63 protein-coding genes, 1 tRNA gene and 1 pseudogene (2 of these 65 running past the window's edge) are annotated in these 53,609 nt (G+C 62.3%); 39 read left to right on the forward strand and 26 right to left on the reverse strand.

From position 1 onward, the window contains the following. Positions 1 to 1,400 carry the 3' portion of a sensor histidine kinase gene (locus HAP47_RS20480; RefSeq protein WP_231168988.1) on the forward strand. It extends 97 nt beyond the left edge of the window, so 1,400 of the gene's 1,497 nt are visible here — the last part of the coding sequence; the start codon falls outside the window, past its left edge; it ends in the stop codon at positions 1,398 to 1,400. Between the two features lie 240 nt (positions 1,401 to 1,640). Continuing rightward, positions 1,641 to 2,984 carry a PQQ-dependent sugar dehydrogenase gene (locus HAP47_RS20485; RefSeq protein ID WP_173643571.1) on the forward strand — a complete coding sequence of 448 codons (1,344 nt, stop codon included), beginning with the start codon at positions 1,641 to 1,643 and terminating at the stop codon, positions 2,982 to 2,984. Positions 2,985 to 3,002: 18 nt separating this feature from the next. On the opposite strand, the gene HAP47_RS20490 is transcribed toward HAP47_RS20485, so the two are convergent. Then, on the reverse strand, positions 3,003 to 3,260 hold the full coding sequence (locus HAP47_RS20490) for a hypothetical protein (protein ID WP_092114459.1): 258 nt from the start codon (positions 3,258 to 3,260) through the stop codon (positions 3,003 to 3,005). Positions 3,261 to 3,411: 151 nt separating this feature from the next. Here HAP47_RS20490 and HAP47_RS20495 point away from each other — a divergent pair, with 151 nt between their 5' ends. Further along, entirely contained in the window at positions 3,412 to 3,699 is a 288-nt protein-coding gene (locus tag HAP47_RS20495) for an aminoglycoside phosphotransferase family protein (protein WP_231168316.1), read from the forward strand. A 12-nt stretch (positions 3,700 to 3,711) separates the two neighbouring features. On the opposite strand, the gene HAP47_RS20500 is transcribed toward HAP47_RS20495, so the two are convergent. Together HAP47_RS20500 and HAP47_RS20505 are read right to left on the reverse strand one after the other, a co-directional pair. Next, entirely contained in the window at positions 3,712 to 3,879 is a 168-nt protein-coding gene (locus HAP47_RS20500) for a hypothetical protein (RefSeq protein WP_173643572.1), read from the reverse strand. Between the two features lie 87 nt (positions 3,880 to 3,966). Continuing rightward, a complete protein-coding gene (locus tag HAP47_RS20505; RefSeq protein ID WP_173643671.1) occupies positions 3,967 to 4,437 on the reverse strand; it encodes a winged helix-turn-helix transcriptional regulator in 471 nt (156 codons plus the stop codon). A gap of 145 nt (positions 4,438 to 4,582) precedes the next feature. Between HAP47_RS20505 and HAP47_RS20510 the strand changes: the two genes are divergently transcribed. Next, on the forward strand, positions 4,583 to 5,503 hold the full coding sequence (locus HAP47_RS20510) for an alpha/beta fold hydrolase (RefSeq protein WP_173643573.1): 921 nt from the start codon (positions 4,583 to 4,585) through the stop codon (positions 5,501 to 5,503). 145 nt (positions 5,504 to 5,648) lie between these two features. Here HAP47_RS20510 and HAP47_RS20515 read toward each other — a convergent pair whose 3' ends face one another. Both HAP47_RS20515 and HAP47_RS20520 read right to left on the reverse strand, forming a co-directional pair. Beyond that, the gene (locus tag HAP47_RS20515; protein ID WP_231168318.1) at positions 5,649 to 5,936 is read right to left on the reverse strand and encodes a DUF5658 family protein; all 288 of its coding nucleotides are present in this window, start codon (positions 5,934 to 5,936) and stop codon (positions 5,649 to 5,651) included. A 150-nt stretch (positions 5,937 to 6,086) separates the two neighbouring features. After that, the gene (locus tag HAP47_RS20520) at positions 6,087 to 7,076 is read right to left on the reverse strand and encodes an acyltransferase family protein (protein ID WP_173643574.1); all 990 of its coding nucleotides are present in this window, start codon (positions 7,074 to 7,076) and stop codon (positions 6,087 to 6,089) included. A 531-nt stretch (positions 7,077 to 7,607) separates the two neighbouring features. Here HAP47_RS20520 and HAP47_RS20525 point away from each other — a divergent pair. Next, the gene (locus HAP47_RS20525) at positions 7,608 to 7,922 is read left to right on the forward strand and encodes a hypothetical protein (RefSeq protein ID WP_173643575.1); all 315 of its coding nucleotides are present in this window, start codon (positions 7,608 to 7,610) and stop codon (positions 7,920 to 7,922) included. Between the two features lie 634 nt (positions 7,923 to 8,556). Further along, a complete protein-coding gene (locus HAP47_RS20530; RefSeq protein WP_173643576.1) occupies positions 8,557 to 9,573 on the forward strand; it encodes a SphA family protein in 1,017 nt (338 codons plus the stop codon). Between the two features lie 523 nt (positions 9,574 to 10,096). Here the strand turns inward: HAP47_RS20530 and HAP47_RS20535 are convergent. The 3 genes from HAP47_RS20535 to HAP47_RS20545 all read right to left on the reverse strand — a co-directional run bounded on the left by HAP47_RS20535 (position 10,097) and on the right by HAP47_RS20545 (position 11,815). Next, positions 10,097 to 10,186 (reverse strand) — tRNA-Ser (locus HAP47_RS20535). Between the two features lie 72 nt (positions 10,187 to 10,258). After that, entirely contained in the window at positions 10,259 to 11,389 is a 1,131-nt protein-coding gene (locus HAP47_RS20540; RefSeq protein ID WP_173643577.1) for a site-specific integrase, read from the reverse strand. 3 nt (positions 11,390 to 11,392) lie between these two features. After that, complete coding sequence (locus HAP47_RS20545) at positions 11,393 to 11,815, reverse strand: ribbon-helix-helix protein, CopG family (protein ID WP_173643578.1); 423 nt, start codon at positions 11,813 to 11,815, stop codon at positions 11,393 to 11,395. Positions 11,816 to 11,938: 123 nt separating this feature from the next. On the opposite strand from HAP47_RS20545, the gene HAP47_RS20550 reads away from it, so the two are divergent. From HAP47_RS20550 to HAP47_RS20610, 13 genes are all read left to right on the forward strand, one after another. After that, positions 11,939 to 12,154: a helix-turn-helix domain-containing protein gene (locus HAP47_RS20550; protein WP_173643579.1), complete on the forward strand. Its 216-nt coding sequence runs from the start codon at positions 11,939 to 11,941 to the stop codon at positions 12,152 to 12,154. Then, positions 12,154 to 12,351 (forward strand): hypothetical protein, encoded by a 198-nt coding sequence (locus HAP47_RS20555; RefSeq protein ID WP_176396305.1) that lies wholly within the window; start codon positions 12,154 to 12,156, stop codon positions 12,349 to 12,351. Before HAP47_RS20550 ends, HAP47_RS20555 begins: the two co-directional genes overlap by 1 nt. A 180-nt stretch (positions 12,352 to 12,531) precedes the next feature. After that, the gene (locus tag HAP47_RS20560) at positions 12,532 to 13,326 is read left to right on the forward strand and encodes a ParB/RepB/Spo0J family partition protein (RefSeq protein WP_173643581.1); all 795 of its coding nucleotides are present in this window, start codon (positions 12,532 to 12,534) and stop codon (positions 13,324 to 13,326) included. Between the two features lie 229 nt (positions 13,327 to 13,555). Continuing rightward, a complete protein-coding gene (locus tag HAP47_RS20565) occupies positions 13,556 to 13,741 on the forward strand; it encodes a hypothetical protein (RefSeq protein ID WP_173643582.1) in 186 nt (61 codons plus the stop codon). Continuing rightward, the gene (locus HAP47_RS20570; RefSeq protein WP_173643583.1) at positions 13,741 to 14,448 is read left to right on the forward strand and encodes a helix-turn-helix domain-containing protein; all 708 of its coding nucleotides are present in this window, start codon (positions 13,741 to 13,743) and stop codon (positions 14,446 to 14,448) included. Before HAP47_RS20565 ends, HAP47_RS20570 begins: the two co-directional genes overlap by 1 nt. A 198-nt stretch (positions 14,449 to 14,646) precedes the next feature. Then, positions 14,647 to 14,916 (forward strand): hypothetical protein, encoded by a 270-nt coding sequence (locus HAP47_RS20575; RefSeq protein WP_173643584.1) that lies wholly within the window; start codon positions 14,647 to 14,649, stop codon positions 14,914 to 14,916. Continuing rightward, the gene (locus HAP47_RS20580) at positions 14,909 to 15,301 is read left to right on the forward strand and encodes a hypothetical protein (RefSeq protein ID WP_173643585.1); all 393 of its coding nucleotides are present in this window, start codon (positions 14,909 to 14,911) and stop codon (positions 15,299 to 15,301) included. Before HAP47_RS20575 ends, HAP47_RS20580 begins: the two co-directional genes overlap by 8 nt. Then, positions 15,295 to 15,657, forward strand: coding sequence for a hypothetical protein (locus HAP47_RS20585; protein WP_173643586.1), 363 nt, complete (start codon positions 15,295 to 15,297; stop codon positions 15,655 to 15,657). The genes HAP47_RS20580 and HAP47_RS20585 overlap by 7 nt, the downstream gene beginning before the upstream one ends. Before the next feature lie 15 nt (positions 15,658 to 15,672). Next, positions 15,673 to 16,260, forward strand: a complete 588-nt coding sequence (locus HAP47_RS20590; protein ID WP_173643587.1) for a hypothetical protein — start codon at positions 15,673 to 15,675, stop codon at positions 16,258 to 16,260. After that, positions 16,260 to 17,078, forward strand: a complete 819-nt coding sequence (locus HAP47_RS20595; RefSeq protein WP_173643588.1) for a hypothetical protein — start codon at positions 16,260 to 16,262, stop codon at positions 17,076 to 17,078. Before HAP47_RS20590 ends, HAP47_RS20595 begins: the two co-directional genes overlap by 1 nt. Beyond that, positions 17,035 to 17,388, forward strand: coding sequence for a hypothetical protein (locus tag HAP47_RS20600; RefSeq protein ID WP_173643589.1), 354 nt, complete (start codon positions 17,035 to 17,037; stop codon positions 17,386 to 17,388). The genes HAP47_RS20595 and HAP47_RS20600 overlap by 44 nt, the downstream gene beginning before the upstream one ends. Before the next feature lie 2 nt (positions 17,389 to 17,390). Then, positions 17,391 to 18,089 carry an ATP-dependent Clp protease proteolytic subunit gene (locus HAP47_RS20605; protein WP_231168320.1) on the forward strand — a complete coding sequence of 233 codons (699 nt, stop codon included), beginning with the start codon at positions 17,391 to 17,393 and terminating at the stop codon, positions 18,087 to 18,089. Further along, positions 18,086 to 18,754, forward strand: coding sequence for an SPRY domain-containing protein (locus HAP47_RS20610; protein WP_173643590.1), 669 nt, complete (start codon positions 18,086 to 18,088; stop codon positions 18,752 to 18,754). The genes HAP47_RS20605 and HAP47_RS20610 overlap by 4 nt, the downstream gene beginning before the upstream one ends. Here HAP47_RS20610 and HAP47_RS20615 read toward each other — a convergent pair. The 5 genes from HAP47_RS20615 to HAP47_RS20635 all read right to left on the reverse strand — a co-directional run bounded on the left by HAP47_RS20615 (position 18,732) and on the right by HAP47_RS20635 (position 22,436). Next, a complete protein-coding gene (locus HAP47_RS20615) occupies positions 18,732 to 19,700 on the reverse strand; it encodes a phosphatase PAP2 family protein (RefSeq protein ID WP_173643591.1) in 969 nt (322 codons plus the stop codon). The two genes, HAP47_RS20610 and HAP47_RS20615, sit on opposite strands and share 23 nt — an antisense overlap. Before the next feature lie 104 nt (positions 19,701 to 19,804). Further along, on the reverse strand, positions 19,805 to 20,062 hold the full coding sequence (locus HAP47_RS20620) for a hypothetical protein (protein WP_173643592.1): 258 nt from the start codon (positions 20,060 to 20,062) through the stop codon (positions 19,805 to 19,807). Between the two features lie 351 nt (positions 20,063 to 20,413). Further along, positions 20,414 to 20,677 (reverse strand): hypothetical protein, encoded by a 264-nt coding sequence (locus HAP47_RS20625; RefSeq protein WP_173643593.1) that lies wholly within the window; start codon positions 20,675 to 20,677, stop codon positions 20,414 to 20,416. Positions 20,678 to 20,783: 106 nt separating this feature from the next. Next, positions 20,784 to 21,623: a DUF6941 family protein gene (locus tag HAP47_RS20630; RefSeq protein WP_173643594.1), complete on the reverse strand. Its 840-nt coding sequence runs from the start codon at positions 21,621 to 21,623 to the stop codon at positions 20,784 to 20,786. A gap of 309 nt (positions 21,624 to 21,932) precedes the next feature. Next, complete coding sequence (locus HAP47_RS20635; protein WP_173643595.1) at positions 21,933 to 22,436, reverse strand: hypothetical protein; 504 nt, start codon at positions 22,434 to 22,436, stop codon at positions 21,933 to 21,935. Positions 22,437 to 22,700: 264 nt separating this feature from the next. On the opposite strand from HAP47_RS20635, the gene HAP47_RS20640 reads away from it, so the two are divergent. Next, positions 22,701 to 23,306, forward strand: a complete 606-nt coding sequence (locus HAP47_RS20640; RefSeq protein ID WP_173643596.1) for a hypothetical protein — start codon at positions 22,701 to 22,703, stop codon at positions 23,304 to 23,306. A 60-nt stretch (positions 23,307 to 23,366) separates the two neighbouring features. Here HAP47_RS20640 and HAP47_RS41600 read toward each other — a convergent pair whose 3' ends face one another. Further along, positions 23,367 to 23,690 (reverse strand): ribbon-helix-helix protein, CopG family, encoded by a 324-nt coding sequence (locus tag HAP47_RS41600; protein ID WP_173643597.1) that lies wholly within the window; start codon positions 23,688 to 23,690, stop codon positions 23,367 to 23,369. 90 nt (positions 23,691 to 23,780) lie between these two features. Between HAP47_RS41600 and HAP47_RS20645 the strand changes: the two genes are divergently transcribed. Continuing rightward, on the forward strand, positions 23,781 to 24,674 hold the full coding sequence (locus tag HAP47_RS20645; protein WP_173643598.1) for a hypothetical protein: 894 nt from the start codon (positions 23,781 to 23,783) through the stop codon (positions 24,672 to 24,674). A 244-nt stretch (positions 24,675 to 24,918) separates the two neighbouring features. After that, positions 24,919 to 24,993 (forward strand): annotated as a pseudogene (locus HAP47_RS20650) (cold-shock protein); the annotation flags it as partial. A gap of 70 nt (positions 24,994 to 25,063) precedes the next feature. Here the strand turns inward: HAP47_RS20650 and tnpC are convergent. The 3 genes from tnpC to tnpA are packed head-to-tail and all read right to left on the reverse strand — an operon-like array spanning position 25,064 to position 27,492. Then, a complete protein-coding gene (gene tnpC, locus HAP47_RS20655; protein ID WP_166213725.1) occupies positions 25,064 to 26,635 on the reverse strand; it encodes an IS66 family transposase in 1,572 nt (523 codons plus the stop codon). A gap of 52 nt (positions 26,636 to 26,687) precedes the next feature. After that, entirely contained in the window at positions 26,688 to 27,041 is a 354-nt protein-coding gene (gene tnpB / locus HAP47_RS20660) for an IS66 family insertion sequence element accessory protein TnpB (protein WP_166073804.1), read from the reverse strand. Further along, on the reverse strand, positions 27,034 to 27,492 hold the full coding sequence (gene tnpA, locus HAP47_RS20665) for an IS66-like element accessory protein TnpA (RefSeq protein ID WP_166073826.1): 459 nt from the start codon (positions 27,490 to 27,492) through the stop codon (positions 27,034 to 27,036). The genes tnpB and tnpA overlap by 8 nt, the downstream gene beginning before the upstream one ends. A 33-nt stretch (positions 27,493 to 27,525) precedes the next feature. On the opposite strand from tnpA, the gene HAP47_RS20670 reads away from it, so the two are divergent. Both HAP47_RS20670 and HAP47_RS20675 read left to right on the forward strand, forming a co-directional pair. Next, a complete protein-coding gene (locus tag HAP47_RS20670; RefSeq protein WP_173643599.1) occupies positions 27,526 to 27,711 on the forward strand; it encodes a cold-shock protein in 186 nt (61 codons plus the stop codon). Between the two features lie 844 nt (positions 27,712 to 28,555). After that, a complete protein-coding gene (locus HAP47_RS20675) occupies positions 28,556 to 28,996 on the forward strand; it encodes an arsenate reductase/protein-tyrosine-phosphatase family protein (protein WP_210285708.1) in 441 nt (146 codons plus the stop codon). Here the strand turns inward: HAP47_RS20675 and HAP47_RS20680 are convergent. Continuing rightward, a complete protein-coding gene (locus tag HAP47_RS20680) occupies positions 28,989 to 29,423 on the reverse strand; it encodes an NUDIX domain-containing protein (RefSeq protein ID WP_173643600.1) in 435 nt (144 codons plus the stop codon). The genes HAP47_RS20675 and HAP47_RS20680 overlap by 8 nt on opposite strands. A gap of 875 nt (positions 29,424 to 30,298) precedes the next feature. On the opposite strand from HAP47_RS20680, the gene HAP47_RS20685 reads away from it, so the two are divergent. Then, positions 30,299 to 31,231, forward strand: a complete 933-nt coding sequence (locus HAP47_RS20685) for a septal ring lytic transglycosylase RlpA family protein (RefSeq protein WP_173643601.1) — start codon at positions 30,299 to 30,301, stop codon at positions 31,229 to 31,231. Positions 31,232 to 31,264: 33 nt separating this feature from the next. Here the strand turns inward: HAP47_RS20685 and HAP47_RS20690 are convergent, their stop codons facing one another. Beyond that, a complete protein-coding gene (locus HAP47_RS20690; protein ID WP_173643602.1) occupies positions 31,265 to 32,200 on the reverse strand; it encodes an alpha/beta fold hydrolase in 936 nt (311 codons plus the stop codon). Positions 32,201 to 32,362: 162 nt separating this feature from the next. On the opposite strand from HAP47_RS20690, the gene HAP47_RS20695 reads away from it, so the two are divergent. From HAP47_RS20695 to HAP47_RS20730, 8 genes are all read left to right on the forward strand, one after another. Further along, positions 32,363 to 33,622, forward strand: coding sequence for a D-alanyl-D-alanine carboxypeptidase family protein (locus HAP47_RS20695; protein ID WP_173643603.1), 1,260 nt, complete (start codon positions 32,363 to 32,365; stop codon positions 33,620 to 33,622). Between the two features lies 1 nt (position 33,623). Beyond that, positions 33,624 to 34,310, forward strand: a complete 687-nt coding sequence (gene tmk / locus HAP47_RS20700) for a dTMP kinase (RefSeq protein ID WP_173643604.1) — start codon at positions 33,624 to 33,626, stop codon at positions 34,308 to 34,310. Further along, the gene (locus HAP47_RS20705; protein WP_173643605.1) at positions 34,307 to 35,347 is read left to right on the forward strand and encodes a DNA polymerase III subunit delta'; all 1,041 of its coding nucleotides are present in this window, start codon (positions 34,307 to 34,309) and stop codon (positions 35,345 to 35,347) included. The genes tmk and HAP47_RS20705 overlap by 4 nt, the downstream gene beginning before the upstream one ends. Before the next feature lie 72 nt (positions 35,348 to 35,419). Further along, a complete protein-coding gene (gene metG / locus HAP47_RS20710) occupies positions 35,420 to 37,393 on the forward strand; it encodes a methionine--tRNA ligase (RefSeq protein WP_173643606.1) in 1,974 nt (657 codons plus the stop codon). A gap of 14 nt (positions 37,394 to 37,407) precedes the next feature. Further along, the gene (locus HAP47_RS20715) at positions 37,408 to 38,199 is read left to right on the forward strand and encodes a TatD family hydrolase (RefSeq protein ID WP_173643675.1); all 792 of its coding nucleotides are present in this window, start codon (positions 37,408 to 37,410) and stop codon (positions 38,197 to 38,199) included. Continuing rightward, on the forward strand, positions 38,196 to 39,002 hold the full coding sequence (locus HAP47_RS20720) for an MBL fold metallo-hydrolase (RefSeq protein ID WP_173643607.1): 807 nt from the start codon (positions 38,196 to 38,198) through the stop codon (positions 39,000 to 39,002). Before HAP47_RS20715 ends, HAP47_RS20720 begins: the two co-directional genes overlap by 4 nt. A 155-nt stretch (positions 39,003 to 39,157) precedes the next feature. Next, positions 39,158 to 39,916, forward strand: coding sequence for a nitroreductase family protein (locus HAP47_RS20725; protein ID WP_173643608.1), 759 nt, complete (start codon positions 39,158 to 39,160; stop codon positions 39,914 to 39,916). Beyond that, on the forward strand, positions 39,897 to 40,364 hold the full coding sequence (locus tag HAP47_RS20730; protein WP_173643609.1) for a MarR family winged helix-turn-helix transcriptional regulator: 468 nt from the start codon (positions 39,897 to 39,899) through the stop codon (positions 40,362 to 40,364). Before HAP47_RS20725 ends, HAP47_RS20730 begins: the two co-directional genes overlap by 20 nt. A gap of 192 nt (positions 40,365 to 40,556) precedes the next feature. Here the strand turns inward: HAP47_RS20730 and HAP47_RS20735 are convergent, their stop codons facing one another. From HAP47_RS20735 to HAP47_RS20745, 3 genes are read right to left on the reverse strand one after another with little or no spacing between them, the layout of a single operon-like run. Continuing rightward, positions 40,557 to 42,206 (reverse strand): acyl-CoA synthetase, encoded by a 1,650-nt coding sequence (locus HAP47_RS20735; protein WP_173643610.1) that lies wholly within the window; start codon positions 42,204 to 42,206, stop codon positions 40,557 to 40,559. A gap of 24 nt (positions 42,207 to 42,230) precedes the next feature. Continuing rightward, positions 42,231 to 44,117 carry a TRAP transporter large permease gene (locus HAP47_RS20740; protein WP_173643611.1) on the reverse strand — a complete coding sequence of 629 codons (1,887 nt, stop codon included), beginning with the start codon at positions 44,115 to 44,117 and terminating at the stop codon, positions 42,231 to 42,233. 22 nt (positions 44,118 to 44,139) lie between these two features. Next, positions 44,140 to 45,159 carry a TRAP transporter substrate-binding protein gene (locus HAP47_RS20745; RefSeq protein WP_173643612.1) on the reverse strand — a complete coding sequence of 340 codons (1,020 nt, stop codon included), beginning with the start codon at positions 45,157 to 45,159 and terminating at the stop codon, positions 44,140 to 44,142. A gap of 529 nt (positions 45,160 to 45,688) precedes the next feature. Between HAP47_RS20745 and HAP47_RS20750 the strand changes: the two genes are divergently transcribed. Beyond that, positions 45,689 to 45,805 (forward strand): hypothetical protein, encoded by a 117-nt coding sequence (locus HAP47_RS20750; protein ID WP_231168989.1) that lies wholly within the window; start codon positions 45,689 to 45,691, stop codon positions 45,803 to 45,805. Positions 45,806 to 45,865: 60 nt separating this feature from the next. On the opposite strand, the gene HAP47_RS20755 is transcribed toward HAP47_RS20750, so the two are convergent. Further along, on the reverse strand, positions 45,866 to 46,567 hold the full coding sequence (locus HAP47_RS20755) for a L,D-transpeptidase (protein ID WP_173643676.1): 702 nt from the start codon (positions 46,565 to 46,567) through the stop codon (positions 45,866 to 45,868). Between the two features lie 236 nt (positions 46,568 to 46,803). On the opposite strand from HAP47_RS20755, the gene HAP47_RS20760 reads away from it, so the two are divergent. After that, positions 46,804 to 48,051 (forward strand): DUF763 domain-containing protein, encoded by a 1,248-nt coding sequence (locus tag HAP47_RS20760; protein ID WP_173643613.1) that lies wholly within the window; start codon positions 46,804 to 46,806, stop codon positions 48,049 to 48,051. Positions 48,052 to 48,065: 14 nt separating this feature from the next. On the opposite strand, the gene HAP47_RS20765 is transcribed toward HAP47_RS20760, so the two are convergent. Continuing rightward, the gene (locus HAP47_RS20765) at positions 48,066 to 48,872 is read right to left on the reverse strand and encodes an enoyl-CoA hydratase/isomerase family protein (protein ID WP_173643614.1); all 807 of its coding nucleotides are present in this window, start codon (positions 48,870 to 48,872) and stop codon (positions 48,066 to 48,068) included. Positions 48,873 to 48,945: 73 nt separating this feature from the next. Here HAP47_RS20765 and nthA point away from each other — a divergent pair, with 73 nt between their 5' ends. Genes nthA through HAP47_RS20780 form a run of 3 tightly spaced genes read left to right on the forward strand, consistent with a single transcriptional unit; the run spans position 48,946 to position 50,608 of the window. Continuing rightward, positions 48,946 to 49,575 (forward strand): nitrile hydratase subunit alpha, encoded by a 630-nt coding sequence (gene nthA, locus HAP47_RS20770; RefSeq protein ID WP_173643615.1) that lies wholly within the window; start codon positions 48,946 to 48,948, stop codon positions 49,573 to 49,575. Then, positions 49,572 to 50,231 (forward strand): nitrile hydratase subunit beta, encoded by a 660-nt coding sequence (gene nthB / locus HAP47_RS20775; protein WP_173643616.1) that lies wholly within the window; start codon positions 49,572 to 49,574, stop codon positions 50,229 to 50,231. Before nthA ends, nthB begins: the two co-directional genes overlap by 4 nt. Next, the gene (locus HAP47_RS20780) at positions 50,231 to 50,608 is read left to right on the forward strand and encodes a nitrile hydratase accessory protein (protein ID WP_173643617.1); all 378 of its coding nucleotides are present in this window, start codon (positions 50,231 to 50,233) and stop codon (positions 50,606 to 50,608) included. The genes nthB and HAP47_RS20780 overlap by 1 nt, the downstream gene beginning before the upstream one ends. A gap of 255 nt (positions 50,609 to 50,863) precedes the next feature. Here HAP47_RS20780 and queC read toward each other — a convergent pair whose 3' ends face one another. After that, entirely contained in the window at positions 50,864 to 51,583 is a 720-nt protein-coding gene (gene queC / locus HAP47_RS20785; RefSeq protein WP_092114481.1) for a 7-cyano-7-deazaguanine synthase QueC, read from the reverse strand. 128 nt (positions 51,584 to 51,711) lie between these two features. On the opposite strand from queC, the gene mazG reads away from it, so the two are divergent. Next, positions 51,712 to 52,557, forward strand: a complete 846-nt coding sequence (mazG, locus tag HAP47_RS20790) for a nucleoside triphosphate pyrophosphohydrolase (RefSeq protein ID WP_173643618.1) — start codon at positions 51,712 to 51,714, stop codon at positions 52,555 to 52,557. Positions 52,558 to 52,736: 179 nt separating this feature from the next. On the opposite strand, the gene mgtE is transcribed toward mazG, so the two are convergent. Further along, positions 52,737 to 53,609, reverse strand: partial view of a magnesium transporter gene (gene mgtE / locus HAP47_RS20795; protein ID WP_173643619.1) — the 3' portion only. The gene runs 498 nt beyond the window's last position; only the last 873 of its 1,371 coding nucleotides appear in the window; its start codon lies off the right edge, out of view; the stop codon is at positions 52,737 to 52,739.

Genomic DNA, 53,609 nt, shown 5'->3' on the forward strand with positions numbered 1-53,609 from the left:
TGGCCGCTTCGTCGGGCCGCGAGGCGCTGGAGTTCCTGCTCAAGAATGAAGTCGCGGTCATTCTGGTCGACGTCTGCATGCCCGAGCTCGACGGCTTCGAGCTCGCCGCGATGATCCGCGAGCATCCGCGCTTTCAAAAGACCGCGATGATCTTCATCTCGGCAATCCAGGTCAGCGACATCGATCGGCTGCGCGGCTACGAAATGGGCGCGGTCGATTACGTGCCGGTGCCGGTTGTGCCGGAAGTGTTGCGCGCAAAGATTCGCGTGTTCGCCGAGCTCTACCGCAAGACGCGGCAGCTCGAACGCCTCAATGCCGAGCTCGAGGACCGGGTGCGCGCGCGCACCGCCGAGCTCGAGCAGTCGACCACACGGCTGGTCGAAAGCGAGGCGCGCCGCAGCATGGCGATTGCCGCGGGCAAGATGGGCTCCTGGGATTGGGATTGGGTCAACGGCGACTGGATGTGGGACGAGGGGCAATACAAGATCTTCGGCGTCGATCCGAAATCCTTCGCACTGACCTCCGATAATATCCGAACGCTGTTTCATCCCGACGATGTCGAACAACTCCGGCAGGGCTGGACCGGCTTCGGCAACGGCCACACCTCCTATGAGGCCGAATTCCGCGTCGTGCGGCCGAACGGCGAGATCCGCTGGTGCGTCGGCACGGCTGCGGCGACCAGCGACAGGAACGGCAGGGTGGTGCGGGTCAGCGGCGTCACCGTCGACATCACCGATCGCAAGAAGGCCGAGGAACGGCAGAGCCTGTTGACCCGCGAGGTCGACCATCGCGCCAAGAACGCGCTCGCGCTGGCGCAGTCGATCGTGCGCCTGACGCGCGCGCAGAACGTGACCGCCTATGTGCGGGCGGTCGAGGGCCGCATCACCGCGCTGGCGCGCGTTCACACCGTGCTGTCGCTGTCGAGCTGGCAGGGCGCCGAAATCCGGCGGCTGGTGACCGAGGAGATCGCGCCTTATTCCGAGGCCGGGCAGATCCGGATCGACGGCGGAGAGGTGCAGTTGCAGCCGGCGACCGCGCAGACGCTGGCACTGGCGCTGCACGAGCTCGTCACCAATTCCGCCAAATATGGCAGCCTGTCGGTGTTGCCGGGCCGGCTCGCGATCACCTGGGAAGTGGCGGACGACACGCTGATCCTGGCCTGGGTGGAATCCGGCGGGCCTCCAGTGACCAAGCCGAAGCAGAAGGGCTTCGGCACACGAAGTGTCATCGCCAGCATCGAAACCCAACTCGGCGGACGGGCCGACTTTGATTGGCGCGCCGAGGGCCTGATCTGCCGGCTCACGGTTCCTCTCAAGCCGCCGGTTGGAGAAGCAGCGGCCTACCGCGATCTGTCGACGACGGCCGAGCGCAAGCCCATGGTCAGTTCCCGGGCCGTCTAAAGCGCGATGAGATCAGGTTGAATCGTCATCGCGCTTTAGCTCCTTGTTTGAGCATGATCTTTTCGGGAAAACCGCTTCGCACTTTTCCGGATCATGCTTTAGTGCATCCTGTGGAGCGCTCGCCTGTTGATGTGACGGCGCTTCCCAACGGCCATTGATACAGACGACATTGTGAACGCATCCTGCGCGCGAACTGCGCTATGAGCGGCGCGTCTGACAGCGACCTCGCGCGAGGAGCAAATGCGTAAGACAAACCTTGCCGGCGTGAGCATTTCCGCCGTCATCCTCGCAGCGACCAGCATCGCGCGGTCGGGCGCTGAACCTGTGCTGAAGGGCGCGGAGGCCTTCGGCGACTGGCAGCGCGACAGACCGGGCACGGTGCGTCTGATCACGCCGCAGGACTTGCCCAAGCCGGGGGCAACGGCCTCCAGCAGCAACTCACCCCGCGTCGTGTCGCGCCCCGCATCGGCGGCGCCGCAGGTGCCGGCGGGGTTCAAGGTCGAGTTGTTTGCGAGCGGGCTGAGTGGTCCGCGCATTATCCGGACCGCGCCCAACGGCGATATCTTCGTCGTGGAAACCAGCTCCGGCCGCATCCGAGTCCTGCGCAGCGCCGACGCCGCCACCAAGCCGGCGACCAATGAGGTCTACGCAACCGGACTGAACCGGCCGTTCGGCATCGCGTTCTTTCCAAACGGCGACAATCCGCAATGGCTCTACGTCGCCAACACTGACAGCGTCGTGCGCTTTGCCTACCGCAACGGCGATCTCAGGGCGTCGGGAAAGCCTGAGAGCATTGTCGCCCGGCTGCCGCGCGGCTACAGCCATTCGACGCGGGACATCGTGTTCACGCCCGACGACAAGCGGATGCTAGTGTCGGTGGGCTCCGCCGGCAACGCGGGCGAGGGCCTTGGCCGGCCGCCGGAAGGTATCGAGAGCTGGAGCCGCGATCACGCGCTTGGCGCTGCCTGGGGATCGGAAACCGACCGTGCGGCTGTGCTGGCCTTCGATCCCGACGGCAAGAACCAGAAACTGTTCGCCACCGGTATCCGCAACTGCGTCGGACTTGCGATCCAGCCTGGAAGCGGCACGCCCTGGTGTTCGACCAACGAGCGCGACGGCCGCGGCGACAACCTCGTGCCCGACTATGTGACGCGTATCCGCGAGGGCGCGTTCTACGGCTGGCCCTGGTACTATATCGGCGCCAACGAAGACCCCGCGCATACGGGCGCGCGGCCCGACCTCAAGGACAAGGTCACTATTCCCGACGTGTTGTTGCAGGCGCACTCGGCCTCACTCGGCCTGACCTTCTACACCGGCAGCAGCTTTCCACCCGAGTATCGCGGCGACGCGTTTGCAGCCGAACACGGCTCGTGGAATCGCGCGAAGCGAACCGGCTACAAGGTCATTCGCATCAGGTTGAAGGACGGGGTGCCGACCGGCGAGTACGAGGATTTCGTCACCGGCTTTGTTATCGACGACAATGAGGTCTGGGGCCGTCCGGTGGGCGTCACCGTGGCGCGGGACGGCGCGCTGCTGGTCTCCGAGGACGGCAACGGCACGATTTGGCGCGTCAGCCACGACTAGCCGTTCGGACGGCGGCGGCTACCCCAGTCCGTCCTTGAGGCCGTATTCCTCATAGATGGTCAGGGGGTCGGTATCGGGAAACAACCGGCACTTGGCTTGCGCAAGATGCAGCGTGACGGCTCCGGCCTCACATCTCGCGGTCAGGAGCTTCCGGACGTCCTCCATATGCGCGCGCGGCTGATGCTTCGACGGTAACTGTTCGAGCGCGACCAGCGCGGTGGCCAGAGCTTCCGTGACCACCCAATCGTCGTGCCCGGTAATTCCCTTTCGCGGCATCACCACACCCTCCGTCGCACCGGCTGCGACATTGTAGCGCGAGAAGGGTGGGGGCTGTCATCAGCCAACATGGGCAGGGCGGCCAGGAACCGGTTGGCGCAGTCCTGCCACGATGCGCCGCACGGAACCAGCGTGGCAGCGCGCACACGGAATGCTTAGAACGACGGTAGGGCCCTTTATCACCCAGTCAACCCGCCCGATGTTCGATCCCTGTCTCTCGGCCTGGAGCCTTGTCCCCGACGGCGATCCGATCGTGACGCACGCCGCACGGTTGCTGCCGGTGCTGCGGCACGGCGAACCGGCAATGCTCAAGCTCTCGAACGAGCCGGACGAGCGCCTCGGCGCCATCGTCATGGAGTGGTGGGATGGCGATCCGCTCGCCGAGATCGACCTGCAGATTGCAAACCTTGCCGCGGCTGAACTCGACCGGATGGCGTAGGGCGCGCAGCGACTACGCCGCGGCGGCGTTGGCTCCGTTGGGCGACACACTCAAGATCCGCCATTTCGATATGTCGAAGAAGTAGGCGGCCTTGATACGCGCGGACGCGGGATCCGGCGCCTGAATCGCCGTGTGGAATTTCCGCTCCCCATCGCTGAGCGAAATCCGGAATGTCTGCATTGGTCGAACCTCCACGCGCGGATGCTGCGGCACGGCCGGTTAACATCCGGTTGCTGGCCGCGGTCCTGCGCGGCGCACGCGCGCGTCTCACGCGCTGCCGTTCTCTTGTGAATCCCGCGGCAGCCGCACCATCGTGTCTTCTGCACCAACGACGCGTCCGTCCTGCGCTCTCAGCTCGAGGCGGCGCACCGGCAGTCCATTCTTTCGATCAACCAGCAGCACATGCGCTTCGTCGGGCTCAAAGAAGAAGTCCTCACCCCACTGCCGGAGCGCGACAAGGAGCGGGAACAGCCCGCGTCCCTTTTCGGTCAGCACATATTCCTGATACGGGCTGCCGTCCGCCGCAGGCACGGTCTCCATGATTCCATGCGCCAGCAGATTACGGAGCCGGGCGGAGAGGATGTTCTTGGCAAGCCCGAGGCTTTTCTGAAATTCGCCGAACCGGCGCAGCCCGTCGAATGCATCGCGGACGATCAACAGCGACCACCAGTCGCCGATCGCATCCAGCGGCCGGGCCACGCCGCACATCGAGTCCCTGTGGCTCACTCGCTTCGCCATCGTGTCCGCCTGACGATTCCCAATCCATATTCTGACCGGTGCGCGGCCCGAAAGACCGCACCGTCGGGGTCTCGATATATCGGTTGCAAAGTAAAACCACAAGCGGTACGCGATGGTTTCAATATAAAACCATCTGGGCCACGCCATGATCCAGTCCGACGCCACCTTCGACAGCACCTTTCCGTTCACGCCGCACTTCAGCGCGGCTCCGGGTTTTCGGATGCATTATGTCGACGAAGGCCCGCGGGACGGCGAGGTGGTGCTCTGCCTTCATGGTGAACCGACCTGGGGCTATCTGTTTCGCCATCTGGTGCCGGCCCTCAGCGCGACGCAGCGCGTGGTCGTTCCGGATCACATGGGGTTCGGCAAGAGCGCGACGCCGGCGCAGCGCAGCTATTGGCTGCAGGACCATGTCGACAATCTCGAAGCGCTGGTCCTTGCGCTCGATCTCACCGACATCACGCTGGTCATGCATGACTTCGGCGGCCCCGTCGGCATGGGGTTCGCGGTCAGGCATCCGGATCGCATCCGCCGCATCATCTCGGCCAACGGGCCGACGCCGTTCGGGCAGAGCGATCTGTTCGAGCGCGTCACCGCCAATGCGCTAGCTTCGCCCTGGTTTCAATGGATCGCAAAGGCCGAGGCGAACGGCGAGCTCGAGCCGGTTCTCGGCCAACTCGGCTTCAACATCCTGAGCACGCTCAAGCTCAACGGCTTCGAGAACAACGCCGTCATCACCGACGCCTGGCTCGCCGCCTACGGCGCACCCTTCGCTCGTCCGGCCGACTGCCTCGGTGCGATCGGATGGGCCAGGGGCTTTGCGACCGGCGCGCACAGGTTCGACGCGCCGGATCCCGCCGCCGACCGCGCGATCCGCAGCAGGCCGGCGCTCGCCATCTGGGGCGAGGCGGACCGCACGCTGCACGCAGAGCATTTCCTGCCGCTGTTTTCCGCGATCTTCCCGGCGGCACCGGTCAATCGTCTCACCGGTGTCGGGCATTACTGTCTGGAGGATGCCCCTGAGGAAATCGGAGCCCTGATCGCCGAGTTCATCGGACAGACCTGACTGCGAGCCCGATCCCATGCGACGGGCAGGGCAGCGAAGGCGCTGGTTAGGCGGCAGAGGTTTCGGACACTGATCGGATCATGCCTGCTCGCAACAAACGAGCAGGACGATCACATCGTTAAATCTCGACTGGCGCGTGGGTGGTTCAGCTCGCGCCCGCGATAATGACGAGGTTGTTGATGACGGGCGTCGAGCAAAACGCCACCACAAGGGCAATCCTGGAAAGGCTTTCGCTGCGCCAAAGCAGCGCGATGACGAGGTACGTCAAACCCAGTTTCGGGATCAGCCACCAGGCGCCGAACCAGGCCTGTGCCATCTCCATGAACGGGTTCGCTTCGCCGAACCCGAGCTCCAAAATCCTGTTGGTGGTCGCGAGGTCGGCGCATCCAAGGAGCAGCACGGAGAGCAGCAGCAGTGCCTTGACCCAATTCATTTCAGCCTCTTGGTGCCGAGCGTCAGACTGGCAATGCCCCCATCATTCAAGCTGATTCGTTAATTGTTGGTTTGGGCAGGAGATTTCAACCGGGGACGCAACTTGAACTTCACGCTATCCAGCCTCACGCTCCTCCGGTCAGCCGCCCTCTTATACTCGTTCTAAACCACCAGCGATCCCGATCGTTCCTGGCTTGGCTCTTGCAAATCGTCGTCTTGCGTAGCCGATCAGCGGGGACTCGATCGTGCGCCAGGTGATCTCCGCCAAGACGCAGACAACCGGAAGCGCAAGGCAACCTGCAAGCGGACGGCCGAAGCCAAAGAACACGTCGTAGACGAGCATATGGAATAGATAGAGCGAATAGCATCTGCGTCCCGGCCATATGAACGGACGGAGCAATTCTGTCCGTTCCATGTTGGCGCCCAGCCACACGATCACGCAGCATGCCAACGCTGCGATTGAGAGAAAGCCGAAGGGTTCAACCATGACGGCATACGCCACGTCGCAAAGCGGCGGTACGCAGGCAAGTATCATCCACACGCTGCGGGAGCGGCAGTAGCCGCGCATGAAGCAGGCGAGCAAGACGCCGCCGAAAAGTTCATCCAGGCGGCCGGGCAGCAGAAATTGCCAGGAATGGTCCGGCAGATAAGCGTGAAAGAGCCAGCGCCAGACTGGCGCCAGCAGCACGCCTCCCCAAATGGTGCGGATCAGCCATTGGCGTGGCAGGCAGTAAATCAGGATGGGCAGGATCAGGTAGAACTGCTCTTCGATGGCCAGCGTCCAAGTGACGAAGGTCACGTCAGACTGAGGATAGCCGAACTCCAGCCACGGTATGGCCTGGATGAAGAACAGGTAGTAGCCCCAGTGATCTGGCGGCACGAGCGCCAGCAGCAGCCAATAGAGCGGCAAGATCCGAAATGCCCTCCGTCCATAGAAGGACGAGAAATAGCCGGGCTGTTCACGGCTATCCAACAGGATGCCGCCGATCAGGAAGCCGCTGAGAACGAAGAACAGATCAACGCCCAGCATGCCATATTTGAAACCGAAATAGTGCCGAGCGATGACCAGCGAAATGGCCAGCCCCCTGAGCGCGTCAAGCGGTTCGGAACGGTCGGACTGACCTTTGCGTTCCGTGCTCATGGGTAGCCGATAGCTGCAGTGTCCATCTTGCCCAGCCTTCAGGAGAAGCGGAAAGGCTCCCGCACCCGACAGCGGAGGGCAACCCGGGACTCTACGGAGCTTTCCGGTCTTTGCTGAACGGCAATGCGCGCTTTGGGCGATCGTGCCCGTCGGCTGCGATTTGGCGGAAGGGGTGCCCCTCACGAGCGATCAGGAGTAATCAGGGTCTAAACGAGGTGGAGAGAACGAGTTGGTGAGCGACTAGGGTGGCAACTAGCGATTTTCAGGACGCCAGCGAATGCACACCATCGCGACTGCTACCGTAAGAACCGCCAAAAGCCCGGCCCGTCATCAATCCGGACGGCGAGGGCTTTCCCTTCGCACAATCGAAACTCTCGTTAAAGCGGCCGAGCCGGGAATGTGGACGCACGAGCGCGGCATCTGTCTCGTGATCGCCAAGAGCGGATCAGCCTTTTGGGCGCTCCGCTATTCCACGAAGCCCGGACAACGCCGATTGATGACGCTCGAACATACGAGCCAATCGATATCAACATGTTGAAGGCCATCGAAGCGCGAGCGGCGGAACGACAAAAGCAAATCAAGGCCGGACGTGATCCGGTAGCCGAACGGGACGCCGCCGCAGGCAAAGCGATTGCACTTACCAATCGCAAAGACGGCGAAACATTCGAGGAAGTGGGGCGCGATTATATCGACCAACATAAGGACGGCTGGAAGATTACCAGGCATGGCCAGCAAAGCGACGAGTCATCACAACGTTTGCGATTGCGCGACCGTGATCCCAGCCCGATCGCGGTGTCGTCCGATGGAACGTGGATCAAAGCAAATGTATCGCACGTCCCGGTTTGATTTGGGCACGGCCGCGCTGCGAGCCGTCAACCCACGATTCTGGCGTATGACCGGCAGGGCGGTCGGGGATGGTCTCGGAAGGCGGACGCCTCGCCCGCCATTTCCATTGAAATGACTCACGAAATCATGCCGCTCGCGAAAACGATTGACCGTTGACGTGGTCGGAGCAGTTTTCCGAAGGAGCAATGGACGGGTTGGTGCCACATTCGCTGCCCTGATACGCATGTCCGCTGTTGAGGTCAGAGCAGACGAGGGGCCGGGAAACGCGTCGGTGTCAGCTTTTCTCTCTCAGAGGACAGAGGTGCTGTGCCTCCTCAATCGCATCCTCGAACATGCCCGTTGGCACAAACTGCATACTTGGGGAGAGATGCCTGGCTATTTCCAGCTGTCGCCTGTGGCCCTTGGGCCGCAGTCTCCATCTCTTTCTTGGCAAACCGGCCTTCATTGAATTTACGTGGTGAGCCCCTCTTGTTCTGGGACTACGGTGTCGATCGAGTGGAATTCGGAGGCGACACACCTAACGGGGCGCAATATGACAGCGAGAATTGCACTAGCGGCGGCGAAAAGCGGGCGGCCCATCTCATCACGTCGACGCAGACTTGGCGTTGCTGCAATCGTCCTGGCGCCTGCGATCATGCTTTTTTCCGAAAGTGCGCTGGCCGACGAAGGCGGCGTCAGCTTCTGGGTGCCCGGTTTCTTTGGGAGCTTGGCGGCCACGCCGCAGCAACCGGGATGGTCGCTCGCGAATATCTACTATCACACCTCCGTATCCGCCGGCGCCGACGTCGCGCGTGCGCGCGAATTCACGCTCGGCAGGGTTCCGGCCAACGTTACCGTCAACGCAAATCTGAATTTGCACGTTAACGCCACCGGCGATCTTGGCCTTGTGATCCCGACCTATGTATTCGCGACGCCGGTGCTCGGCGGCCAGGCGTCGGTGTCCCTCATGGCTGCCTATGGCGTCGTCGGCACCAGCTTGGCGGGGACCTTGTCCGGCGCGGCCACGGGGCCGTTCGGTAACACCGTTCCCTTCGCGCGGTCCGACACCATTAGCGACACGACATGGGGCTTTGGGGATCTGGCGCCGGTGTTCCAATTGAAATGGAACGCCGGCGTCCACAACTACATGACCTACATCACGGGCGATATCCCGGTGGGCGCTTACCAATCCGATCGCTTGTCGAACCTCGGTATCGGACACGGCGCGATCGACGCTGGCGGCGGCTACACCTATTTCAATCCGCAGACCGGACACGAATTTTCCGGGGTGCTCGGCTTCACCTACAATTTCAAGAATACTGACACGCAGTATCAAAGCGGCGTCGACATGCACTTCGACTGGGGTGCATCCCAATTCCTGTCGAAGCAGGTCATGGTTGGCCTCGTGGGCTATGTCTACAAGGAGCTTGGCTGCGATAGCGGTTCAGGCGACCGTCTCGGCTGCTTCCAGTCCCAGGTGGTTGGCGTCGGTCCCCAGATCGGGTTTCTGTTTCCGGTCGGCGACATGCAGGGTTATCTCAATTTTAAGGCTTACGGCGAGTTCGCCGCGGAAAACCGACCGGCCGGCTGGAATACCTGGGTGACCTTCGCTATCTCGCCGCCCGCGCCCGGAGCGCCTCCGACAACAAAACCCATCGTCAGAAAATATTAGGATCGGCCAAGCTACGGCTTCTCGGTTGTTTAGAAGGCCGCCTCGTCCGAAACAAGGACGGGGTCTTCGAAAGCGTCGGTGGACTGCCGTCCCGATGGCTGGGACAATCTCAGGGCTTTCGCCAGCTCGTTGCAATCAGCCGCTCAACTTCGTCACGGCATTCAGCTGCAATGTCCTCGTGAAACGCCGTCTCGGTCTGGACAAGCTCTTGGAGCCGCGCTCGCCAGCCGCGAGACAATCGCGACCAGTGCTTGCTCTAACTCCTGCGGGAGCGACGTCCGGACATCCGCTTCCTTCAGGGCGTGATAGACGGATTGGAGACGACCTTGAGGTCCGCATCCAACAGCAAGGCCACCCACAATGCGGCCATCAGTTGTGTGTCCGGTGGAGAACGGACATCGGATGCCGCCAGAGCCTCTGCTGGTCGTCAGATGGCAGCAGCCTGCCGTTCAGCACATCCGGGTGGGTCGAAGTGTGGGTGAAATTCCAGAATTGTTCAAAATACCTGGAAAAGCGGTTGATCTGGCGGAAGGGGTGGGATTCGAACCCACGGTACCCTTGCGGGCACGCCGGTTTTCAAGACCGGTGCCTTAAACCACTCGGCCACCCTTCCAAACCAACAATTTCAAGTGCTTAGCGGTAGGTTCAGAGAGAACGAACCGCGAAATTGGCACCCGATTGGCACCTAACGTGCCAGCGCCGCGTTAATCGCCGCTGCCGCCTTGCCGTCGTCGTTCCTAAACAAGTGGGCGTAGACGCGCAAGGTGATGTCCGGCTTTGCGTGGCCAAGACGCTTTGAGATGGTGACGATGTCCACGCCAGCGTCGATCAGCTGGGAGGCGTGGGTATGCCGGAGATTGTGGAACCCCATGTCGGGCTGGAAGTCGCTCCAGGCCTTGCTGTAGCGCTTCTGGGAAGGCAGGGCGCCATCTAGGCTGGCAAATAGCAGCGCATCGTCAGGAAGCTTTCCGGCGCCCAGCTTGAGCCGCAGCTCGAGGTGCTCTTTGCGAAAGTCGCGGAGGGTATCGACCAGGAGATCGGGCAGGGTGATGTCGCGCCGGCCGGCCTTGGTCTTCGGAGCCTTGAGACGAATGCCGTGGGCTTTGGTCTCCTCGATTGCCTCCCGGACCTCAATGATCTTTTTGTCGAGATCAAGCCGGCCCCAGCGGAGGCCGAGTACCTCGCCAAGGCGCATGCCGGTAAACAGTGAGACCATAGCCGGGACGAAAAGGCGGTGCCCGCGCAATGTTTCGATGAACGCCGGGACATCCCGGACGATTACCATTTCCTCGTCATCGACCTTAGGCGCCGACTCGATGGCGGCCACGTTCTTGATGACAAGCTCGTTCTTAGTGGCGTCGCGGAGTGCCTTCCCAAGCACACGGTGAGCGTGACCGATCGTCCGCGGTGCGATGCCTCCCTTGCCGTCGGCTCGGCCGCCATTGCGGAGAGCCGTATGCCATTGCTCGATATCGAGGGCGCGAAGCTTCTGTAGCAGCTTCAAACCGATGTGCGGCGCGATCTGATGTTCGGTCAGCTCTCTATAGCGCTCGGCGGTCCGGGCGCTGATCTCGCCCGAGGCTTCCCAATGGTCGACGCGGCCCCGTACCCATTCGGCGACCGTGATCTTGTTTGGCTCGACGTACTTCGCTTGACTGACTGACGCAATCAGTTCGGCAAGTTTGGTCTGCGCCTGGCGCTTGTTACCGCGGAAGGTATGGAATTGGGTCTTGCGCTTGCCGGTTTTTTCATCGCGGCCGGCGTCGAATTTCAGGCGCCACGAATCCTTGCCGCGCTGCTGGATGTGCCCCTTCATGGTCTAATCCTTTCCGCGCGCAATGCGGGTGCGAGCGTTTTTCGATTGTTGCTTCCGCAGTGGGAGCATTGCGCGACGCATTGCGCGATGGACAGCACTCTCGATTAGCGTCTGCATCGTCGCCATTCGATCAAGTTCCGCTTCTGCGGCCTCCATGCGCCTTTGCGTTGTCATGAAGGCGATCGAGATGTCCTTCGTCTCAGCGCGAGCCTTCGCGAGATCGTCGGCCAGTTCAAAGGACCTGACGATTTGCTGCTCGCAAATTTCTGAAATCGAGCGGCCTGTGGCTTCGGCCATCTCCCGAATTCGGTCGCCCACCTCAACGTCAAGTCGGATCGTCCAGTTCGGCCGGTCTCCCACGTATCGGCGCGGCCGGCCGCGCGCGGCGGTCTTCTTTGTTGGCGCGACCTTGCTCTTCTTAGCCATTTTTCATCCCGCTTACTCCCAATTTAATGGCTTATATCACGCCAATAATCCTTGACAAGGGCGCGCGCGCATCATGTCTCGATATTAAGTGGCGTGTCATGAGCCAAAAAAAGGAGGCGTAATATGACTCGACCGGACAGGGCGGACTGCCTCGTCTACACGGTGCCGGAAGCTGGGGCTTTGCTGGGTCTTACAAAGAACGCCTCATACGAGGCGGCCAAACGCGGAGACCTGCCGATCTTGAGAATAGGCAAGCTATTGAAGGTCCCTAAGGCCGCGCTTCACGCGATGATCGGCTCGGCGGAAGCGCTGTCTGTTGAAAAGGCGGATCCGACCTAATGCAGCAGCCCGGAGAAGTTCGACAGCGCGACGACGGAATGTTCGATGTCGTCACCGGCGATATTGAGAAGGGGCCATTCCCGACGCGCACGTTCGCCGCGGTGATCGCCGAGAGGATGGTGCCGGAGCCGAAGCGGGCACCGAGATTCCGGCGCTTCAAGATCGTCCGAGAGGTGTTGCACTGTGCCTGCACCTAGCCCGGAAATGCGAAACCCCGCGGCCGGCCAGGACCACGGGGCATTTTCGCAATCAACTTTCGACGATGGCAACTCTACCGAAGCCCCGCTGACCTTGCAACAGCGAAGGGTGCGGCGCCTCTATGCGGTTTCAGTCGCCACGGCCGCCACCATTGCGCGGCTTGCGTACGCGGTGGCGCGATGACGAACAGAATAGCGCTTATCGAAATCGCCACCATCCAGATCGGGCCGCGTTTGCGCAGCGTTGGCCCTGCGGCGGTGACGGCATTGGCAGAGAGCATGAACCGGCTCGGTCAGCTGCAACCGATCTCGGTTTACTACGGCCCCAATTCAAGCATTCGTCTTGTTGCCGGGCTTCACCGCCTTGAGGCGGCAAAGCATCTCCGCTGGAAGGAGATCGCAGCCGTCGTGGTCAGCGGCAGTGAACTAGATCATCGGCTTCATGAGATCGCCGAGAACCTGCACCGCGCCGAGTTGACCAAGCTCGAGCGCGATGAGCAGGTCGCGGAGTGGATCAAGATCAATGAGCGGATTCATTCGTCGCAAATTGCGAAGAATGAAAGCAAGCGCGACGATGGCCGTGGACATCGGCCGGAGAGCGGAATAGCCGCAGCGGCGCGCGATCTCGGTGTGGACAAGGATGACGCACACCGCGCTGTCAGAGTGGCGTCGCTTTCCGAGGAGGCAAAGGAAGCGGCGAGGGATTCCGGCCTTGATAATAACCGTTCTGCACTTCTCGAAGCCGCTCGCGAGACCGAGCCGGAAAAGCAGGTCGCCAAGATCTCCGCTATCGCAAAAGGGTCAAGGGTTTCGGGAAAGAAGTTCGCGCGGGCGATGCGAGGTACTGAAACGCGCAAATTCGCAGCGTGGATCGTAGCCCGATCAAAGTCAGGCGATATCGCGAAGATAGCCACTTGGTTGAAGTACACCAAACCCGATGAGGTTTTGGCCGCCATCCGCGAGATCCACGGATGACGGTCCGTCGTATGCGCCCAATTTACGCACGCGACATCCGTCGACTCGGCGGGACTGTCACCATTCGCCCAGGCCGCGATCGTGTCGACGGCTCAGCCTATTTCACCGTACGGCATGTATCGCGAGGCGGCGATCTCGCCTTTGAGTCACGGCCGATCCCTGACGAAGACAGGGCGCTTCAGGCCGCTTCCACGCTCGCTGAGTTCGTCGGCGCAGAGGTGCTGCGCAAATGAACATCGATATTCGGGAATGGATGGTTCCGGAGGTCTTCCGCGGCGGTACGGGCGATCTGGTGATCGTTCAAGAGATTCCGAACCTGGAGCACGGCGAGCGATACCTCCGCATCCGGATTCCCATGGCCGAGGCCGAGGCGTTGGCCGACGCGATCCGATCGGTCGCGCGGGGGTGCCGCTGATGGCTTGGGCTATTGTCGACAGGGTCTTCAGAACGAAAATAACAGCAGGAAGCGCCGCGAAAGCTGTCCTCCTGTCCCTTGCAAATCACTGCGATGAGCATGGTGGCGAGTGCTATCCCGGCCAAGAAGTCATCCAGGCCGAAACCCAGCTATCGCTCGATACCATCCAGCGCCAGCTTAAGGCTCTCGAATCCGACGACATAATCACTCGCAAGAAGCGCCCGGCTATTCGCGGTCGTTGGGCTTCCTGGAGCTATCAAATCAATTTGGAAAAGCTCGTCGACCCAGCCGCACCATGCGGCCCGGTCGACCATGCCGCAACATGCGGCCCGGATGTCGCTCACCAGGCCGCACCACGCGGCTTCACCAGGCCGCACCATGCGGCTTCACCGGGCCGCACCATGCGGCTTAAACCTATCCTTAAACCAGTCAATAAACCTTCGCGCGCGCGCGAGCCGAGCGCCCTTGACGGGCTCGGCCCGCTCGGCGCGGCCATCCGCAACCGCATCGGGTCCGACAACTTCAGCGCATGGTTCGGCGGCGCCAGCATTGTCGACGCCACCGAGGAGGCGGTGACGCTGGAACTGCCAACCAAGTTTAAAGCCAGCACGATAGAGAGCAGATACGCCGACCAAGTGCTTGCCTGTCTGCAAGCTCAACAGGCGTCCATCGAGCGCGTGCGCTTCGTCGCGAGGCGGGCGGCATGAGCATCCAGTATGGAAGGCGGTTTAGCGCTTTGGTCGGCGGGGAATTCCGCAGGTTTCCAGGGTTCCTAGACCCCACGGGGGGATGGCGGTTTCTTTGCAGGCCGGACGGTTTGGGGGCGGAACCGCATGGGTCCGCACGCGCACCACGCCCGCGCGCGCCGGAAATTCCCAGAAAATCATCCACACGGAGAAAGCACGATGGCGAAACGCATAGCGAAGCGCCGCAAAGGCAGGCCAAACCGGCGCGAAGCGAGCCAGAAAGCGCTGGCCGGGGTCGATCTGTCGACCCTCGATCCGAACGTGGTGCTGCGCTCGATCGCCGCGGACGAGAGCGCGCCGGCATCGGCCCGCGTAGCCGCCGCGAAAGCCTTGCTGAGCGGCAACGCCCAGAAACCTGAAGAACCCGCTGAGCGCGATCCCGTCGCGCGCCGCGCGCTTCGTATTTTGCAAGGAGGAAAAAATGGATGACAACGACACCATCCCGGTCGTCGCGACCTACCGCGGTGTTGGACTGCACGACCAGCAATCGCCCAAACGTCTCGACGTCGTGCGGGCTGCGATCGATGATGTTTTTGAGCAGACCAACATTGACCGGCTTTTCCAGGTCGCGCGTGACGCGTGCTGGCCACCCGAGGCCCGCCTACTAGCCGCGGCGAAGCTGGAAGCGATGGTCGATATCGCTGTGGATGAGCGCGCGACCCGTCCGCCCATCGATCTTGAGCTCGTCCATGCGATCGTTGCCGGCCTAGACTCGGCTAAATGGCGCCATCCAAGGTATTTCGCATCGCTGTTCGATCCTGGTCCAGCGCCCGGCGAGAGATGGGCAGAACGTGAAATTCCTCTGCCGTGGTGAGCCTCGCTGACGCAATTCTGGACGCGCTGCTGCGCGCTAAGCGCCAAGATGCCGATGCGGCCCTGATCGAAGCGCTCGACGCGCTTGCCGAGCGCCGGGGCGAGAATAGATTTCGCTATGGTGCCTCGATCATCCGCGGCACCGTGCTGGGCAGAACCGCGATCGACGACCGCGAGGCTCTACTACGCATCGCGGCATATCCATCCCACCGGCAACGCGAGGCAGTGGGGGCTGTCGCTGGGGAGATCGCAAACGCTACCGGCGAGCGTGCCGATTCCATTGCGCGAAGGCTTCGTCGAAAGCTGAGCCGAAATGAAACGGACAAAAAGGTTCTGTCCGCTTGTCCGCGCGTCTAAAACCGAGACATGAACATGATTGCGCTCAAACGGAAGCCCACCGCCGCATCTCCGGTGGATGGCGAAGATATGTTAGCGGCGCTCGATCGACGCCTCTCCACGATCGAGGCCGACGACAATGAGCTTCGCGCGGCAGAACTTGCGTTAGGAGATTACAGCCCGAATGGCTCGCGGCTCACTGAAGCTGCCGAAGCACTTTTGGCCGGCACGGAGTTCGATCCCAACGCAAATGTTGTCTCGCAACTTGATGCCATTCGCAAGAAGCGCGCTGTCATCCGCCGCGCTCTCGAGATCGGTTACTCGCAGCGAGAGCGGCTTCTTGTCGAACGGGCGGGGAGCATATTCGCTTCCTTCTTTCCGGAGGTGGCGGAGCTTGAACGTCGACGGTTGATGACAGTCCTGCAGTTGCAGCGAATCAATCGAGAGCGCGAAGGTCTGCGCGAAAAGATCCTGGCTGCCGGAGGCACGCCCTATCTTCCGACCGATGGCGTCGAATTTCTCGGTATCGGCGATATTCAGGACCAGACGTGGGAGTGCTGCGAACGCGCCATCAGCAACGGTGTCGTGTCGCGCGCTGAGATCGAAAAGGCGAGGTCGTCCTGATGGCTGATGCTATCCGCGATTTGCGGCAGACTGTGCTGAGCAGGCGCCTTGATGGCAATTCCAACATCAAATGGACGCCAAAGAGCGCGGCCGTTGTCCGTGACTATATCGAATCGCTGTCAGAAAAGGCCCTGATCCAAGCTTCCGAGACGAAGCTTTTTGAGCCGGGCGTGGCACCGTCAAATGTAGCGAATGCGCACGTTTTGCGGGCGATGAATTCGACCGCGTTGTCTTGGCAGGTCCAGATCAGTAACGGGTCGACGGACCTGATGCTTGATCAGATCTCGCCGACTGGTTGGAATCTCAAGAATGCGGCGGGCAATCTCCCGGTTTTGCTTGCCCACGACAGCAGCACCTTGCCGGTCGGCCAGTCTTCGATGCCGTGGCTGCGTAGCGGGACGGCGTTGATGGCCAACGTGGCCTTCCCAGAGCCTGGAACGTCCGCCTTATCCGATCAGGTCCGCGCGATGGTCGCGGCCGGCGTGCTTCGCGGCGCCAGTGTCGGATTCATACCGGGTCAGTTTCAGTTCTCAAAGGATCCTGCGAGGCCGCTGGGAATCGACTTTCTATCCGGTCACATTTTAACCGAGTGGTCGCTCTGCGCAGTACCGTGCAATCCCTCCTGCTTGGTTGATGGACCTGCATCCGGCAGTAAGTCCGCCAGTGATGCGAAAATCGCCGCCAGGAAGCGTGAAGCTCAGGCGCTCGTAACCGAAGGGCGGGCGCTCGTTGAAGCGATCCCCGATCCCGTGCCGCAAACGCGTGAACAGCGACTTGCCGAGGCTCGGAGGCTTCGGTCGGCGGCGTATCGAACATGAAATTTTGCGTGGGTCGCTCATCGCGCAAAAACGACCGGCCATCGCTGGCGGTCTCGAGCGGGTCGGGGTTAATTCCGACCCGCTCATCTTTTCGAGGAAAATAACCATGCTGAATCGCATCGTCGATGCTCCTCCCGCGCTTCGCCGATTTCTTGAGGCGAGAGCGAGGGGGCTTCCGCATGAGGATCTGAAGAAGCTCTCCGACCTTGCGCTGATCGAGCAAGCGGAGCGAGCCGGGAAGCCGCCAGCCGCCGTGATCGACCTCGATCAGGCGCGGCTTCGGCGCGAAACGCTCAGCTTAAGAGACTAGAGATGAGTGCCACGCTGGCTGAGGGTCGAGGAACGTTGCTTGAAATGCCTGGGCCGATGAGTCAAGCCGTTTACGTAGTGACCGCGGGTCCGCGGAAACTAACGAAGTTGCTCCCCGTGTTTCCTAATCCGTCGCGCCGTCCAGATGGGGCGGAGCCGGCGCTCGTCCTGGACCTCATGTCGGAGGTGCCGAGCGGCGTAGACATCGCTCTGGGGCGCGCTCCCAAGCGGGATACGGGACATTTCCTGCGCGCGATACGCGAGGCGGGCGATCGCAACATACATTGCAGGATCGATTGCGCTGGTGGCGAGGGAGATAGTGCCCTCGCGATTGCGATTGCTCTGCTGCAGCATCCATACAGAGTCACTGCTGACATTACGGGGAGGTGCTCGAGCGGTGCCGTGCTTATAGCGCTGGCGGCCGATCAGCGAAGCATCGTTCCGAATGGAAGCGTGCTGATCCACAAAGCAGCTCGCGTCTACGTTGGATCGCAATTCGTGGCAATGTGCCGACTGTCGGCGACAGATAAAGACGCAATCAGCGATTCGCTCAACGACAGCGACGACGCAACGGAGGCGCTTCTAACATCTCGCCTTGGTGTTTCCAGGGAGGTTGCTCGTGGTTGGATGAGCGAGGACCGCAAATGGTCGGCCACTGAAGCTCTGGCGAACGGCTTCGTGTCAGTAGTGGAGGCGGCATGATCGCGGGTTCGAACTTTTTGGTAGAGTTTACGGCTGTGCCGTTCATGAAATGCTCGATCGATTGGTTTACATCGCATGCCAATTTTGATCCTGGCACTGCAGCGCGGGCGGTGATCACGAACCACAATCTTACAGTGACAGGAGTGTCGCCGGGAGACGGCGGAGCATTTGTATTTGCCAACGAGGCAAAATCGTCGGGTAAATACTATTTCGAGATCAAGTTCGTCTCGCTGGTCGGCGGGTTTCTGTTGGGCGGAGAAATAGGAATTGCGTCAACGTCTGCGACGCTTAACGACATAAGCGGGGCAATCAACTCGACGATGCTTTTCAGGGGGCCAAATTTTACGACAGGACAAATTTGGTCGAGCGCCGGCTACTCGGGCTACCATCTTGGTCTCATCTCGGAGGGGGACGTAATCGGAATTGCCGTGGATCTGGACAACGGTAAACTATGGTTCAAGAATGTTACGCAAGGCGGGGCGTGGAATGGCACGGCAGCGGCTGGTGACCCTGCTGCGAATATCAATGGTGTAGATGCTCCGTCAGGGCCGACGATCCCGGCGGTCGCATTCGGCGTATCTAACGACGTCTACACGGCGAATTTCGGAGCAACGGTCTTCGCTGGGACGGTGCCGAGTGGCTTTACATCTGGGTGGGTCGTTTAGATGCGCGCTGCGCGGCCAGTTCTCCCGCTTTCTGCAGGATTAAGACTGCGGCAGCAACCGTAGCCAATCCAAAAACGATATCGGTGAGGTAGTGACCACCGGCGGTTATCGCGGAGAAAATCATGGCAATGTTGAGCGGCAGAAAAAGCGGGAAGAGGATGGTCCGCCAGCTCGATAGGATCAGGATCAGTCCCATTGCAGCGTGGAATGAGGGGAACTGAATAATTCCGGTGATACGCGAGAGGTCTATGACCTTCATCTCTCCAGAGCGGATCGCACGGAAATCCGGCAGGTAGAACCCACTGGTTAGATGCGACACGCCGTAATGAGCCCACGCGCCCTCTGCGGGCATCAACAGAGACAAGGGGATGATGATGAGGAGCGAAACTGCAACGAGCCAGGACAATTCAAGCACCCGATCGAATCTGCCGCGGGCGCTCAGATTTGCTGCCAGAATCCCCAGCTGCGGTGCGAGAGACCAGTAGATGAGATTGAGGGACTTGCCGACGATGGGATGCTTTAAATTCGTCCAGTTGAAAAGTGCGAACCAGTCGAAGCCGATCTCTCGATCGACGGAAGCGAGGGAGTCGTCGATTAACGGGAGTCCGCAAGCTGCGGCCAGATAGCTCAGGACAGCGGCGGAGTTGGCGAAGACAACATACTGAGCGAAGATCAGCAAGAATGAAGCCAGCCGCTTATTCGCCCGCCATACGGTGACGGCAAAGCTTGCAGCGACGAGTACGAGCGCCACGCAGGGAACAGCCCAGCCGACCGAGATGGCAATTCCAGAGAAGAAGCTCCAGATCGCATCGATGGCGACGATTGACGCGATGACGATCCACATCGCCATGTGGCTTGCAGCCGACGTGGATATCTGAGTTGGCAAAAGATCTTCGGAAGAAGCCCTGGCTGGCGCACCCGGACGCGCCCCCTCAAATAAATTCATGGAAATGGCCGCCCGTACCCCAAATGGCGGCAGGATATCACGACAATCAGAGCGTGCTCAACTGGTGGTTTCGGCAAGCCTCACCAGAATACGGCGTGGCGCTGTTATCGCATTAGTCCGAATAGTTCGAGGACATCGGCAAGCCGGATCTTCGTGCCATTGGGCATGTGCTGGAGCAGCAGATGCCGTGTGTCCGCGGCGATCTCGTCGCGCTTGAGCGGACTCTTCTCCGCGTGGAACAGCTGCATCTTTGCAGCGAACTTGCGGGCGACGTCCGGCGGTATTTCGGGCGGCTTTCGGGTGATGGGCATACCCGGAAGATAGGTATTCCAGGACGGAGTTGCGAGTTCCGCATAGACCAATGGTGCATTGTCCCGCGCAGGCGAGTTTGAGGAAACTCTAGGCACGCAGCGGCGACGCTACAACGCTTGCGGAACTACAGCACCAGCGCCGGGTATGGGGCGCTGGTGTTTTTTCACCGGGGCTTCAATGGGAGCGGGAATGTGGGTTCTAACTGGCGCGACGACCGGCGCTGCGCTCGGCGTCGCCTACGTCCTCGTTCGAACTTCCGGAATGTATAACAAACAGTCGTCCCGGCAGATCAGAGTCATTGCGGTTTTGTTTGGCGCATTCGGTGCTGCCGTTGGCGCGGCTTGCGGCGAAATCATTGCCGTGATCGCGTCCTAGAAGCGGATGCTTGCTTTGCGGCCCTCTCAGGCGAGCAGGTCTTTACCCGGCTGCGTCAGCCTCACGAACGTCCCGCTCTCGTGGTACTCAAGCCAGCCTTGGCCGATCGCGTGTTGTAGACCAGCCCAATATTCGGCCGGCGCCGCCTTGTCCTCGTCGATCATGGGGCGATTGATCTTCTCAATGTAGATCCGACCGTCCTGGACCGGTTCGAATGCCCGAGCGTGCTCCATCAGCCTCCGGGCCGCTTTTTCCGGATTGGCGTAAGGACGATCTGCGGTGAGTTTCATCGGCGGGGAATCACGATTTCAATCCCGCACCAAATGGCATCGCGCGGCCGACCCTGTCATGCCAATTCGGAACGATGTTCACAGCGCTTGCGTCATACTCAAAATATTACTTCTTGGGCTTACGCTTTGCCGCTTTGCGCTCAACCTTCGGTTTGTCGAATAGGTCGAAGGCGAACACCGCGTCAGCAGGAGCCGAAGGCTCAAATCTGACCACAAAACCAAATGCATCTAGGCTCTCGACATCCGCAGTGTCGAAATTTCCTCCTGATGCCACCACAACTTCAGTTGCAGTGGGGTCAATTGGAGTTGGCAAAAATACCCTAATGCGCTTGTCGTCGAGCACTAAGCGTACATCCAGGTCAGGGAAGCTCAAGCCGATGGGGATCTGATTATGCCTCAGCGTCGCAGAGAACGCTTCCATGAGCCGAGCGCCAAGTTCTTGGCGAAGATTCTCAGAAATATCAGAAAGCGATTTTCGATCGTAATGCGCGGCCACCAAATTGGCGGTTTCTGCAAGCCGCGGCAGAGCTGCTTGGGGATGAACGCCAACCCGAATCCGCATTCCGCCAGCATAATTATCGCCGATTTCGTCTTCTACGAAGACCCGCACCGTCCCGGGCTCAGTGATCTCAAACGGCGCGATTCTTGCTATCGTCTGAATCTGGTAGAAACGAGCGTCCTCGCTAATCGGCGGCGTCCCCTGCAGCAATAATGACGTGTTATCGATGCGAAATGGTTCTTGGCCGGGGCGCTCTATTCTAATCGCAAGTTTCGTCGGTCTATCATCGATGGGGGTCCTAAATCGGACTATGAAAAAGAATTGAGGAAGCGTGAACGGAACCTCCGGAATTATCATCTCGCCAGAATACAGACCGATGAATGCTAGTTTGCCGAGGCCGGCATTGGCGATTTCGTCGCAGGCTTGGAATGTTGCTAGGCGTGTCACGGAGTTTCAGTCGTCGAAAACAATGGGCCAAAGTCCGTAGCGGAATTTGCAACGGTCACACGATTAGTTTTCGCAGATCTCGACTTCCTCTTAGGAAATTTAAATTGTGGCTCACGCCCCATGGCCCACCCTAATTGACCTACCGTCTTTAGCTCTAATGGTGCTGTTCCGTTGAACATACGCGTAACGGCGGATCGATTTACGTTGAGAAGCCGAGCGATGTCGGCCTTCTTGAGGCCGCGCTCATTTAGCTCTTCGAGATAGGCAAGCAAAATTTCATCCCGAACGTCCCCTACAAAACGAGCAGCGCTAACGTCGAGGGGGGATAACAATTCGCGTGAGGATGTCATGAGGCAACTTTCCGATGATGTAATCGTTGGTCGAGAAGCCAAGAGCTTTCCTGACATAGCTGGTCTGATTGATGAACGCGCTATAGTTTATTTTGCCTGCTTTCAGCAATTTGACGTCGCATCCAGCGTCGATAACCATACTATCCTTGGCGGCGAACCAGCCAAATATGCGCACGTCCTTTGTTTTCAGCTCCCATACGGAATCTTCAAGATGTCTGACGGGAGCAATCGGCGATTGGAGTACCAAGGGCTTATTAGTGAGGAAGCGGCCAAACAGGTTTGCGACCTGCTCGAGCGCGGACAACGTCGCGTCCCGGCTCGGGATTGAGGGCAGGTCGTTCGCCAGGAAATTGTGCAAGCGAGTTGTGCCAAACAGACCCCTCTCAGGCAGCTCATCGTCCAGCAAACCCAATGTCACCGACGTCAGCGTACCCGCTTGAACTAGTTTGTTTAGTGTTGACATGCAAGTCAACAATCCCACATTGGCTTAATATGTGTTGAACGTGAAGGGCGGGCCGTGTCGTCAAGTTAAGCGCGAAAAACCAAAAAAACCTTGTAAAATCAATGAAATACTCCGCTGGTAGCGAATCTTGATTATGGATCCAAGCGCAACCGGAGGGCGAGCGCAAGCGAACTGTCGTCTACGACCCGAATAGACCCTTTTATGTCCTCTGCGCTTGGCGGGCGCCGCGGTTGAGGGCAGGCTGCCGGGAGCGGGGAGGGCAGAATGCCAGATTTCAGGGTCATCAAGGGCGACGGTCCCGACAAGGAAGAGCGAGAGAGGCAGGAGCGGGAGATCGAGAAGCAGCGCGCTCGTGACTGGGCGGAGGGCGATGTTCAACGAACGATCTGCGACGTCGCGGCAAACCTACTTCGCATAATTCGCGGCGCCGGCAAGCCTTACGAAATTCTGATCCAAATGAAGGCGGTCATCGATGCTTCCGTCAAATTCCAGGAGCTTCACGGCTACTGGCCGTCGGATGTAATGGCAAACGAGCTACGTTGGACAAGTAAGGATGAGAAGTACCGTCAGGGTGTCGCGGACGGCAGATACACGAAGGAGCAACTTGAGCGCTGGCTCTCGGACGGCAGGTACGATGAGCTGCTAGCTAGACACACTATTGAATGCGGTGTGCTTCAGGTCATTGCCTCAGAGCTGGTCGGTCAATCGACGCAACAGGCCGCGGGGGATCGCGAATTTCACGAAGGAATGTATGAGTGGATCAAGAGCCGCGAGGAGAGAAGACGGAAGGAAGCGAAAGCTGAGCATCCGCGCCGCAAGGCTGAGCCGAAAAACAAACCCCGCAAGCGGCGTCAACCGATCAAATTGTAGAACTTCGCCTGCTAGATGATCTTTTTCAGCCCGATCTCGACCCGCGGCCATGTCCATTGCTCATTTGCGGCTTCGATCCCGACGGCTGGCCGCAGGGTCGGTCACCTTGTCGATTGCGTTGCTGGCCAATTCGCGAGCTCGTTGCTTTGGGCCGCCATCGCGACTCGCTTGGTCCTCCTGGATGGGCCGGGCCTGGGCTCGTGTGGTCAACCCGAGTTCGACTAGTTGGCGAATCGCATCAGACCGCGTTGTTTCGCGCTCCGCGGCCCACGCGTCGACCTCGGCAACAGTGTCAGCCGGTATCCGAGATGACACCAGAGGGTCGCGCCCGGTGGCGGGGCGGCCTCGTTTAGATTTTTGGTCTACCTTTATTGACTTCTTCATGAATTTAGGTCTACCATAAATGCAGGCCGAGCGGAAGCTGTCACTTCCGGCCCGGCCCTGACCCGAGCCACAAAGGGAGTGGATACCCAAATGACCAAGGCTGACTGCGTGTTTACCACGCCACCCACAAGCACGTCCGCAATTCTGGAAGACGGCACTGGCGCCCACGGCGCCGCTGAATTGTCCACGCGTCCTCTGATTCCGGCCAGCCGTGCTGGCGCATGCCAGCCGGTCGGCAATCAGCGCGAACCATCGGCCGCTTTGCCCATTCAGTCTTTCGGGGCTGCAATCAGCAGGAGGTTTTTCGTGCGCTCACTCGCTTCTCTTCCCGTCGCGGCTGCCACCCCGGCTGCTGCTTCGCTTATGCAGGTGACTGACGAGTCACACGCGGCCGACACTCAACTTTTGGCGCTCGCTGACGAATACGTCGTTGCCGAATGGCACTACTTGGACTTGCTCATTGCCGTCGATCAGATGAGCGAGCATCGTGAAGCGCCGCCTGAGGTGCTCAAAATTCGACCGCGCGATTTGGAGCTCGGAAGGAAGCCGGAACAAAACGCCGAGTTCTGGGCTAGCCCATGCGACATAATGCAATGGCGCCCGGCGCGCCTGGCGGAATGGAGGATGGAGAAGAAGGAGACAGACGATCGGCTTGAATTGGTGCAATGGAAGATCGAGCCATCCGAAGAGCTTTGCGAGCGCGGTGCCGAAATCGTCGCGGCATTCGATGAATGGAATTCAAGGAAGCCCCGCGGATACACGAAGGCGAAACGCAAGATGAAGCGCGCCTTGAGGGTGGCTGAGCAGTTGGAGGAGCAGATCCTCAACACGCCGGCAAAGACGTTGGAGGGCCTGAAGGCCAAGATCCGTTGTGCCGAGGCGTGGTCAGGCGGCAAGATCAACAGCATCGATGGTTGCGCCGCCGACATGATTCTCTCGATCATCGAGGATATCGAGGACATGGGCGCGGTGGGCGCCAGCTAAGTCTCAAAAGTACGCCGCCGGGCCCTAAATGGTTTGTCCCGGCGGCGCCCTGCTACTTCCAGCGCTTGGGCCCTGAAATTCCCAGTATCAATAGGCTAGCAAGCTCTTGGGCGAACGGCTGTTGCTTGCCCCACACACAGACCTTGGAAGAGAGAGCCTCTCCGGATTTATGCGGGCTTGTGCCGGCTTGCGATGTCCCGCGCTAGCGCTAGGCTGGGAGCCTTACTTCAATCGGAGAGACGAAGTGGCTACAGGTACTGTGAAATGGTTTAATCCCACTAAGGGCTACGGGTTCATTCAGCCCGACAACGGCAGCAAAGTAAGCGCGATTTTCTTCGCACGCCGGCGGTTTTGATGGATTGCCCTGGTATCGGGCGATACCGAGCCGTTCAGGCAGTGGCGGCTTTGTGGAAGTTGAAGGGCAGCAGGTCTGTAATATCGGCGTCGCCGGCGCGCTGAGGCAATTCGGTGAGGACGTGGCGCAACCACGCTAACGGCTCGACACGTGAGGCGCGGCAGGTCAGCATCAGGCTATAGACGACGGCACTGGCCTTGGCTCCGTCCACGGTATCGCTGAACAACCAACTCTTCCTGCCAGTTGCAAAAACCCTGATGTCGCGCTCCAGAAGATTGTTGTCAATCGGCATGCTGCCGTCCCCGGTGTAGCGCGTCAGATATTCCCATTGGTTTCGGGTGTAGGATACGGCGTCGCCGAGCTTGCTGTCAGGCAAGACCTTCGGGGCCATGTCATCGAGCCATACTTTGAGAGCATTGAGGATGGGGACACTATGTTGCTGGCGGAAGCGGCGAATGCAGTAGGCCTGTGTTTCACCCTTCTCCGGTATTCCGTCCCACGCCCGCCTTTCAACCCGGTAGAGCTGTTCAAAGAACCGCAGCGCTTGCTCGGGCGGACCGCCGCCCTTCTTCCTGGCTTTGAGGGCATCGACAAAGCGCCGCCGGGAGTGGGCCATGCATCCAATGTGGGTGGCCCCTTCCAGCGTGCGCCATGCGGTATAGCCGTCACTCATTACAATGCCACGGTAATCGCCGAGGAAGGCTTGCGGGTGGATTTGGCCGCGGCCCGGCTGATAATCCAGAAGAACGATCGGCTCGTGGCTGCCCTTGCCGCTGCGATAAGCCCACATGTACGATGTGCTGGTGGCCCGTTTGTCCTTCTCCTTGAGGACCTGAACCGTTGTCTCGTCGCCATGGATGAGAGGTTGTGATCTGAGCCGCAGCTTCAGGGCGTCGTAGATGCGATGCAGATGCTTCTCGCTCGAGCCAATCACCCAGTGGCCCAAAGCGCCGCGGCTGACAGGAACACCTGCACGTTCGAAGGCCTGCGCCAGGCGGTAGAGCGGCGTGCCATCGACATATTTGTGAACCAGCGCGAACGCCAGCGTCGAGGGCGTGGCAACGCTGCCCGGCAATGGTTGCGGCGGCATCGGCGCGGTCACGACAGGGGCGTGGATCCCGGTGCGATCGCAATGGCGGCACGCATATTTGAAGCGCACATTCTGTAAAACCTTCGCCTTCACCTCGATATGAAGTTGCTCGGTGACAGCCTCGCCCATGCGATGCATCTGGCCACGGCAGCAAGGACACGCCTTCTGATCGTCGGACAGGTCATACTCGACGCGCTCACGAGGTAGGTTCCCCGGCAGCGGCTTGCGGCCGCGCTTCTTTCCCATTGTGTTTTCGACGGGTGGCAAGCCCGTGTCCGGAAGTTCGGCGATATTGTTCGTTTCACTGCCGGCGTCCTCCTCATCGGAGGCCTGCTCGGCTTCATTGAAGAGACGATCAACATGCTTTTCGCTGCGCGGCGCAAAACGATGCAGGCGTGCCAGCGCCAGTTCTTCCTCGAGCTTGGCGACGCGGTCGGCGAGTTGATGGTTCTCCGCCTGCAGCGCAGCAATGCGTGCCAACAGCACTTCAACACTCGGATCGCCGGTTCGATTCATCGAATTCTTGAATCTGAACCGTACCGACGCGTCAACCGCTCAACTCGAGAGCTCAGCCGGCAACCTGATATTGCCGCACCGGATGGCGGACCATCGCATCGATATCGATGCCGTCAAGGATCCAGTGCAATTGCTCCGTCGTCAGCGTGACGATCGCCTCCTGGCGGCGCGGCCATCGGAACCTGTCTTCGGTCAGCCGCTTCAGGACCAGTACAAAGCCGGACCGATCGAAGAACAGAAGCTTCATCCGGTCGCAACGGCGATTGCAGAACGCAAAAACCGCCGGAGTGAATGGATCGAGCGCCATCGTCTCCTGGACCAGGACCGCAAGGCTGTTGATGCCAGCCCGGAAGTCGATCGGCTCACGGTGCAGATAGACCTGCAGGTCATCGCCCAGTCTAAACATCGCCCAGCGCTCCGATGATCGCCGTCAATGCATCCACATCGCCGCATTCCAGCGCGAGCTTCACGCCATTCGGCAGCGACACGCTCACTTTGGCCGGAGAACAAAAAGCTGGAGTCCCTTTGGGTTCCGAACCACGCACTTCATCGTAAGCCGGCAAATCAACCGTCGCCACGCTGTCTTTTCGCGACAGGTCCCGCTCGGACTTCCCCTCAAGCTGAACCGGGATGAACGCCGGGCGTGAGGACGGCGGCAGCGACCTGGTCGCGCTGTGCTTCTTGATCCACTTCCGAAGGAGGTTCGCGTTGACCCCATGTTCGAGTGCAAGCCTCGATACCGAAACCCCAGGCTCAAGGCAGGCCGCGACAAGACGCTCTTTCGATGCCGCCTCGTAGCGCCGGCGACCGTTCCGGCCGACAAGCCTGACCCGCAGTTTCTGATCATCGTCGCTCATCACAAGGTGTCCACCTATTTTGGTGGACACCTCATGCATCAGGACTCTCAAAAGCAAAAGGTGCGGAGAAATTCGCGCTTACGCAGCAAAGACATATTCGTGCACATCTCGGCGGTCGAAAAGGCCGGTCTCAGCAGCCTCAATGAAGGTGCGAAGGTCAGTTACGAAGAGCGGGAAAATCGGGGCAAGACTTCCGCCGAAAACTTGCGGGTGGGCTGACGTAGAAGTTCAGGAACAAGCGGCAACGTCGGGAATCTTGAAAATGCTCCCGGCGCCTCACACCCCAACCGTCGGGAGTGAGAATGGCGACTCCGGCGCGCGCGGCTCGCCGGAGTCGTTCTCTATTGGTCGGTCGATCGTTCTCTATTGGTGTAGATACAACGAGTCAGAACAGACGACAAAACCGCCGTGTTGCGCCCGTGTTGCGTGGATAGCAGACGCACAGGCCCACAGAAGAGGAGCCGGCAAGCTATGGGGTAGGGTGCCGGCTCCTCCGAAACGGAACCGCCAAAACGTTCAAAAACCCGGTCCCGTCCCTTCGAAAAGCCTGCGCCGACTTGCTTGCTGATTTGCTAACGGCTTCGTTTGGTGGGCCGAGAATAGGTATCGCTTTCCGGCAAGGCGGGGATCTCCGCGCGGCGATACAACTGGCACCGCGATTGGCACCCAACGCGTAGGGACACGTCCATATCAGTCGGTACAGCCGGTGCGGCAGCGGCGCGTAATCTCCAATGAAATAGGACGTTTGCGCACCAACGATGACGGGGAGGGATGACCGAAACTGTATTTCAAGACCGGTGCCTTAAACCACTCGGCCACCCTTCCGGATCATTCGGATCAGGCCCTTAGCGTAGGGCGGCGCCGAACGCAACGCGAACTTGGCGAGAATACCGGACCGAAATGGACCGTTAGCTCGGTCCACGGGCAGCGAACCGACTGAATTTGAGTGCGAGGACAACCTGGCCTTCAGCCGATGCTATGGAGCCGAGGCTGCAGCAATTGGCCGCGGGTCATCGTCGCATGCACGCACCACGGTTGACCGCGACCATCGCCGTTGGCCATCATGATGCCCATGAAGCGCGTCCTCTTCCTCTGCACCGGCAACTACTACCGCAGTCGATACGCAGAGGAGCTGTTCAATCATCTTGCGCACGGCGAAAACCTGCCGTGGCGCGCCTCCTCGCGAGGCGCCGCCGAACGGGGCTCGCCCGATAATGTCGGCGCCATGTCGGTATTTGCCGATGACCGGCTTCGCGCCAATGGCATCGTTCCGGTGGGCGCTGCGCGCTATCCGCAGCCATGTTCATTGGCTGATTTCGACGGCGTGGAGCTGGTGATCGCGCTCAAGGAGGCCGAGCATCGTCCGCTCATCGAACGGCGGTTCCCCGAGGTCGCCGACAAGGTGACCTACTGGCATGTGCACGATATCGACGTTGCCCATCCCGCGGTTGCGCTGCCGATGATCGACGAGCTTGTCCGCGTACTGGTTTCATCGCTCAGGTAACAGGTTCGCGCTTCAGGAAGATCGCGAGCGCATATTCTGCCGAGCGTGCGAGCCTGTCGCTGATGCGTTCGAGGTCATCGATGGCGACGATCTCGAGGCGGCCTTCCGTGACCCTCAACCGGTCGATCGGCACGTCCCGCGCGAGGAACACCTCGCCGTGAAGGGTGCCGCCTGGCGTCGAATGATCCGGTCCGAAGTAACGACCGATCAGTTCAAAACGCTCGGGCGGCAGATAGTAGCCAATCTCCTCGTGGATTTCGCGCACCACGCATTCCAGGAAGGTCTCGCTGCCCTCGCGCCGCCCGCCAAACAGGCTGATCTTGCCGGGATCGGAAACGTGAGGAAGGTCGTCGCGCAGCTGCATCAGCAACCGGCCATCCGTGCTGACCAGCAGCGCGGACGTTCCCTCTCTTACTGCGCCGGTCATTCGCGAATCCTCTCGCTGGGAACGCGGAGGATGCGTCAGGACCGGGTCTGGGAGAAGACGGCGGATCTGCCGTGCAGATCATAGCAGCCGAGCACTTGCCCGGGTTGGTATCGTCAGCACTCCAAGGCTGAAGCCGGGGTTCAGGCGGCGAGAAATGAGGTGAGGGTAGCCGACGCTTGTCGCATGGGCGCAGCTTGTCGCATGGGCGCAGACGGCGCCCAGGCATCACGTGTTCAGCCGAAAGCGAAGGCCAGCAGGCTCGAGCACAGCAGCACGAGGCTTGCCGCGGTCAGGGTTAGAAATCCGTCGGAGACCAAATCGTGATTACGCATGACACACCTGCCTTTAACCGATGCTCATCCGAATTGATTAAAGCTTTCCGAACCTTCTCTCCTGGAAAGAGGTGACGCGTCTTTCCGCCTTCAACGGACTGTCAGGCCCGGTACCGATAGCTTTCCACTGCGTGCGCCAAGAAGATCGCCGCACTCACCAGGCCCATTACCGCTGTAACCGTCTCAATCATCGCAAACTTCCTTTGCGCCCCACGTCCGAGAGAAGACGATTGCAGCCTTGCACAGTCAAAAAGATTCAATTGTCGGAATTGAAGATGCCCCCCGACTGATGATTTGCTGCAACAGTGTGTCTGATAGCGGGACAGGCGAGGGCATTCTGCGCGGAGGAAGGTCCGTAGAAGGACGGAGGAAGCGCAACAGACCATTCACCAAGGCGCCACCGCCCGACGGCTCTCCCCATTTCCGCCGTGTTCCGGTTGCGATATCTTCACCATCCGGTGCGGAGGTGGGCCGCACAGCGACAGAATCGATCCCGACGCCTCGGAGTAGGCGCGGGTCCGGGCAGAATGGTACTTGGGGCAGATGGGGATTAGACGGCCAGATTCGATGATCCGGACGGCGCGCGGCGCCGTTGCGGTGGCCACGTGCCTCGTCGTCGCCAATTGTGCCTCGTCGAACCAGTTCGCCAGCCGGGTCGATCCCAAATACGGCGTGTCCTCGAGCCCGCGTGTGGTGGCGCTCGGCGACCCCGTGCCGAAGGGCGGCGGCACCTACCGAATCGGCAAGCCTTATGTCGTCGCCGGCCGCACCTATGTGCCGGAAGAGAACGAGAACTACCGCGCCGAGGGCCTGGCGTCCTGGTATGGCGATGATTTCCATGGCCGCCTGACCGCCAATGGCGAGGTGTTCGACATGGGCTCGCTCACGGCCGCCCATCCGACCTTGCCGATGCCGAGCTACGCGCGTGTCACCAACCTGAGCAACGGCCGGTCGCTCGTCGTTCGCGTCAACGACCGCGGCCCGTACCACGGCAATCGCCTCATAGACGTCTCGAACAAGGCCGCCGAACTACTTGATTTCAAAGGCAATGGCGTCGCGCGCGTACGCGTCGAATATGTCGGCCGGGCGCCGCTGGAAGGCTCCGACGACCGCCAGCTGATGGCGACCCTGCGCACCGGTACGCCGGCGCCGTCCCCGTCGATGGTCCGGGTCGCCTCGGCCCGGCCGTTCGTGCCTGAGATGTCGTCCTCGTCGGGCCGGGTCCGGGGCGATGTCCCGCTGCCCGAGGGGCGGCCGTACAGTCTCGGCAACACCCAGGCCGACTATGCCTCGGTCAACGCCACCTCGGAAATGTCGGCCTCAAGCCGGTCGCACCGCCGCGCGCCGAACAATCCGCACGAAGTCTCCTACGAGGGTGACGCGCGATACGCCGCAACCCCGAGCGCGGCTGCCGCCTATGTGCCGATCGACGCGCGTGGACCGGCCGAAGTGCTGAGCGGGCGCGGGCTCTACTGAATCAAGCCGTTGCGAATCAAGCTTTTGGCCTGATCATTTCAGAAATGCGATCAGCGCCGCGTTGACCTCGTCCGGGCGCTCCTGCTGGATCCAGTGGCCGGCGCCCTCGATGATCAGCTTCTGCCGCAGGTTCGGCAGCACGCGCTCCATGCCCGCAACCCGCTTGGCACCGATCAGCCCGGTAATCACCGAATCGTTCGAGCCGGCGATGAACAGCGACGGCTGATGGATCTGCGCATCCTGCCAGGGCGCGGTCAGCTCCCAATTGCGATCGAGATTGCGGTACCAGTTCAGGCCGCCGCGGAAGCCGGACTGCCGGTAGCCTTCGGCGAATTCGGCGATGTCGGCCTCGGTGAGCCAGGCCGGTAGCGGCATTCCGGTCGGCAGCTTGCCGAGGAAGCCCTTGGCTTCGTCGACGAACATCGAGCTCGGATCGGAGACGCCGCGCCCGAGCACCAGCCGCATGGTGTGGGCGATGTCGCGCTCCAACTCGGCTTCCGCCACGCCCGGCGGCTGAAAGTATTGCCAATAGAAGTTGGTGATGCCGCTCTCGCGCAGGGTCTCCAGCGGACGGCCGCGGCCACGAAACGGCGGCGGCACGCTGAGGCCGGCGACCTTGGTGAAGATATCAGGACGGAACAGGGCCGCGTGCCAGGCGACTGGCGCGCCCCAATCGTGACCGACGATCATGGCCTTCCGCTCGCCGAGCGCGGCCACCAGCGCGACCATGTCGCCCACCGTATCGAAGATCGTATAGGCGCCGACATCGGCCGGCGCGGTGGTCCGGCCGAAGCCGCGCATGTCAGGAGCGACGACCCGGAAGCCTGCCGCGTCCAACGCTGCGATCTGGTGCCGCCATGAGTACGACAGCTCCGGCCAGCCATGGCAGAGCACGACCAGTGAGCCTTGCCCGGCCTCGCGCACGAACATGTCGATGCCGTTGGCGGAAATGGTGCGGGAGGATGACATTCGCGTTTCCGCCTTGTTTGCCGGTTCTGCTGTTGTTAGCTGGTTCCAAGGATACGGGCGTTCGGCGCAGCCGGCAATCCAGCCGACCGTGTACAAGCGGCGAAACCTCAGTTGTTTGCGATACTTCCAGCTGTTAGAACGCATTCTTTCAGGACATCGCCGATGGCAGCCCAGATCGCAATTCCCCGCACGTTGTTCGCTCGCGCCGGGCGTTGCTGGCGTGGCCTGGTCGCGGCCGCGGTCGTGCTGGCGATCGGCTGTGGCGGGGTGGTCTATGCCGCCAACAACAGCGTCCAGGGCGCCAAGAAGGAAGATGGCGGGTTCGACGGCGATGCGCCGACCGCGATCCTGGTCGAGGCTTCCTCGGGCAGCGTGCTGTTCGAGAAGAACGCCGACGAGCTGCGCGCGCCCTCCAGCATGATGAAGCTGATGACGGCCGAGGTGGTGTTCGACGCCATCAAGAAGGGCGATATCAAGCTGACCGACGAGTATCGGATCAGCGAGAACGCCTGGCGGCGGGGCGGAGCGCCGTCCGGGACCTCGACGATGTTCGCGGCGATCAACAGCAAGGTCTCGGTCGACGACCTCCTGCACGGTGCGATCATCCCGAGCGGCAACGACGCCTGCATCGCGCTGGCCGAGGGCATCGCCGGCAACGAGCATACGTTCGCGACCGACTTCATGACCAAGCGCGCCCGCGAGCTCGGCATGACGAAGTCGACCTTCGGCAATTCCAACGGGCTGCCGGACCCGGCCAACAAGATGACGGTGCGGGAACTCGCGATCCTGGCGCGCCACATCATCCAGGCCTATCCCGACAGGTACAAGCTGTTCGGCGAGAAGGAATTCACCTGGAACAAGATCCGCCAGCAGAACCGCAACCCGCTGCTGAACGCCTTGCCCGGCGCCGACGGCCTGAAGACCGGCTACACCAAGGAAGGCGGCTACGGCATGGTCGGCTCGGCCGTGCAGAACGACACGCGGCTGATCGTCGTGGTCAATGGCCTCGAGGATTCCGAAGACCGCGCGACCGAAGCCAAGAAGATGCTGGAATGGGGGTTCCGCAGCTTCGAGACCCGGGTCCTGATCGCGGCCAACCAGCCGGTCGGCTACGCCCGGGTGTTCGGCGGCGAGAGCCGCTCGGTCAAGCTGGTCAGCCCCGATCCGATCAAGGTGATGGTGTCCAAGAACGGCAACGACAAGCTGCTCGCGCGTGTCATCTATAGCGGCCCGGTCAAGGCGCCGATCACCGCCGGCCAGCAGATCGGCGTCGTCCGGGTCTGGCGCGGCGCCAATGTCGCGATGGAGACTCCGGTGTTCGCGGCGGATGCCGTCGGCACGGGATCGACGATGCGCCGCGCACTCGACGGCGCCCAGGAGCTCGTGATCGGAATGTTCCGCGCAGGGGTCGAGAAGCTCTGACATGGCGGAAGCAGCAGTCCAACGGCCGAGCTTGCGCGGTCGCTTCATCACCTTTGAGGGCGGCGAGGGATCGGGGAAATCGACCCAGATCCGCAAGCTCGCCGAACGGCTCGATGTCGCCAAGCTGCGCGCGATCGTGACCCGCGAGCCCGGCGGCTCGCCGGGAGCGGAGATCATCCGTCACCTCGTGTTGTCGGGGATGGGCAAGCTGCTCGGGCCGGAGGCCGAGACGCTGCTGTTTGCCGCCGCGCGTGACGACCATGTCCGCACCGTGATCCTGCCGGCGCTCAACCAGGGCATCTGGGTACTGTGCGATCGCTTCTTCGATTCCACGCGCGCCTATCAGGGCCAGCTCGGGCAGGTATCGCCCGGCCTGGTCAATGCCATGCAGCGCGTCACCATCGGCGATCTCAAACCTGATCTCACCTTCATCCTCGATGTGCCGGTCGAGGTCGGACTGCAACGCGCCGCCCTGCGCCGCGGCAATGCCACGGCAGATCGCTTCGAAGCCGAGGGCATCAAGTTCCATCAGAATTTGCGCGATGCCTATCGCCGGATCGCGGCTGACGATCCACAGCGCTGCGTACTGATCGACGCGACGGCCGACCCGGATACGGTCGCGGCTAGAATATGGGCCTCACTGCGCGAGCATCTGCGCGCAACGCTCACGGCAGACAGTCCCGCATGAGCGCACGTAAGGTCGAACAGGAGAACCCCGCTCGCCACCCGCGCGAAACCCCCGATCTGTTCGGGCATCGCGAGGCGGAGACCGCACTGCTCGATGCCTATCGCAGCGGAAGAATTCCGCATGCCTGGCTGATCGGCGGCGCGCAGGGCATCGGCAAGGCGACGCTGGCCTACCGCATGGCGCGGTTCGTGCTCACATTCCGCAATCCGAAGTCGTCCCAGGTGCAGGCGGCGCCGACGCTGCGGGTCGATCCGTCCGATCCGGTGGCGCGCCAGATCACGGCGGGCGCCCATGGCGGGCTGCTGGTGCTGGAGCGCGGCCTCAACGACCGCGGCGTGATGCGCACCGTGATCACGGTCGACGAGACCCGCGAGACCATCTCGTTCTTCGGCTCGACCGCGGCGGTCGACGGCTGGCGCGTCTGCATCGTCGACACGGTCGACGAGCTCAATCCCAACGCCGCGAATGCGCTGCTGAAAATCCTCGAGGAGCCGCCGCAGCAGTCGCTGTTCCTGCTGGTCAGCCACGCGCCGTCACGGGTGCTGCCAACTATCCTGTCCCGCTGCCGCAAATTGCTGCTGCGGCCGCTGGAGACGAGCGATGTGGTGAGCGCGGCGGCGGCGGCAACCGACATCGAGGCCGACGATCCGGCGCTGGCGGAAGCCGCCGCAGCGTCCGAAGGCAGCGTCGGGCGGGCGCTGGCGCTGCTCGGTGGCGACGCGCTGAAACTGCAACAGCGCACGGCCGCGCTGCTCGCAACGCTTCCGAGCGTCGATCCGCGCGAACTGCACGCGCTGGGCGATGCGCTCGGCACCAGCGACCGCGTCGCGCTCGCCGCCTTCATCGACGGCATCGATCGCTGGATGAGCGAGCGCATGCGAACCGGCGACGCCAATGCCAATCTGCCGCGCCTTGCACGGCTGGCGGAGGTATGGGAAAAGATCGTCCGCGCCGCGCGCGATACCGAAGCCTACAATCTGGAGCGCAAGCCGCTGGTTTTCTCGGTGTTTTCGATGCTCGCGGACGCGACCCGATAGACGCCAAGTCTGAAAACAATCAGTCTGACAACACTCCCGACAATCTCGTTTCGATCTGCAAAGGATTCCGTGGTGGCGACTGCTAAGAAGAAATCGTCGAAGAAGGCCAAGAAGACGAAGAAGGCATCGCCCGCCCGCGCGACCAGGAAAGCCACGGCGAAGTCGCACGCTGCCAAGACCAAGAAGGGTGGGCGCGTCACCAAAAGAGCGAAGAAAGCCACCAAAGCCAAGACGGGTGCCAAGAAGTCGACGGTAGAGAAGGTCGCCAAAAAGGCCGTCAAGAAAGCTGCGAAGAAGACCGCCAAGAAGGCTGCCACGAGGCCCACCAAGGCTCTGCCGGAGAAGGCATCCGCTGCGGCCGTAGCTCCGGCTGCAAGGAAGCCCGCTGCGCCGAAAGCTCCGGCTGTCGAGAAGGCACAGAAGGCAGCAACGGTCCTCGCGCCCAAGCAACCCAAACCCGCAGCGACCGCTGCTGCGCGCGCGTCCGTCTCGGCACCTGCCGCGGACCGCGGCAACGTCTACTACATCACGACCGCGATCGCGTATCCGAACGGTCAGCCGCATATCGGCCACGCCTATGAGGCGATCGCGACCGATGCGCTGGCACGCTTCCAGCGGCTCGACGGCAAGGACGTGTTCTTCCTGACCGGCACCGACGAGCACGGACAGAAGATGATCCAGACCGCGCAGGGCGAGGGGATGACGCCGCACGATCTCGCCACCCGCAACGCTGCGCGCTTCAAGGAGATGGACGAGCGGCTCAACGTCTCGTTCGACCGTTTCATCCGCACGTCCGAACCTGCCCACCACAAATCGGTGCAGGAAATCTGGCGCCGCATGCAGGACAATGGCGACATCTATATCGACGCCTATGCCGGCTGGTACTCGGTCCGCGACGAGGCCTATTACGCTGAGGATGAGACAACAGTCGGCGAGGACAATGTCCGCCGTGGCCCACAGGGCACCCCCGTCGAATGGGTCGAGGAGAAGAGCTATTTCTTCAAGCTGTCGGCCTACCAGGACAAGCTCTTGCACCTCTATGAGAGCCAGCCCGATTTCATCGGCCCGGATTCGCGCCGCAACGAGGTGATGAGCTTCGTGCGGGGCGGGCTGAAGGATCTCTCGATCTCGCGCACCACCTTCGACTGGGGCGTCAAGGTCCCCAACGATCCCGAGCACGTGATGTATGTCTGGGTCGACGCACTGACCAACTACATCACCGGCGTCGGCTATCCGGACGAGAGCGACAAGCACTGGCGCTACTGGCCGGCCGACGTGCACATCATCGGCAAGGATATCATCCGCTTCCACGCGGTGTACTGGCCGGCCTTCCTGATGTCGGCCGGCATCCCATTGCAGAGGCGCGTCTATGCGCACGGCTTCCTGTTCAACAGGGGCGAGAAGATGTCGAAGTCGGTCGGCAACGTAGTCGATCCCTTCAATCTGGCGAACCAATACGGCGTCGACCAGCTGCGCTACTTCTTCCTGCGCGAAGTGCCGTTCGGCCAAGACGGCAACTACAACCACGAAGCCATCGTCGCGCGCATCAATGCCGACCTCGCCAATGATTTCGGCAATCTCGCCCAGCGTTCGCTGTCGATGATCGCCAAGCAGCTCGGCGGCGTGCTGCCGGAGCCGGGCGAATTCAGCGAGAACGACAAGGCGATCCTGGCGCAGGCCGACGCCATGCTGGAGACGTCGCGGACCGCGATGGCGACGCAGCAGATCCATCAATGGCTCAACACGGTCTGGGCCGTGGTCGCCGAAGCCAACCGCTACTTTGCCGGTGAGGCGCCGTGGGCCTTGGCGAAGACCGATCCGGCGCGCCAGAAAACGGTGCTGTATGTCACCGCCGAAGTCGTGCGCCAGATCGCGATCATGGCGCAGGCCGTGATGCCGGAATCCTGCGGCAAGATGCTCGACAGCCTCGGTATTGCCGCGGATGCGCGCAGCTTTGCCGCGATCGCGGAGCGGATCAGGCCGGGTACGGTTCTGCCGGCGCCGGTCGCCGTATTCCCGCGCTACGTGGAACCGAAGACCGAGTGAGTGGTTCGAAATTCATGCTGGTCGACAGTCACTGCCATCTGGACTTTCCTGATTTCGCCGACGATCTCGACGGGATCGTCCGACGCGCCGAAGCGGCCGGCATCGGCCGCATGGTCACGATCTCGACCCGGGTAAGGCGGCTCGGCGGCTTGCTTGCGATCACCGAGCGCTTTCCGGACGTCTACTGTTCGGTCGGCACCCATCCGCATCATGCCGACGAAGAGGACGGCATTCCGGCCAGCGAACTGATCGAGCTGACGAAGCATCCGAAAGTCGTGGCGCTCGGCGAGGCGGGGCTCGACTATTTCTATGAGCATGGTTCGCGCGAGGCGCAGGAGCGCGGCTTTCGTGCGCATATCGCTGCTGCGCGCGAAACCGGCCTGCCGCTCGTCATTCATACCCGGGAAGCCGACGAGGATTGCGGCCGCATCCTGGAAGATGAGATCGCGAAGGGGCCGTTCAAGGCCGTGCTGCACTGCTACACCGGCGGACGCGAGCTCGCGATGAAGGCAATCGCACTCGGGCTATCGATCTCGTTCACGGGCATCCTGACCTTTAAGAAGTCGGACACCCTGCGCGCGCTGGCCGCCGAGCTGCCGGCCGATCGCATCATGGTCGAGACCGACGCGCCGTATCTTGCGCCCGGAAAATTCCGCGGCAAGCGCAACGAGCCGTCCTATGTTGTCGAGGTCGCCAGGGTGCTCGCCGAAACGCGCGGTGTCTCGCTCGAGGAGATCTCGCGGCAGACCACTGAAAACTTCTTCCGGCTGTTCTCCAAGGTGCCGGCGCCGAAGGTTGCTGCATGACGCTGACACTGACCATTCTGGGCTGCGGCTCATCCGCCGGCGTGCCACGTCCGGCACTCGGCTGGGGCGCCTGCGATCCCAACAATCCCAGGAACCGCCGTCGCCGCTGCTCGATCATGGCGGAGCGCACCATGGAGCACGGCACCACGCGGGTCGTGATCGATACGTCGCCCGACCTGCGTGAGCAGCTGATCGACGGCAATGTCGAGCATATCGACGCGGTATTCCTGACCCACGAGCATGCCGACCAGACCCACGGCATCGACGATCTGCGCTCGGTGGTGCTGCACCAGCGCCGCCGCATCCCGGTCTACTTCAACCAGTCGACCGCCAAGGACATCATGGCGCGGTTCTCCTATTGCTTCATCTCGCCGGAAGGCAGCGACTATCCGCCGATCCTGACCCGGCATTCGATCGAGGCCGGCGAGAGCCACACGGTGCAGGGGAAGGGCGGTCCGCTGAAGCTCGAGGCCTTCCTGGTGCAACATGGCCGGATTCCTGCGCTCGGCTACCGCATCGGTGATGCCGCCTACACGCCCGATCTGCACGACATTCCCGAGGAGAGCTGGCGGGCGCTGGCAGGTCTCGATCTCTGGATCGTCGACGGCCTGCGCTATGCGCCGCATCCCAGCCATTTCAGCGTCGCCGACGCGCTGTCATGGATCGAGCGCTTCAAGCCGAAGCGCGCGGTCATCACCAACATGCATTCCGACCTCGACTACGAGGTGCTGCGGCAGAGCCTGCCGGCCGGCGTGATCCCGGCCTATGACGGCATGCGGCTGACACTCGATCGGGCAGGTTGAAAACTCAATAGTCCTGAGCTGGCCGGCCCTGGCGCGCCTACCGCGGACACGCGGTTCCGCTCGTCAGGGTGATCGACCGACACTGCAGTCGGCCATTGACCTTTTGCACATTGTCGATATCGTTATGATCATAACGATATATCCGAGAGGATCAGATGACGGAAGCTGTGGCGGCGCGCGATTACACCGACCGCACGCGATATGACGCGCTGATGGACGTCGTGAAGAACCGCCTGACGACCCGGGCGTTCGACGCCAGCTACGCGATGCCGCCGGAACACTACGACATGATCCTGGAGGCGGCGCGGCACGCGCCGTCGGGCGCCAATGCGCAACCCTGGCACTTCATTGCCGTCACCGATCAGGACCTCAAGAACAGGATCACGGAATATTTCCGCGAGGAGCAGGTCGCACGCGCCCGGCTCAAGATGAAGTTTCCGACGCCCGATTATCGCGGCCTCGCGTCGGCCCCCGGCTTCATCGTCGTCGCCAGCGACTTCCGCTGGGTCAAGGCGTTTCCCGTGCTCAACGACGGTTCCGAGCTCGACAAGATGTACAAGGAGAATGCCGAACGCATCCTGCTGCAGAGCGTGGCGGCGGCGACGATGTCGGCGCATCTCGCGGCGGCCGCGCTCGGCTACAACGTCTGGTGGGTGACCGCGATCGGGCAGGAGAAGGCCCAGCAAGCGATGAAGCCGCTGCTCGGCATCCCCGATGAATTGTCCGTGCTCGACATCATGTGCTTCGGCCCGCCGGCCAAGCCGCCGTACAAGCGCTGGAAGAAGAGCCTTGCCGACATCAGCAACTGGAACAGGTTCGATGATCAGCACTACATGACCGAAGCCCAGATCGACGAATGGGTGTCGACCACGCGCCACAAGGTGATGTACCGCGATGCCGAGAACGTCGACTAAAGCGGACGCGCCGGTCCGGCGGGGCGCGTCGGACTACCGGCTGGAGGACCAGGTCGGCTTCCTGCTGCGCCGCGCCTATCAGCGCGCGTCGTCCAACCTGGTCGAGCGGATCGGGTCCTACGATCTGACGGCGCCGCAATACGCGACGCTGGCCCGGCTCTACGAGCGCGGGGCGCTGTCGCAGAACCTGCTCGGCCGGCTGGTCGCGATGGAGCCGGCCAATATCCGCGACGTCGTGCTGCGGCTGAAGAAGCGCCGCCTGGTTGCGACCCGGCGCGACCCGACCGACAAGCGGCTGATCCTGATCGATCTGACCGCGGCCGGCGTGGCGCTGGTCGAGCAGTTGATCCCGATCGAGATCGAGTGCACCGCGGCGACGCTGGCGCCGCTCAAGGCCGACCAGAAACAACTGCTGTACGAATTGCTCGGCCGCCTTGCAGAGGGCTGAGCCGGCGCCACATACTCGCTGTCGTCCCGGGCTTGACCCGGGACCCATAGCCACGAATGCCAGTTGTGTTGCAACGCTGGGCCACATCGCACTCCAACAACGCAACCCTGTGGTTATGGGTCCCGGCTTTCGCCGGGACGACAGCGTCTATGAGGCAAGAGTGCGCTGCACGACACTGAAGGCGGCTTATGCTCAGGCCGTAATCGCCTTGGCCGATCCGACCTCGTTCCGCAGCAGGAATTTCTGGATCTTGCCTGTGGAGGTCTTCGGGATCACCCCGAACAACACAGACTTCGGCGTCTTGAAGCCCGGCATGTGCTCGCGGCAATAGGCGATGATCTCGGCCTCGGTCGCCTTGGCACCGTCCTTCAGCTCCAGGAAGGCGCAGGGCACTTCGCCCCATTTCGGGTCGGGCTTTGCGACGACCGCAGCAAACAGCACGGCCGGGTGCTTGTAGAGGATATCCTCGACCTCGACCGACGAGACATTCTCGCCACCGGAGATGATGATGTCCTTGGAGCGGTCCTTGATGATGACGTAGCCGTGCTCGTCGAGCACGCCGAGATCGCCGGTGTGGAACCAGCCGCCGGCAAAGGCTTCCTGCGTCGCCTTCTCGTTCTTCAGATAGCCCTTCATCACGATGTTGCCGCGGAACATGACCTCGCCGATGGTCTCGCCGTCGCGCGGCACCTCGCGCATCGTCTCGGGGTCGAGCACGGTGACGTCTTCCTGCAGCGGGTAGGCCACGCCCTGGCGTCGCTTCAGCTGCGCGCGCTGATCGGCCGACAGCTCATCCCAGCCCGGCTGCTCGGCGCAGACGGAGGCGGGCCCATAGACTTCGGTCAGCCCATAGACATGGGTCAGCTTGATGCCGATGCGCTCGGCGCCCTCGAGGACTGCAACCGGCGGCGCCGCGCCCGCGATCAGGCCGACGACGGGCTTCGCCTTTCCGCCCTTCGGCGCGTCAGGCGCATTGATCAGCGTGTTGTAGACGATCGGCGCGCCGCACATGTGGGTGACGCCGTGATTCGGGATCAGCTCGAAGATTTTTGCCGGATCGACCTTGCGCAAGCAGACATTGACGCCGGCGGTCGCCGCGATCGTCCAGGGGAAGCACCAGCCGTTGCAGTGAAACATCGGCAGCGTCCAGAGATAGACCGGATGCTGGCCGAGATTGCCGGCGAGAATGTTGCTGACGGCGTTGAGATAGGCGCCGCGGTGATGGGTGACGACGCCCTTCGGATTGCCCGTCGTGCCCGACGTGTAGCTCAGCGCGATCGCGTCCCATTCGTCGGCCGGCGGCCGCTCGGCGAATGCGGGATCGCCGGAGGCGACCGCCGCCTCATACACGATCTCGCCGATCCGCTCGCCGCCGGCGAAGGCGGCATCATCGACGTCGATCACGAACGGCTTTGGGCCCTTCATCAGGGTCAGGGCTTCCGCGATCACGCCGGAGAACTCGGGGTCGACGAGGATGATCCTGGCGCCGCCATGATCGAGCTGGAACGCGATCGACGCCGCATCGAGGCGGATGTTGAGCGCGTTCAGCACCGCGCCGGTCATCGGCACCGCGAAGTGCAGTTCGTTCATCGCCGGGATGTTCGGCAGCATCGCCGCGACCGTGTCGCCATGGCCGATGCCGCGGCCTGCGAGATAGGACGCAAAGCGCTTGCAGCGTTCGTAGGTCTCTTTCCAGGTGAAGCTGCGGCCCTCATAGACCGCGCTGACATGGTCGGGATAGACGGCGGCCGAGCGGGCCAGGAAGCTCAGCGGCGTCAGCGGCACGTAGTTGGCGGGCGTCTTGTCCAGCCCGATCGAGTACTGGTTTTGAGCTGCACTCATGGCTCTATCCAATCCGCTAGGTTCTCAAAGGAATCCAATCGATATCCAGGGGAAGATGGCGACGATGATCAGACCGATCAACAGCGCCAGCATGTAACCCCAGATCGGCCGGATACCCTCGGCCGGATCGACGCGCCCGATGGCGCAGGCGGCATAATAGCCGACGCCGAACGGCGGCGCGAACAATCCGATGCCCATCGCCAGGATGATGATCATGGCGTAGTGCACCTCGTGGACGCCGACCTGGCGCGCAATCGGGAACAGCAGCGGCCCGAACAGCACGATGGCCGGAATGCCCTCCAGCACGCTGCCGAGGATCACGAAGGCCAGGATCGAGACCGCGATGAAGGTCGCCGAACCTCCCGGCAGCCCGGTCATCGACGCCGCCAGCGCCCGCGAGAAGCCGGACTGGGTCAGGCCCCAAGCCATGCCGGTCGCGGTGCCGATGATGAAGAGGATCGCGCCCGACAGGCACGCCGTGTCGATCAGCATCGGCACCAGCCGCCGCCAGTTGAACTTGCGGTAGATCAACAGGCCGATGACGAAGGCGTAGACGATGCCGATGGTCGAGACTTCGGTGGCCGTGGCGATGCCTTCGACCACGGCGTAGCGGATCACGAAGGGCAGCGCCAATGCGGGCAGGGCGAACACCAACGCCTTGCCGATCTCGCTGCCGGTGGCGCGCTGCACGTGGCTCAAGTTCTCGCCGCGGTAGCGCCACCACACCAGTCCGGACAGCGTGATTGCCAGCACGACGCCAGGCAGCAGACCGCCGGTGAACAGCGCCGAGATCGAGACGCCGGTGACCGAACCGATCGTGATCAGGACGAGGCTCGGCGGAATGGTTTCGGTCTGGGCGCCGGTGGCGGCGAGCAGGGCGACCAGATCGCCCGGCTTGGCGCCGCGCTCCTTCATTTCCGGAAACAGCACGGGTGCGACGGCCGCCATGTCGGCAGCCTTCGATCCGGAGATGCCGGACACCAGGTACATGGCGCCAACCAGCACATAATGCAGGCCACCGCGGACATGCCCGAGCAGGCTCGCCAGGAACGCCACCATTGCGCGCGCCATCCCGGTCATCTCGATCAGCAGGCCGAGGAAGACGAACAGCGGCACCGACAGCAGGATGAGGTGGCTCATGCCCTCGTCCATCCGGCCGACCAGCACCATCAGCGGCGTCCGCGTGGTCAGCGCCAGATAGCCGAAGATCGCCATGCCGAAGGCAAAGCCGATCGGCACGCCGGCGAACACGCCGAAGCCGACCACGCCGACGAAGAAGATGATCAGATTGAGGTTGCCGAGCGGCCGCAGCATCGGCTGCGCCAGCCAGAACACGCCGATCAACGCGACGACCGTCAGCGCGGCCAGCAGGAAGGTCTTGACGTCGCCAACCCGCGCCAGCCGCAGCAGCGCAAACAGCCCCATCAGGCAGGTGCCGACCGGCAGCGCCGCCGCGCGCCACGTATTGGAGATCTGCAGCGCAGGCGTCGTGATGAAGCTTTCCTCGTAGGCGTATTCATAGGCCGGCCGGACGATCAGGATCAGGAACGCCAGCGCGGCGCAGGTCGCGACCACGTCGAGATAGCCCCACAGCCTGGGCCCTGCGCTTGCGACCAGCGCCGTCATCCGCATGTGCTCGCCACGACGGAACGCCACCGCCGAACCCAGCATGGCGAGCCACAGGAGCAGGATCGACGCAAGTTCGTCGGACCAGATCAGCGGCGCATGCAGCACGTAACGCGACACCACGCCGGCGAACAGGATGACGACCTCGGCGACGACAAGGATCGCCGCCGGAATTTCGACCAGCCATCCGAGCGCCGCGTCGATGGAACCGAGAACAGAGCGGCGGCGAGGGGGCTGTGACGCCGCCTCGCCGGCCACGGCCGGCGTCATCTCGACATGCGCCATGGCAAGCCTCCCGCTTGATCGATCAGGACAGTTTACCGACGGACTTCTCGAGCAGATCCCAAGCCTTCTCGCCGTACTTGCCCTTCCACTCGGCGTAGAAGCCGGCGGCGCGCAGCTTGTCGCGGAACGGCCCGACCTCGGGCTGGTTGAACACGAGGCCCTTGCCCGAGAGCTCCTGCTTCACGGTGGCGTTGAGCTTCTCGGTGTCCTCGCGCTCCTTGACGGCGGCCGCGTTGACGTTCTTGGCAACGATCGTCTTGATATCGTCCGGCAGAGCCGCCCAGGCGCGGCGGTTCATCAGGAACCAGAAGCCGTCCCACATGTGGTTGGTCAGCGAGCAGTACTTCTGCACCTCGTACAGCTTAGCCGCCGAGATCAGCGCCAGCGGGTTTTCCTGGCCTTCGACGATCTTGGTCTGCAGCGCCGAATAGACCTCGCTGAAATTGATCGAGGCGGGCGAGGCATCGAACGCCTTGAACATCGAGGTCCACAGCGGCGACACCGGCACGCGGATCTTGAAACCCTTGAGATCGTCCGGACCGTTGATCGGCTTGGTAGACGACGTGGTCTGGCGGAAGCCGTTGTCCCAGATCTTGTCCATGACCTCGAGGCCGGCCTTGTTGATCTCGCCGCGCACATAGGCGCCGAGCTCGCCATCCATGGCCTTCCAGACCGTGGGATAATCCGGGAATGCGAAACCGATGCCGTTGATCGAGGCTGCCGGCACCAGGGTCGCCAGGATCAGGCCGGACAGCGTGAAGAACTCGACGCCGCCGGAGCGCACCTGGCTCAGCATGTCCGTATCGGAGCCGAGCTGGCTGTTCGGGAACACCTGCAGGTCGAACCGGCCGTTGGTCTCGGTCTTGATCGCCGCAGCCATCTCCCGCGCGCGCGCCACGAACGGATGCGACTCCGGCAGGTTGTTGGCGAACTTGTACGAGAACTCGGCCGACTGGGCGCGCGCGACATACGGCGCGCCAATTCCGCCCAGGACGGCGGAAGCGGCGGAAACCTTCAGCAGCGTGCGTCGTGAAAAGCTCATTGGGTTTGCTCCCTCGAGAGGCTTGTTGTTGTTTTGAGATGCCATCCTATACGGACCTGATGCCGCGGGGTCATCAGCGATCTCTGCACAGCTGGCGCTTATTGCAGCGTCCGTACGCCGCGGCAATATCGGCTTTCTGACGAGACGCATGGGCGTGGATCGCTGTGGTGCCTGGACGAGCCCGATCAACCGATCGGGACAAGCCCGGACCGACGCCAAGCTGCGGGCCGGTGCGAAGATTTCCCACTAAATATCTGATCTAATTGTAGATATAAATATTCCATAATATACCTTATGCGAATTGCGGATGTGGAAGCCGATCCGGTTTGGGGCGGCCCAGCTGTGGGCTTCCCCTAGGCCGTCGCAACGCATCCCATAAGACCGTCGCGTTCGGGCGCAGCGATCATCGCCTCTGCGATCCCTAAGTCGCTCCTGGTATGTCCGGCTGACCACGGAGTTGGGCGATATCCTTGCGACGTCTGCGACACGCCGGTGTCGGTGATAGCCGCAGGTGAAGACGCTGCCGAAGATGGCGAAGGCGGCGCAATCGAAGGACCTGCGGAAGGCTTTCACCAAGCATCTGCGCGAACAGCCGGATCGCGCTGACCGGATACGCGCGCCCTCGACTTGTCCGCACCGTGCGTGATTGCGATCCCCTGCGACGGCCGCCTGCTCCGATGCGAGCGCATCCTCGGCCTGCCGTTGCCTAGGCCGGGAGCACGATCACCTTCGTTTTGAGCGGCGTTCGCGAATAGAGGTCGATCATGTCCTGACTGAGGAGGCCGGTGCAGCCGCTCGTAATGCCGTTCCCGATGGTTTCGGGGTCGCTGGTGCTATAGATCGTGTAAAGCGTATATGCCCCGTTTTGATAGAGGTAGAGCACGCGGGCGCCGAGTGGATTGTCGAGACCTCCCGGCATGCCGCGGGCATATTTGCCTGCCTCCGGCTGGCGCGCGATCATCTCCTTGGGTGGCGTCCAGGTAGGCCATTCGGCTTTGCGCCCGACATAAGCCTCCCCGCTCCACCGGAATCCATCGCGGCCGACATTGGCGCCATAGCGGGTCGCGTTTCCCCCTCCTTCAATGCGGTAAACATAGTACTTGCTGGGATCGATGATGATCGTACCGGGTGCCTCATCGCTGTCGTAGCGCACTGTCTTGCGAAAATATTGCGGTTTGACCTTGCTAACATCGACCGCAGGGATCGGGAATTTCTCGTCAGGCACGGGCCCGTAGACTTTCTCCGCCTCGGCCAGGCTCATGTAGTCGGATGCACAACCGGCCAGGCCCAGTGCGGCAAGACCGGCAGCGGAGCCGAATAGAAACGCCCGGCGGTTGAGACGCGGCGAACGAGGCCCAGACAGAGCGCCCTTGCCCATCGCGCCGGCAATTCCACGGTCCATGATCATGTTTTCGGGTTTTCCGAGATTTTCCAGAAGGCGCGACAAGCTTTATGTCGGGGAACCACCCCGTCACGACACTCTTATGGAGGATTTCGCGCTTTTTTATGAAGGGAAACTTTCAAGAAAAAGCTAAGGAATTCCGTTCTGTGTGTCGGTCTTATGCGGGGATTCAACAACCCCCGAAGGCTTTGCCTGATAGTCTGCCCCCGACTCAACGACACCAGTTCGAGACTTGGAGACCAATGGCCCGACGTACCGGCAGCGCTGATCTCCCGCTCCATGGTGGACGCGTGCCGCCGTGGCTGGCGGAGCGCATGGCGACGCTGGGCGCGATCATCACGCAGGCGGTGGTCCATCATTACGGCCGTGACGCGTTCCTGCAGCGGCTCTCGCATCCGTTCTGGTTCCAGTCGTTCGGCGCCGTGATGGGCATGGACTGGCATTCGTCTGGTATCACCACGAGCGTCATCGGCGCGCTCAAGCGCGGGCTGGCGCCGCTGCAGGACGAGCTCGGCATCTACGTCTGCGGTGGTCGCGGCAAGCATTCGCGGCGCACGCCGGACGAATTGTCGGCGCTGGGCGACCGGACCGGCGTCGACGGCGTTGCCCTCACCCGCGCCAGCCGCTTGGTCGCCAAGGTCGACAGTGCCGCGGTCCAAGACGGTTTCGAGCTCTATCTGCACGGCTTCTTCGTCACCGCGGACGGCAAATGGACCGTGGTCCAGCAAGGCATGAACGACCGCAAGCGGCAGGCGCGACGCTACCACTGGCATTCCGAGGGGCTGCGCAGCTTCGTCGACGAGCCGCACAGCGCGATCGACGGTCCATCGCAGGGCGAGATCGTCAATCTGACCGATCACCGTGCCGACGCCTCGCGCCAGGCCCAGCTCGATCTGCTCGCCGCGCTCGGTCCCGACGGCATCGCGCATGCATATGCCGAGCTGACCGAGAAGGTGGCGGCGCAGGGCGATCTCCTGCACCTGATCATGCCCGCGCATCACGATGTGCGCTCGAGCGATGTCTTCATCCGCCGCCTGCACGGCACCCTCGCCGCTGCGGCCGAGCGCGGGCCGCTGGATTTCCCCGAGCTGCTGCTCACGCCGGGCGTCGGCGCCCGCACCGTGGAATCGCTCGCCATGGTCGCGGAGGTCGTCCACGGGACGCCGTATCGCTTCCGCGATCCGGCGCGTTTCTCACTCGCGCATGGCGGCAAGGACCGTCATCCGTTCCCGGTGCCGATCAAGGTCTATGACGAGACCATCGACGTGCTGAAATCGGCGGTACGGCAGGCGAGGCTCGGCCGCGACGAGGAGTTGCAGGCGCTGAAGCGGCTGGATGACCAGGCCCGCAGGCTGGAGCTGACCGCAACCGGTCCGTCCTTCGATGCTTACGTCGCCAACGAGCGCGCGCGTTCGCCGGCGCTTGACGGGCGGTCGGTGTTCGGTTGGGAGGCCGACCTCGCCGCCCGCGACCGCATCACCAAACGCTAGGCTAGGTACACCCGTCAGCGTCCCCTGAAGCGCGGCTTGCGCCGTCCGAGGAAGGCCGCGACGCCCTCCTTGTGATCGTCGGTCAGGCTCGCCAGCGCGAACTGGTCGATATCCATGTGGCTGGCGAGATCGTCGAGCGCATGCGCCAGCCGGTTGACCGTCAGCTTGGTCATCGCGACCGAAATCGGCGGCTGGGCGGCGACCTTGGCCGCGAGCGCCATCGCGGCCTCATATGATTTGCCCGGATCAACCACCTGCTCTACCAGGCCCCATTCGTAAGCCTCGCCGGCCGAGATCCGGTCGTCGGCCAGGATCACGGCCTGCTTGGTGCGCGCCGGCCCCATCAAATGCAGCATGCGCGGCACGCTCTGCCAGCTCATGTTCATGCCGAGCGCGATCTCCGGCACGCGTAGATGCGCATTGCGCGCCATGACCCGGAAATCCAGCGCAACCGCCAGCGCCACGCCGCCGCCGACGCAGAAACCCTCGATCGCGCCGATCGTGACCTGCTCCATCTCCTGCCAGGCGCGCGTCAGCCGCGGCCCGAGCTTCAGGTGACGGCGCAGCGTGCCCATATCCATGGTCTGGCGCGAGCGTCCCTCGGCATCCTTGAGGTCGAAGCCGGCGCTGAACGATTTGGCGCCGCCAGTCAGCACCACCACCGAGGTTTGGCCATCGTCCTCGAAGCTGCGCGCCGCATCGGTCAGCTGCCGCAGCGCCTCCGGCGACAGCGCGTTGATACCGTCGCCACGGTCGAACCGCACCACGGCGATGCGTCCCTCCGGTCCGAGGCCCTTCTCGATCGTCACATCGTCAACCACGCATACCTCCCTGCTCGCATGTTATGTACTGCTTGCCTCGACATAGCACAGCGGTTTCGCCTATTCTGTGGGCATGAGCGAACATGATCACCACCACCACGATCACGACCATTCCGAACTGTCGGAGACCGAACTGCGTGTCCGCGCGCTGGAATCGATCCTGACCGAAAAGGGCTACGTCGAGGCTGCAGCGCTCGACGCCATCGTGCAGGCCTATGAGACGAAGATCGGCCCGCATAACGGCGCCCGCGTCGTCGCCAAGGCGTGGACCGATCCCGCCTTCAAGAAGGCGCTGCTCGAGGACGCCAGCAAGGCGGTCGGCACCCTCGGCCATGTCAGCCGGGTCGGCGACCATCTGGTCGCGATCGAGAACACGCCTGGCCGTCACAACATGGTCGTCTGCACTTTGTGCTCCTGTTACCCTTGGGAGATGCTCGGCCTGCCGCCGGTCTGGTACAAGGCCTCGCCGTATCGCTCGCGCGCGGTCAAGGATCCGCGCGGCGTGCTCGCCGATTTCGGCGTGAGCCTGCCGAAGGAGACGGAAATCCGCGTCTGGGACAGCACGGCTGAAACGCGATTCCTGGTGCTGCCGATGCGGCCCGCGGGCACCGAGGGCTGGAGCGAAGAACAGCTCGCCGACCTCGTGACGCGCGATTCCATGATCGGCACCGGCTTCCCGAAAACCCCGGGAGCGCCGTCGTGAACGGGATCCACGACATGGGCGGCATGGACGGGTTCGGCAAGGTCGAGCCCGAGCCGAACGAGCCGATGTTCCATCAGGAATGGGAATCGCGGGTGCTCGCCATGGTCCGCGCGATGGGCGCGGCCGGCGCCTTCAACATCGACGCATCGCGCTTCTATCGCGAGACCCTGCCCCCGCAGGTCTATCTGTCGAGTTCCTACTACAGGAAATGGCTGCTCGGGCTGGAAGCCCTGCTGCTCGACAAGGGGTTTATCTCCAAGGACGACGTCGCTGCCGGACATTCCGTCGCGCCGGCGAAATCGCTCAAGCACGGCAAGTTCTCGATGGCCGACGTCGAGCGCATCATGGTGCGCGGCAAGTTCGGCCGCGCCGCACCGGCGCCGGCGAAGTTCAAGGCCGGCGATCGCGTGCGGGCGAAGAACATCCATCCCGTCACGCACACGCGGCTGCCGCGCTACGTGCGCGGTCATGTCGGTGTGGTCGAGCGCGATCATGGCTGTCACGTGTTTCCCGATACCGCGGCGAACGACGCCGGCGAGCATCCGCAGTGGCTGTACACCGTCGTGTTCGATGGACGCGAATTGTGGGGGCCGGACTCCGATCCGACCATCAAGGTCTCGATCGACGCGTTCGAACCGTATCTGGAGGCGATCTGATGGATGCCGGCGCCGCCGCGCGCGCGACCAGCGCCGTGTCCAGCATTCCCCGCGATCAGGACGGCCCGGTGTTCCGCGCACCGTGGGAGGCGCAGGCGTTCGCCATGGCGTTGACGCTGCATGACCGCGGCGTGTTCACCTGGCCCGAATGGGCCGCCGCCCTCGCCGATCAGATCAAGCGCGCACAGGCTGCAGGCGATCCCGACACCGGCGAGACCTATTACCAGCATTGGCTCGCGACCCTCGAACACCTCGTGGCCGCCAAGGGCGTGACGACGAAGGACGCGCTGCACCGCTACCGCGACGCCTGGGACCGCGCCGCCGACCGCACCCCGCACGGCAAGCCGATCGAGCTGACGGCCGCGGATTTTGAGTAGCGGCGCGTTTCCGCCGTGCGCCAAATCGCGCCGCATTCACAGCTGTCGTCCCTGCGAAAGCAGGGACCCATACTCCGCGGCGAATATTGTGTGAACGCGACTCGTCGTTCCAGCATCGCTCAACAATAACCATTCGTGGTTATGGGTCCCGGCCTTCGCCGGGACGACGATGAGGATGGGTTCGCGATCTCCTTTGCATGGGGTTGTTTTCGATATTTTGGTAGTGCGCCCCTGCGGACGGCGGTCCGCCCGCGGTTACGGGCCGCCCTGCGCGACATATTCCCGCCAGCCCTTGGCCCGCAGGCTGCAGGCCGGGCATTCGCCGCAGCCATAGCCCCAATCGTGCTGGGCGCCGCGTTCGCCGAGATAGCAGGTGTGCGAGTGCTCGCGGATCAGATCGACCAGCCCTGCCCCGCCGAGTTCGTGCGCGAGCCGCCAGGTCGCGGCCTTGTCGAGCCACATCAGCGGCGTGTGCAGCTCGAAATCCCGGGCCATGCCGAGGCTGAGCGCGGACTGCAGCGCCTTGATGGTCTCGTCGCGGCAATCCGGATAGCCGGAATAGTCGGTCTCGCACATACCGCCGATGATGTGGCGGATGCCGCGCCGATAGGCCAGCGCGCCCGCGAAGGTGAGGAACACGAGGTTGCGGCCGGGGACGAAGGTGTTGGGCAACCCGTCCGCACCCATTTCGATCGCGACGTCGCGGGTCAGTGCGGTGTCGGAAATCTCCGAAAGCGTCGGGATCGCGAGTGTGTGGCTGTCGCCAAGCTTCGCTGCCCAGTCCGGCCGCAACGCCCTGATGCCGTCCAGCAGGCGGTCACGGCAGTCGAGCTCGATCGCATGGCGCTGGCCGTAGGTGAAGCCGAGCATTTCGACGCGCGCGAAGCGGTCCAACGCCCAGGCCAGGCAGGTGGTGGAATCCTGGCCGCCGGAAAACAGCACCAGCGCAGTGTCGGAATTATTCTGATCGGTCATGGAACGCGCTTTACCACTCCTTGGCGCCACGGCCAATCGGTGGACAGCGCCGCGATTCCGGCGCGTTTTGCTGGGATCGACAGGGCTGATTTGGCATAAGGCATATACCGCTCACAGTCCGGTGCCCGATGACCCCTTCCCGCGACATTTCCCGCCTGATCGAGATCATGGCTGCGCTGCGCACGCCGGTGACCGGCTGCCCCTGGGACCTCGAACAGAATTTTGAAACGATCGCGCCCTACACGATCGAGGAGGCCTATGAAGTCGCGGATGCGATCGCGCGCGGCGATTTCGAGGATTTACGCGAGGAGCTCGGCGACCTCCTGCTGCAGGTGGTCTATCACGCAAGGATGGCCGAGGAGCAGAACGCGTTTGCGTTCGGCGACGTGGTCGAGGCGATCACGAGGAAGATGATCCGCCGTCATCCGCACGTCTTTGCCGACAAGGACGGCAACATCCAGCCCGCCGGCGTCAAGAGCGCTTGGGAGCGCATCAAGGCCGAGGAGAAGGCCGAGCGCGCCGCGCGGCGGCCGCCGGACGAGACCGCGCACACATCCTTGCTCGCCAGCGTGAAGGCGGGCCTCCCTGCCTTGACACGCGCGATGGAGCTGCAGCGCAAGGCGTCCACGGTCGGCTTCGACTGGAACGACCCGCATGCGGTGCTCGCCAAGATCCGCGAGGAGGCCGACGAGATCGAGGCCGCGCTCGACCGCAACGACAGAGCCGAGATCGCGGAGGAGACGGGCGACCTGATGTTCGCACTGGTCAACCTCGCCCGCCACGTCGACGCCGATCCGGAAACCGCGCTGCGCGCGACCAACGCAAAGTTCGAGCGGAGGTTTGCCTATATCGAAAAGGCGTTGGCGGCGATGGGACGCTCGCTCGACGGCGCGACGCTGGAGGAGATGGATGCGTTGTGGAACGAGGCGAAGACTGTCGTCGTCCCTGCGAAAGCAGGGACCCATACCGCGTGATCTATCGGTGGGCTGACGGTACCAGTACCGCGTGAGTGATGAACTGGCGCGGTCGTGGGTGCGGAACTGCGACCGAGCTCAACAACGATGGCAGGTGGTTATGGGGCTCTGCTTTCGCAGGGACGACATCGAGTATGTGGGACGTGGCCGCGTCAAAACACGCAGATGCGTCCCCTACCTCACAGCAGCGTGCCGTGCAGGATGACCGCCGCAACGCCGAAATAGATCACGAGGCCGGTGACGTCGACCAGCGTCGCGACGAACGGCGCGGACGCGCTGGCCGGATCGAAGCCGATGCGCTTGAGGATGAATGGCAGCATCGATCCGGACAGCGAGCCGAAGGTGACGATACCGACCAGCGCGGCGCCGACGGTGACGGCCACCAGCATCCAATGCGGGCCGTAGTCGAACAGGCCCAGCGTCTGCCAGAGCGTGATCCTGACGATGCCGATCACCCCCAGAATGGAGCCGAGTACGATTCCGGTCGGCAGTTCGCGCAAGGCGACGCGCCACCAGTCGCGCAGCCGCACCTCATGCAACGCCAGCGATCGGATCAGGAGCGAGGTAGCCTGGGAGCCGGAATTGCCGCCGGAGCTCATGATCAACGGGATGAACAGCGTCAGGACGATCGCCTTCTCGAGTTCACTCTGGTACGACTGCATCGCGGTTGCGGTCAGCATTTCCGAGAGGAACAGTGCGCACAGCCAGCCGCCGCGCTTCTTGATCATTTCGAGGAAGCCGATCCGCAGATACGGCTCATCGATCGCTTCCATGCCGCCGAACTTCTGGGCGTCCTCGGTCGATTCCTCGACGATGGCGTCGATGACGTCGTCGACCGTGACGATGCCGAGGATATGACCGGGGCCGTCGACGACGGCGACCGCGAGCAGATCGTAGCGCGAGATCAGCCGCGCCGCCTCCATGCGGTCGGCCTCCGGCGAGATCATCAGCGGCTTCCGCGCCGGTGCCGCGGTGAGCACATTGGCATGCGGGTCGGCCGAGATCAGGCGGCGCAGCGGCACCGCCTGGATCAGCGTCTTCTTGATCGGGTC

The organism is Bradyrhizobium sp. 41S5 (genome assembly GCF_011516665.3).
Classification (GTDB): Bacteria; Pseudomonadota; Alphaproteobacteria; order Rhizobiales; family Xanthobacteraceae; genus Bradyrhizobium; species Bradyrhizobium quebecense.

Bases quoted from the DNA above. Each gene is read 5' to 3' on its own strand.
- HAP47_RS20750 (WP_231168989.1), top strand. From the start codon at position 45,689: ATGGCGAAGGCGGCGCAATCGAAGGACCTGCGGAAGGCTTTCACCAAG.
- HAP47_RS20540 (WP_173643577.1), bottom strand. From the start codon at position 11,389: ATGAAGGGGCACATCCAGCAGCGCGGCAAGGATTCGTGGCGCCTGAAA.
- HAP47_RS20565 (WP_173643582.1), top strand. From the start codon at position 13,556: ATGAACATCGATATTCGGGAATGGATGGTTCCGGAGGTCTTCCGCGGC.
- HAP47_RS20505 (WP_173643671.1), bottom strand. From the start codon at position 4,437: ATGGCGAAGCGAGTGAGCCACAGGGACTCGATGTGCGGCGTGGCCCGG.
- HAP47_RS20550 (WP_173643579.1), top strand. From the start codon at position 11,939: ATGACTCGACCGGACAGGGCGGACTGCCTCGTCTACACGGTGCCGGAA.
- tnpB (WP_166073804.1), bottom strand. From the start codon at position 27,041: ATGTTTAGACTGGGCGATGACCTGCAGGTCTATCTGCACCGTGAGCCG.
- HAP47_RS20555 (WP_176396305.1), top strand. From the start codon at position 12,154: ATGCAGCAGCCCGGAGAAGTTCGACAGCGCGACGACGGAATGTTCGAT.
- HAP47_RS20735 (WP_173643610.1), bottom strand. From the start codon at position 42,206: ATGAGTGCAGCTCAAAACCAGTACTCGATCGGGCTGGACAAGACGCCC.
- HAP47_RS20730 (WP_173643609.1), top strand. From the start codon at position 39,897: ATGCCGAGAACGTCGACTAAAGCGGACGCGCCGGTCCGGCGGGGCGCG.
- HAP47_RS20590 (WP_173643587.1), top strand. From the start codon at position 15,673: ATGATTGCGCTCAAACGGAAGCCCACCGCCGCATCTCCGGTGGATGGC.
- HAP47_RS20685 (WP_173643601.1), top strand. From the start codon at position 30,299: ATGGGGATTAGACGGCCAGATTCGATGATCCGGACGGCGCGCGGCGCC.
- tnpA (WP_166073826.1), bottom strand. From the start codon at position 27,492: ATGAGCGACGATGATCAGAAACTGCGGGTCAGGCTTGTCGGCCGGAAC.
- mazG (WP_173643618.1), top strand. From the start codon at position 51,712: ATGACCCCTTCCCGCGACATTTCCCGCCTGATCGAGATCATGGCTGCG.
- HAP47_RS20640 (WP_173643596.1), top strand. From the start codon at position 22,701: ATGCCAGATTTCAGGGTCATCAAGGGCGACGGTCCCGACAAGGAAGAG.
- HAP47_RS20625 (WP_173643593.1), bottom strand. From the start codon at position 20,677: ATGAAACTCACCGCAGATCGTCCTTACGCCAATCCGGAAAAAGCGGCC.
- HAP47_RS20675 (WP_210285708.1), top strand. From the start codon at position 28,556: ATGATGCCCATGAAGCGCGTCCTCTTCCTCTGCACCGGCAACTACTAC.
- HAP47_RS20495 (WP_231168316.1), top strand. From the start codon at position 3,412: ATGCTTAGAACGACGGTAGGGCCCTTTATCACCCAGTCAACCCGCCCG.
- HAP47_RS20695 (WP_173643603.1), top strand. From the start codon at position 32,363: ATGGCAGCCCAGATCGCAATTCCCCGCACGTTGTTCGCTCGCGCCGGG.
- HAP47_RS20725 (WP_173643608.1), top strand. From the start codon at position 39,158: ATGACGGAAGCTGTGGCGGCGCGCGATTACACCGACCGCACGCGATAT.
- HAP47_RS20570 (WP_173643583.1), top strand. From the start codon at position 13,741: ATGGCTTGGGCTATTGTCGACAGGGTCTTCAGAACGAAAATAACAGCA.
- HAP47_RS20500 (WP_173643572.1), bottom strand. From the start codon at position 3,879: ATGCAGACATTCCGGATTTCGCTCAGCGATGGGGAGCGGAAATTCCAC.
- HAP47_RS20485 (WP_173643571.1), top strand. From the start codon at position 1,641: ATGCGTAAGACAAACCTTGCCGGCGTGAGCATTTCCGCCGTCATCCTC.
- HAP47_RS20690 (WP_173643602.1), bottom strand. From the start codon at position 32,200: ATGTCATCCTCCCGCACCATTTCCGCCAACGGCATCGACATGTTCGTG.
- HAP47_RS20615 (WP_173643591.1), bottom strand. From the start codon at position 19,700: ATGAATTTATTTGAGGGGGCGCGTCCGGGTGCGCCAGCCAGGGCTTCT.
- nthA (WP_173643615.1), top strand. From the start codon at position 48,946: ATGAGCGAACATGATCACCACCACCACGATCACGACCATTCCGAACTG.
- HAP47_RS20490 (WP_092114459.1), bottom strand. From the start codon at position 3,260: ATGCCGCGAAAGGGAATTACCGGGCACGACGATTGGGTGGTCACGGAA.
- tnpC (WP_166213725.1), bottom strand. From the start codon at position 26,635: ATGAATCGAACCGGCGATCCGAGTGTTGAAGTGCTGTTGGCACGCATT.
- HAP47_RS20670 (WP_173643599.1), top strand. From the start codon at position 27,526: ATGCATCAGGACTCTCAAAAGCAAAAGGTGCGGAGAAATTCGCGCTTA.
- HAP47_RS20680 (WP_173643600.1), bottom strand. From the start codon at position 29,423: ATGACCGGCGCAGTAAGAGAGGGAACGTCCGCGCTGCTGGTCAGCACG.
- queC (WP_092114481.1), bottom strand. From the start codon at position 51,583: ATGACCGATCAGAATAATTCCGACACTGCGCTGGTGCTGTTTTCCGGC.
- HAP47_RS20780 (WP_173643617.1), top strand. From the start codon at position 50,231: ATGGATGCCGGCGCCGCCGCGCGCGCGACCAGCGCCGTGTCCAGCATT.
- HAP47_RS20610 (WP_173643590.1), top strand. From the start codon at position 18,086: ATGATCGCGGGTTCGAACTTTTTGGTAGAGTTTACGGCTGTGCCGTTC.
- HAP47_RS20720 (WP_173643607.1), top strand. From the start codon at position 38,196: ATGACGCTGACACTGACCATTCTGGGCTGCGGCTCATCCGCCGGCGTG.
- HAP47_RS20645 (WP_173643598.1), top strand. From the start codon at position 23,781: ATGACCAAGGCTGACTGCGTGTTTACCACGCCACCCACAAGCACGTCC.
- HAP47_RS20530 (WP_173643576.1), top strand. From the start codon at position 8,557: ATGCTTTTTTCCGAAAGTGCGCTGGCCGACGAAGGCGGCGTCAGCTTC.
- HAP47_RS20755 (WP_173643676.1), bottom strand. From the start codon at position 46,567: ATGATCATGGACCGTGGAATTGCCGGCGCGATGGGCAAGGGCGCTCTG.
- HAP47_RS20705 (WP_173643605.1), top strand. From the start codon at position 34,307: ATGAGCGCACGTAAGGTCGAACAGGAGAACCCCGCTCGCCACCCGCGC.
- HAP47_RS20715 (WP_173643675.1), top strand. From the start codon at position 37,408: ATGCTGGTCGACAGTCACTGCCATCTGGACTTTCCTGATTTCGCCGAC.
- HAP47_RS20595 (WP_173643588.1), top strand. From the start codon at position 16,260: ATGGCTGATGCTATCCGCGATTTGCGGCAGACTGTGCTGAGCAGGCGC.
- HAP47_RS20605 (WP_231168320.1), top strand. From the start codon at position 17,391: ATGAGTGCCACGCTGGCTGAGGGTCGAGGAACGTTGCTTGAAATGCCT.
- HAP47_RS20580 (WP_173643585.1), top strand. From the start codon at position 14,909: ATGGATGACAACGACACCATCCCGGTCGTCGCGACCTACCGCGGTGTT.
- HAP47_RS20510 (WP_173643573.1), top strand. From the start codon at position 4,583: ATGATCCAGTCCGACGCCACCTTCGACAGCACCTTTCCGTTCACGCCG.
- HAP47_RS20515 (WP_231168318.1), bottom strand. From the start codon at position 5,936: ATGAATTGGGTCAAGGCACTGCTGCTGCTCTCCGTGCTGCTCCTTGGA.
- HAP47_RS20525 (WP_173643575.1), top strand. From the start codon at position 7,608: ATGTTGAAGGCCATCGAAGCGCGAGCGGCGGAACGACAAAAGCAAATC.
- HAP47_RS20560 (WP_173643581.1), top strand. From the start codon at position 12,532: ATGACGAACAGAATAGCGCTTATCGAAATCGCCACCATCCAGATCGGG.
- HAP47_RS20520 (WP_173643574.1), bottom strand. From the start codon at position 7,076: ATGAGCACGGAACGCAAAGGTCAGTCCGACCGTTCCGAACCGCTTGAC.
- HAP47_RS20760 (WP_173643613.1), top strand. From the start codon at position 46,804: ATGGCCCGACGTACCGGCAGCGCTGATCTCCCGCTCCATGGTGGACGC.
- HAP47_RS20545 (WP_173643578.1), bottom strand. From the start codon at position 11,815: ATGGCTAAGAAGAGCAAGGTCGCGCCAACAAAGAAGACCGCCGCGCGC.
- HAP47_RS20745 (WP_173643612.1), bottom strand. From the start codon at position 45,159: ATGAGCTTTTCACGACGCACGCTGCTGAAGGTTTCCGCCGCTTCCGCC.
- HAP47_RS20635 (WP_173643595.1), bottom strand. From the start codon at position 22,436: ATGTCAACACTAAACAAACTAGTTCAAGCGGGTACGCTGACGTCGGTG.
- HAP47_RS20740 (WP_173643611.1), bottom strand. From the start codon at position 44,117: ATGGCGCATGTCGAGATGACGCCGGCCGTGGCCGGCGAGGCGGCGTCA.
- HAP47_RS41600 (WP_173643597.1), bottom strand. From the start codon at position 23,690: ATGAAGAAGTCAATAAAGGTAGACCAAAAATCTAAACGAGGCCGCCCC.
- tmk (WP_173643604.1), top strand. From the start codon at position 33,624: ATGGCGGAAGCAGCAGTCCAACGGCCGAGCTTGCGCGGTCGCTTCATC.
- HAP47_RS20575 (WP_173643584.1), top strand. From the start codon at position 14,647: ATGGCGAAACGCATAGCGAAGCGCCGCAAAGGCAGGCCAAACCGGCGC.